The following is a 57,671-nucleotide window of genomic DNA, read 5'->3' on the forward strand; positions in this document are numbered from 1 at the left end:
ACCAAAAGTGCGGGCGACTAAACTCTGATTAATTACCATCGATACGGCCATCAGCATAGCAGCTGAAGCCGTCAAGGTCCCTTTCCCGTAAGCTTTCACCAGAAACATCCCTATTCCACCGGCTGAAGGATATTCATTGCTCATTTTTATATAAGAATAGGCACTAAACCCCGTTACTATTCCGCCTGCTATAAACATAAGCGGAAACCATGTTCCTGCTAATTCTGCAATCTGCCCCAGCAGCGCAAATATTCCCGCACTTATCATAACGCCTGTTCCAAGACCTATCGCTCCCGTAAGCGAAAGACTATTTTTTTCGTATTCTCCCACAGATCTCACTCCTTAGATACAATCTGTTTATTTCACCTGCTCGTAAATTTATAAGCTTTCCTTTCTTCAATTTTAGGTTACTTTCTTTCTTTACCCTATAATTGTGAAGAAAGTATGTAGCTGAGACTTTCATATATGATAAAACAGCTTATTTTCCTATGTCACATTTTATCTGTGAAGGTGTATCATTACCTGCTTGACCTTTAAGCGGGTTTAGGAGAACATACGAAAGAGAATCCACCCGTTTATAGTAAATAAAATTTCTCAAAGTAAAAAATAGAAAGGAAGAGGCTTCATTAATGATGCAGACTTTACTCACTCATATTCCCTCGACTTTATTACATCTTATCGCTGGAGCCTTACTTATGGATACCTTTTTCAAAGGCCGGAAATATCCTTTCTTGAAACGTCTTTCTATAATGGCTTATGGAGGACTGCTTGTCATTACTTTGGATATCCCAAAACTATTTGGTTTTATTTTTACGCATTCCTTGTTTTTCCTTCCCGTTCTTAGTTTTGGATTAGCTCTCTTAACGAAAAGATTTATCGTATCTACTTTAATGAAAAATTGGGCTTTTATCATACTTATTCTGCTAATAGGCGGCATAGCGATAGATTTCTTCGGAAATGGCGCTCATTTATGGTACCCTCTGTCCGAAAAAAATGTTTCTTTTTCTATCATTCAGCGGGAGTGGGTTCTGCTCGTTATTTTAATATTAATCTTTATGTTCCGCCTTATACCATTCAATAGATAAATGAAAGATTTTGACTTCCAGTTATTTTTTAAAGAACGAACGGATAATGCGGCAATGTATGAATGTGTTGCACTTTGCCGGAGGAAAGTTTATATTATGTAAGATTGATTGAAATGCCATAGACAAAAGGGGAAGATATATATTTCATTTGAATGGTGGAGTACACTAAGTAATGTCTTTTTTTTATTAAATATTCTATTAGCCCTCTCTATTCTTTTTATTGAACGAAAATCTGCTACTTCTACATGGGCTTGGATTATGCTTCTTTTTTTTCTGCCGGTTATAGGATTTATATTGTATTTATTCTTTGGTAAGCCACTTAGCAGAAAGAAACTAAAGCCTCAGCATATATACTCCAATTCCAACATTCAAAAGCATTCAGCTGCGCAGCTAAATGAAATCGATAAAGGAAGTTTTGCCCGTTCTCCTCTTATAGAAGAAATGCAGGATAGTATCCGCATGCATTTAAAAGGCAACGAGGCTGTATTAACAATGAACAATACAATTCAAATATATACTGATGGCGATGAGAAGTTTCAGGCATTATTTCATGACATAGAAAATGCCTCCTATCATATTCATCTTCAATATTTCATCGTACAAGATGATAAAATTGGAAATCAATTAATGAACCTATTAACACATAAAGCAAAGCAGGGAGTTAGTGTGTTATTTCTTTATGACGATGTAGGCTCGAAGTCGTTATCCGCTGATTTTTTTACTGAGTTTTTGCAGTCTGGAGGAAAAGCGGAATCTTTGCTGTCTTCTAAAATTCCCTTCTTTAATTTACGCTTTAACTATAGAAACCATCGAAAATCAGCGGTCGTGGACGGAATGATTGGTTATATTGGCGGGTTTAATGTTGGGGACGAATACGTAGACGGCCATAAAAAACTTGGTTATTGGAGAGATACTCATTTACGGGTCGAAGGAGAAAGTGTTCACGCTTTACAGAACCAATTTCTAATGGATTGGAACCAGGCTTCTCAACAACATCCCATAAAATATGACGAGACTTACTTTCCTTCTCCGACAGGTAGAGAAACAGAAACGGCGATACAAATAGTAGCAAGCGGACCTCTTACCTCCTATGATCATATCAAAACAGGATATTTGAAATTGATTACCCGTGCTAAAAAGTCTATTTATATCCAAACTCCTTATTTCATACCTGATGATTCTATTTTAAAAGCCCTTTCTATGGCAGTACTTAGTGGCGTGGATGTTCGAATTATGATCCCAGACAAACCTGATCATTTATTTGTACGACCGGCCAATATGGCATTTGTTCATGAGCTTTTAGCGGTAGGAGCAAAGGTGTACCAGTATTCCAATGGCTTTCTTCATGCTAAAACGTTAATTATTGATCAAAAGGCGTTTTCTATTGGATCAGCTAATATGGACGTGCGAAGTTTTTCGTTAAATTTCGAAGCAAATGCTTTTATTTATGATCGGGAAACCGCCGAGAAAATGGCTCGTATTTTCTTCCGGGATGTGAACGTTTCAGAGGAATTTACGATGGATTTTTTTGAGTCTCTTTCTTTTTATGCACGAATCAAAAAAAGGATAGCAAGGCTTATCGCTCCTCTTTTATAGAAGGTTTATAACCCCAAGAATCTGGGGACCGCCCCTTTTCTTTTCAGAATATGACTCTTTCAACCCCTTGCCCACAAAAAAATGCCAAGAAAGAAAACTTTCTCGACAGTCTGATAAAGACCACTTTTTGGGTGGTCTTTTCCTGGTTTTTATTTACTATCAATTCAATTTTAACAAGTTGTTTCCTGTATCATTGTCGAAACTTGTTTTGTGATAATTTCCATAATATTTTATTTTTTGAGAAGAAGACGATGTGTTTTTTCGTTGTCCCTCCGGACAGCCATTCCTTGTAAATATATACCTCTGACACTAACAGCTGCCGGAAATGCGGGAAGTCACCACAAAAATATGAGACTGTTTATTCCTAAACGCGCTCGTATATATCAGGGGCCCGGTTTTCCTTTATTTAGTTAGTTGCGCGTCGGCGGAAAAGCAGAAACGTTCCTGTTATGAATATAATAACACCTAGAAGCATCGCTGCAGGATAAAAAGTCGAGGTGGCTGGAAGCGGACCACCGTCCTCCCCTATAGTAACCGGTATTTCCAGTTCGTCCATTCGGCTGCCGTCATCCGCACTTTCACTGAATATAATGACGGTAAGATCACGTGTTTCTCCTTCGTCCAGCTGGGCTACGTCGATTTCCAGATCAAATTCTCCCCAATCCGGGCCGGCTGTGGTGGCGGTCGTAAATCCTTCGTCTATTTCCCTGCCATCTTCTTCTACCACATACGATACCGTTGCTTCGAATACCCTGGCTTCTCCTTCAATCAAAATAGTGCTACCATCACTTTCCACACTATGAATGCGGAAGGAATCATTTTCATACATTGTTTCTGTCGCAGCGCCTGCCGGTAATACAAAAAGAGAACAGATGAACAGTACCATTACTGTGAGCAGTAATTTATTCATTATGGATCCTCCTCGTAAGGAAGAACCGTGCCCCTGCTTCCTATTTTACTCTAATATTACTTCCATTACATAAAATTTTTGTCATTTCTTCCTTTATTAATTCCCAAGATAATACTTTGTAATACATGACCATACCAAGCTTTATAATCATCGCTGATTCCATGCTGTAACAGCCAAATAAAGTTTCATGTTACCTTACCGCTTGAAAAGACAATAATTAACCCAAGAATGATATACATCGTATGGCGATTGGAATCAACCGTTTTCAGCCGGAACATAATGACAAAGAACTCATGAGATGAGATTAGAAACTAAAAACCACCAGATGTATAATCTGGAGTGGTTTCTCTGTCTTTATTTATGAGGGAGACCTATTTATTTCTTTAACGTGATTACTTATTATCGCAACAGAAAAACCACCATTCAGATTCTCTCTGAATGGTGGTTTTTATAGCAGATTTCTTTTATATTGTTATTCCACGGAAGAAGCAATCTTATTTAAAGAAGCCTGAACTGCAGATTTATCTTCATTACTATAAAACGATGCCAACAGCTCATAACAGGTTCCCAGATCGACTAAATAACAGTCGTGTGTGCTCGTATCGTACACGAAATGATTCAGCTCTTCTCCTTTAGAACCGTCCAACACTTTGTATTGTTCCAAATCAAATAACTCGCGCATGCCACCCTGAGCCAAGTCCATAAATTCTTCTCTAGAGATTTTTCTCAATGCTGTAAATTCTTTTTGTACGCTCATATGCAGCCTCCTGTATATTGTTAAAATTGATCATTTAAAAGATTTTCTTTATGATCTCAGATTTTACATGTTATCACAAATCCACCTGCGAGAATATTATTTCAACTTCCCACAAATAATCATTCACTATTACTTCTCATGGTTATGTTTTTTTAGATTCATTTCGATTAAACTGTATCCGCTTGAAATAATAATGATACCGGCTACTAAAAGAAACACATGATACATAATGCTCACCATACTGTATGAGCGGCGCATTGAAAAACCTCCTAATAGTTTACAAACTGTACTTGTAAGGATAACAAAAAAATACTCGATTTTCAGGATACTTTCTTAGAAACCCCTGCATATTTAAAACCGCCCAGATGTATAATCTGCAGCGGTTTCAAGGTTTTTTACATTATTTCATTTACAGTTTAAATTTCTCTACTTCTGCGTTTAGTTGACCGGCCACCCTGCTTAGATCTTCCGAATGGTTGGAAAGCTCTTCCATGGAGCTGCTCGTCTGTTGAACAGAAGCGGCTGTTTGCTCCACTCCTGCCGCCGACTCTTCTGAAATAGAAGCTATTTCTTCAATCGAGGCATTGATTTCCTGGCTGCTGGAGGAAATTGCAGCCAGATTCTGCGTAACCAATTGAAGATTACCGGCCATTTCCTGAATTGCTGTATTAATCGTATGGAAAGTTTCTCCTGTATTTTGAATCTGAGATGTGCCCGTTTCTACCTCTTTATAGCCGGCCTGAAGGGAGGCAGCAACCGATGAGGATTCATTTTGGATTCCTTCTACAATGCCGGTAATGTCTGAGACGGAAGCGGAAACCTGTTCAGACAGCTTGCGGACTTCATCGGCAACTACGGCAAACCCGCGTCCTTGTTCGCCAGCCCGGGCTGCTTCAATAGCAGCATTTAAAGCAAGCAGATTGGTCTGGTTGGCAATATCGTTAATAACAGAGACTAATTTAGAAATCTCTTGGGATTGCTGATCAAGACCTTCTACTTTTACAGCTGCATTTTTTACGATGGCATCAATTTTCTTCATCTGATCGACAGAAGTATCCATCATCCCCCTGCCTTCATCCGTAATAGATAAAATATGGCCGGAAGCTTTATGGACATCTTCTCCCTTTGCATAGGCATCAGACACCATATTAGTGAAATCACCCATTAAAGAAGCAATATTGCTCGCATTAGTAGCCTGAGCTTCGGCACCGGAAGCAAGCTCTTCCATCGTAACGGCTACCTGCTGTGAGCCCGCTTTTACTTCATTAGCAGAATGAGTTAGATTCTGACTTTGACCTGAAACATTTGTCGACATTGTTTGAATTTGAGTAAGCAGACGGGCCATATTGCTATTCATTTGATTGGCTGCAATCACAAGCTTTCCTGTTTCATCCCGGGACGTCGTTTCCATCGGCTTTTGGCTTAAATCACCTTCGGCAATAGACTGCATGTGACGCATAACATGCTTAATCGGCGCCGAAATTGTATGGGCCATAAAGAAAGCTATACCAATACCGGAAAGAATGACCAAAAGGGAAATAATCATACTCGTCGTCATTAAACTTCTGCCGCTTTCAAGCGCATTTTCTCCTGTTGATGTAATCAATTCTTCACTTTCTAAAGCCGTATTTTCAAAACCGGCCATAGCTTCACGGGATAGAGGTGTTGCCGTAGTTGATAGTATTTGCCGGGCTTCCTCTTCGTTCCCGCCATCATAAGCTGGAAACACTTCAGCTGTGATAATTTGTTCCCATTCCATGCTTTGCTCTATTAGTGATTTCAATTCGGGTGACGAATCGCTGGCTAGAAGTTCTTCTTCTATCGCTACACTCTTTTCCGTATACTCTGCAAATCTCGTTTTAAATTCCTCATCCCCGGACAAAACATAGCCACGAGCCTGGGCTGTTCGCTGCGCCATATTTATAGCAAGAGTTTCTTTTCCAAGCAGTCTCGGCATCTGTTCCTCAACTATCCTTTCGAGCTCTGCGTTTGCCTTGCTTGTAGCATAAAAATTGTACACTCCAAGTATAGTTACTAAAACGATAAGACACATAAAACCTGTTAAAACTTTGGCACGCAGGCTTTTAAAATTAAACCACTTTTTCATTCCGTACACTCCTCTAATCATTTAATAGGGCTCGACAGATCAATAAAACATATATCTATTATATTTATCGTCGTATTAAAGACTATTTACATAGGTCATTATTACTTCTAAAAGGGTGAATCGCAGCAGAAAAACCACCATTCAGATTTTCTCTGGATAGTGGTTTAATAATTATCTATGATCGTATATCCGGTATTAAAATTCTCTATTATAAAACGTTAAAAAAAGCAGAGTTAATCTTATGCCCCTTATTGAATTACTGTTACATACTGTTGTTGTATACCATCCCTATCGGGCTTCTGCAAACACCCATGGGAATACCTCTATCGTTTAACATTGCTTTGATGTTTACAACAGGATTCCCATCATAAACCTGTTCCATTAATACTTGTACTGCTTCGCTTTCCTGCGTTGACATGGTTTGATTTGTCAGCATTTTGTTAAACCACTGGTTAATTTCCTCAGGATTAACATTGCCGGCCATGGAAGAAAGCCGGTTATATCCGCAGCCTACCTTTTCCACTAAATCTACTTCTCCACCTGCATAAAAGTAGAAATCCTCTCTTTGGATAACGCTTCTCAGCCGCTTTACTTTTACTTTATCACCTGCTTCTTTTATTCCGACCACTCTATTCAGCCTGCTTAATTGAATGATACTTTCCTCTGTCAGGTCAAATCCTGTTCTATTGGGATTATTATATAAAATTGCTGGTTTCTTGCCAGCCGCAACAATTCTTTCGGTGTACAATACAGCTTCCTGCTGGGAAGGCACGACGTACGGCGGATACCCAATCATTATACCTGCCAGTCTAGTCGAACCGATTTTCTCAGCTAACAGTTCCGCCTCTTTCAGCCTGATGGAGGCTGCTCCAAAAATGATCTCCATATTGCTGATAAGCTCTTCTTCCGATTCCAAAGCATCTATTATTTCCAGTTTTTCCTGAAGGGTCATACTATGCTGTTCGCCGGTCGTTCCAGAGACCAGAATAGACTTTACACCCTGTTGATATATATGTTTAATGTGGCTTATGGTCCCCTGCACATTTAACGACTCATCTTCGTAAAAAGCAGTAGGGACCGCCACGTGGAATGATTCAGTTAACATAGGTTTCCCTCCTCTCTTTTTGATTGTTTATCTGATCGTGCTGCCAGCGTCACTTGATAGAGCCGTTTTGGCAGCCTTCCTTCCTCCCATTCAAGTTTCTCAATAAACGTATACCCATCTGCGAGCATATCTATCTTCTTTTGATCAAAAAAATGAACGATAAATCCATTTACTTCGTACAGATCTTCTCCGTGGTGAATGCCTGTTCCGTAATGCGGGTCGCCTGCATGTCTCACAGTGTAGATATTATAGCCTCCGGGGCGCAGGACATGCAGGATATGACTGCTCACTTCTTTTAATTCTTCTGTAGTCATTGCCATGCAGTAGAGCATATGAGAATAACAGGCGTCTATGGATTGGGCAGCTACTGGAAACGGCTCGCGCACATCGTGCCGGGTTACAGTAATTAGAGAGCTGAGGCCGTGGTCGGCTGCCTGCTTCTGAATGGATTCGATGCCTTCTTTTGTGTATTCCAATGCGTGAACATGGAAGCCGTTTTGTGCGAAATATAAGGTATCTCTTCCCTGGCCGGCGCCCAATTCCATAATGTGCGTGTACCCTTTTGTTTTAAATAGTTCTGCTGCCCGAACGGCAGCGGCGCTTGGTGCCCCGCCGAACTTTTCTTTGTTTTCGGCATATACTTTCTCCCAGTGCAGGTGCTGATTATTCAGCGCTTTATCCTTCATCAGAAATACCCTTTCTTCGGTTATCGCTGTGACCTGAGAAAAACCAGCGGAGTGCCTTTTTTTCCAGGTTTTTAACGAATGCATCTTTTCCGTTTATGTAGGATTCCATATCTTCCGGAAACTGCCGGGCCAGTTTTTCTTTTACATTTCCATAATGAACAGCTTCGTCAGAATAGGCCCGAAGAAAATCTCTTACCGCTACGTGACGATCAATCTCAGTATAATTGTCCGCCTGAAATACATGAATATGATGGGTTCTTTCTTCCTGTCCCTTTCTAAAAAACCGCCTTTCTTTTATACCAAACTCTCCGAGGGCTTCATAGCCTATCTCCCTCATTTGATTGTTATACCTGTCAATACGTTCAATTTTCTTTACCACAGGCATCATATCTATAATAGGTTTGGCTTTTAGTCCATCTACGGAGGTACTGCCTATATGATAAATATTCGTTAGTTCATCTCCAAAAATAGCTTGAAGCCGCTGCGCTTCCTGTTTAAATATAGTTTTCCATTTCTCCTGATAGTTTACTACATTGACTTTCATATTGTTTCCTTCATCACCTTTCCGTCTCGATTCATAAGCTTAACCCTGCTTACCTCCACTGCGCTGTTTATTTCATACACTCCCACCGTCATATCACTTTCTTTATTACCTTCTATATATAGCTGACGAAGAATCTATGTTCTTGATCTGCGTCAAGTTTTTATATCAAAGCTTGGCTTATGATAAAGGTAGAGGAAAAGTTATCCTCAAACGATATACCTATTATACATATCGATGACAGGTTCCTACCTGTTCTCTTATGTTCTTGAAAAAATATAATAATTGGAGTGATTGATATGAACATTAAAAGACAACAGGATCTTCAAACGTACGATGATAACCAAATGAACAAACAGGTTGTTTTTACAGAAGAAAAGAGTAGAGCGATTGCATTTAACTTTCTACCCGGGCAGATAATGCCGACTCATGGACATCCTCAGAAAAACGCCTACATGTCTGTGATGGAAGGAACTGGTGTATGTTACTTGGATGACAACCCTTCTCCAATACAGCAAGGCGATATGATCCACTGCGATCCGCATCAAACCATCAGCGTAAAAAATACAGGCACTGATGCCATGACCGTTTATGTTGTGCTTGCAGAGGAATAAAACAGATTAGGAGGCCGCCGTTATGACCATTGGCATCGTGTATGCAACGATGGGAGGCAGTACAGAACAACTTGCTTCTTTCATTAAAGAATACCTGATTGAAAAAGGAATACGAGTAGAATTAAAAGAGGCTTTTGAAAATGGCGCAGAAGATATACTCCGATACGAATATATCTTTTTAGGAAGCTACACCTGGGGAGACGGTGACGTAGCCGATGAGATGCTGGACATCTATGACACCCTGGAAACGATGGACTTAACAGGAAAACTCTTTGGCGTGTTCGGCTCAGGAGACACCTGTTATGAAGAGTTCGCGGGGGCAGTGGATATGTTTGAAGAAATGATTCAAAAACAAGGCGGTTATCTTGCTGTACCGGGGCTGAAAGCAGATATTGATTTGGAAGAAATGGAAATACGAAAACAGGTGAACCTATTCACCGAAGCCTTTTTGGAGGCAGCGAAAGTGAAGTAAGGACGTAAAAATATCTCAACCATAGAAGCATTAAGAGACATAAACTTCGTTGTTTATGTTTTTTATTTGATTACTTTTGCATATTTGATCTCATCCCCTCCTTTCACTTATATTCAGACGATCGATAAACCATCATAATCCAGAACTTTTATTCTTTTACTGCTGATCTGCTTAATAAACCCCCGGGTCTCGAGATCAGCCATCCTGCGGCTGATTGTTTCTGCCGTCGTACCTAAATAAGAAGCTAAGTCAATTCTGGTCATTGGCAGTTCCAGAATGTCGGTATAGTTATCGCTTTGGGCTAATTCCACCAAATAGAGAGCAAGTCTCGTATCTACATTCTCTACAGCAAAATGGGCTCTTTGATTTTCAGACTGATTCAGCCTTTGCGAGAACTCGGTTAACATGTTCAATGAAATAGCCGGATATTTTGTTAAAAACGCCTGAAAGTCGTGCCGCTGGATTTTACACACTTTTGTATCTGCCACAGCCTGCGCGAAAGATTGATGGGTTGATTCATTAAATAGAGCATATTCTCCGGTAAAATCACCGGGCAGCAGCAGAGAAACCAAATGTTCTTTGCCCCCTTCGGACAATCGATATATTTTCACCTTTCCAGTATGGACGATATAAAGCGTATCAGACTGCCTGCCTTCCTGAAAAATCAGTTCCCCTTTTTTATAAGAGCTGGAGTGGACCTTTTCCATAATTTCATTAAGCTGAAAAGGCTGCAGGTGATTAAAAATAGGAACGATCGATACGCATAATTTCTCCGTATTAGTCGTTGAACATTCACAATCGGTATTTAATAATTCAGGTCTTTCCATTGTTCCTCCTCCTTAAATCAAAATCTAATGTCTTTTCAGCTGATTTGATGACTTCAGTATACTAAAATTTATACTATAGATGGTATTAGAGAATGTATACGAACTAATTAAATACAATTCTTTTTTCAGAAAAAATGCCGGACATTCCGTAAGGAACATCCGGCATTTACATATTAATTAGCTCAGCTCCGGCCAGTAGCCTTTATTTGCTTTCTGCAGATCTTCCAGAATATCCTTTGCAATCTGGGCGCTCGGGACAATTCGGGAAAGCGTCAGCGCCTGCCACAGCTTCTGGTAGGATTTTTCACTCCAGGCTTCCACTACCAGCTTTTCGACGGCGACCTGCTGCTCCATCAGCCCTTTTTGAAACCTTGGGATTTCTCCCTGTACGAGCGGTTCCGGTCCGTTGCTTCCGACAAGACATGGTACTTCGACCATCGCTGTCGGCTCAAAGTTTTTAATCGCTCCGTTGTTTTCTACAATAAGCAGCATCCGCTCCTTTGTGTTGTAGGCAATGGCGCGGGCAAGATCAACGATGTAGGAAGCGTGTTCGTCAATATGAAGAGCAGAATCGACGGCGGTGCCGTTTTCAATAATTTTACCGCACTCACCGAAAACAAAACTCTCTCTTCCTTCCATCACTTCATTGGCCCGCGTTTTTTCCGGGTTAGAATGAGCCACTTCGTAATCCGGATAAAGATAATATTTTAAATAAGTGTTTGGTACTGTGGAAGGATCCAGCGCCTGAACATCCTTTGCCTTAGCAAACGTATTGTTCCAGCTTTCGTCTGCATGCTGCAGGGATTGGTCTTCTGTTACATAGCCGAATCTGGCTACATGCTCCCGAATACGGGGAAGCAGGTCGTTTCCTTCTTTATCACGGATGCCGGTCCACCAGCCAAAGTGATTAAGGCCGTAGTAGTCAACTTCCATTTCCTTACGGCTTTCCAGTCCGATCGCAGAAGCCATAAGCTCTTCGATTCCAATTGGCATGTCGCAGATATTAAGAATTTTTGCCTCTGGACGAAGCTTCCGTGTGGCCTCTGCTACAATCGCAGCCGGATTGGAATAATTCAAAAACCAGGCGTCCGGAGAGTACGTTTCCATATAATCAACAAGCTGCAGCACGTCTCCGATAGAGCGCATGCCGTAAGCCATACCACCCGGTCCGCACGTTTCCTGACCGACAACCCCGTGCTTGAGGGGGATTTTTTCGTCCTGTTCCCGCATGGCATACTTTCCGCTTCGAATGTGAGCCATTACAAAATCGATATCGGTAAATGCTTCTTCGGGGTCTGTAGTTTCAGTAAAACGGATATCCGGCGCTTTTTCATTCAGGATGATCCGGCAGGCGCCGGCAATGGTCTGCTGGCGCTCCTTATCTTTGTCAAAAAACTTAATCTGGTCAATTGGAAGCTTTTCCAGGTTATCCAGCAGCATTAATACAATTCCCGGTGTAAACGTACTTCCTCCGCCTGCAATTGTAATCGAGTGTTTTTTCATGATTAACATCCTTCCGTTATTTTAATTTTCATCAATAAAGGCTTCAATAGAATCTCTAACCTGAGGCACCGACAGTCCGACAATGACCTGGATACTCTGACCGTTCTGTACAAGACCATGTGCCTCACCGTTGTTTTTAAAATAATCGGGGTCTTTGACTTGTTCCGGATTCTTTACTGTTACACGGAGTCTTGTTGCGCAGTTCGTGACATCAGTAATATTGTCCACACCGCCAAGTCCTTCCAGAAAAGCAGCGGCTCTTCGGTCATAGTCGCTTGCATACGCTGCGGCTGGTTCAGCTTTTCCGCCTTCTTTTTCTGCCCGGTAGTCCGCTTTCGTGTAAAGCTTAGTTTCCTGATTTTCGTCTTTCTCCCGTCCCGGCAGCGCATAATCAAATTTCACGATCAGCCAGCGGAACAGGAAGAAGTATATGATGGTAAATGCCACTCCGATAATAATTTGAGAGAGGTAAACGTTCCAGTGATTGCCCATCAGCGGGATCCAGTTGGTTGTGGCGATCTCAATCAGTCCGCCGCCCTGGTTGCCAACCAGGCCAAATGCACTCTGCAGTGTAACCATAGTGGCTCCAAGTAGCGCATGCAGTAGAAACAGCAGTGGTGCAATAAAAAGAAAAGTAAATTCCAGCGGCTCTGTAATACCTGCAACAACAGCCGTCAATGTGGCTGCCAGCAGAAGGGCTCCGACCTGCTTTTTCTTTTCGGCCCGTGCTGTGCTGTAAATAGCAAGCGCAATTCCGATCGAACCGAACATTTTAATGTTCCCCTGCAGGAGGAATGCTCCTCCCTCCCACTGTTCGCGGAGCGGTGTATCAGATGAAGCCAATTCGCCGAGGCGGGATACCCAGTTTGCTGTAATACCTCCGTCTACGACGGCCGGACCAAACTGGAACGGCGTATAGATAAAGTGATGCAGTCCGGTTGGAATTAAGATCCGCTCCAAAAAGTGGAAGAGCCAGACCCCAACGTATCCGGAAGAAATCATAAAGCCCTGGAGAGAACCAATACCGTTTTGTACCGCCGGCCATACCCAGGCAGTTAAAAAAGCCAGCGGGATCATAACAAAAAAGGAAATCATAACAATAAACGGTCCTCCCTGAAAAATACCAAGTGCATCCGGGAGCTTTTTGTCATAGTAGCGGTTATGAAGCCAGATCGTAATACCGGAAATCACAATCGCACCCATAATGTTTGTGTCGAGTGTCAGTATTCCTGCAATTTCCGTTAATCCCGTGCCATCTGCGCCTTCGCTTAAATCAACGCCAAATGTTGGGCCCCAGACATCCAGAATGGAATTAATAAACGTGTTGTACATTAAATAGGCCACCACCGCAGCAAGCGTTGCTCTTCCTGCCGCTTTTTTAGCAAGCGAAATCGGAAGCCCGATTACAAACACCAGCTCCATATGATCAAATACCGTCCACCCGGTATTTTCCATAAAGGTCCAGATCTGATACCAGAGGCCGTCCGGGTTTGCCAGTTCACCCATAATCTGTTCGTTTTTAAACAGTGTAGCTAATCCGACAATAATGCCGAAAAAAGGAAACAACAGCACCGGCACAATCATTGCGCTGCCAAATCTTCGAATAGAATTCATCATTAGTCCCCTACCGCCCTTTACATAGTTTTTATGATCGTTTTCTTTAACTAATGTCAGCGTACAAATGAAAGTGCTTACAATCAATACGATCAGGACATGCAGGGAAAGGAATGGCAACTTCGGACATTGTTTCAAAAGCTGGAAATTTTCCCGGCAGATGAAGAAGAATGCTATACTGAATACAAGGAGTCATCCCGTACAACAGGAGGAACCACCATGTCTTTAGAAGAACTGATCAACACCCATTACGACAAACTAAATGAAAACGACATGCACGTACTTAAGTACATTCTGAACCACAAAAATACCTGTCGGAATATGGGCATTAATGAGCTGGCCGATGCTTCTCTTGCTTCCCGCTCCTCCATTCACCGGCTCACCAAAAAACTCGGCTTCAGCGGCTATAGTGAATTTAAAGTATTTTTAAAATGGGAACAGAATACTAATAAAGATACCGGTAACCACATGCAGGTATTGGAAGACGACATTCAGGCGACATTGAAAAACCTTTCTTCCCTGAATTTCGAACCGATCTGCGAAAAGCTTTACGCGGCCGGCCATATTTTCATCTACGGAACGGGTACAGCACAGCTTGCCTGTGCCAGGGAGGCACAGCGCCTGTTTGCTTTGCAGCAGACGTTTGTCACCATCATTTATGATGCAGTCGAGTTTGAGGTGATGCTCAAAGCGATGACAACCGATGATGTTGTTATTATTATTTCCCTTTCCGGTGACACCCCGAGCCTGCTTCCGCAGGTAAAGCAGCTGACAGCACGGGGCATTACGTTTATTTCTATTACAAATTTAAAAAACAACCGGCTTGCCCAGATGTCTCCTTTCAGCATTTATGCCGCCACCAGCGTTTTTCAGGCTGGAAACGGGGAGGAAATTGTGTCATTTATTCCGCTTACGATAGCGGTGGAAGCTCTTTTTCGACGGTTTATTCTATACAGGGAAGCACAGGACAAATAGAATAACGACTACCGCATACCATTCGTAATACACCTAAAATGCCCTCCTTTCATTTCCTGAACATAAAGTTCAGCCTTCAAAAAAACAGCAAGTTCAAAAAGAGGAGAAAGAAGGGATCAAATTCATTGAAGGGCCGTACAAGTTCTTACAAGCCGCTGCGGATCCCAACATTTCTGCATGAGTTATTTGGAAAAGAAACAACTAAGCCGGAAGCCGCCTTCATTTTATTGAGCAGTATCATCATTCCGGTTCTGCTTTTGTCATATACCTACGAGGAATGGCTTCATTTATCGGTATTGAAGATTATTTTATTAGTGGTTTTAGCAGTGGATCTTTCCGGTGGAGTAACCGCTAATGTTACAAAATCCACAAATGATTATTATCAAGCTGCAAAGAGAGCAGGCTTTATTTTTATTGCTGTTCATATTCAACCATTGATACTCGGATGGCTTCTAGGTAATTTCCTGTTGGGGCTGGGTGTGTGGATTGGATCTGCAATAACTGCATTGATTATTTTAAACCTGGATAAGCACATTCAGCGTACTGCAGGTATGTCCGCTGCACTTTGCGGAATTACTTTTGTGATGTTAGTGCCGAATGCATTAGTAATCTTAAAAGGTCTGCTTGCCCTGTATATCTTCAAGCTTGTTTTCAGTTTTGCTGTAAATCATACGAACTATAGGCGATGATCTGTGAAAAGAAACAGTCAGGTCTACGATTCTGTTCCAACTGATTAAAAAAGGAGCTGCCCCTCTTGGGACAGCTCCTTTTTACATAATTATTATTCGCGGTTATTATTGTTGTTTTTATTATCATCAGAAGAGGATTTTGTTTTTTTAACGAGCTCTTCGAGGATTCCAACAATTTCATCTTTGGAGTACTGGTCTTTTGTCTCCTGGTCTTTAGTTTCTGTTGTTATTTCATTGTTTGTTTTTGTGTCCTTTGTTTCAATCGTTTCCTGTGTCGCCGCATGTTCTGAAGCCAGATATTTCTCCCGCTTATCGACCGGCTGTACTGAAGTCGTATCCGTATCGAGATCGCGTTTGTAAACCACCTGTCCATCCGGTGTCATAAACTTCTTATTCATGTTTCTGGTTGATTTATCAAATAAGCTGTAAATAACCGGAATCACAAACAGCGTCAGGAAGGTACTGCTGATCAGACCGCCAATGATAACAATGCCCATCGGCTGAATGATCTCTGCGCCTTCTCCAATACCAAGCGCTAATGGAATAATACCAAGAATCGTAGTAATGGCCGTAATAAGAATCGGTCTTGTCCGGTCCTGTACGCCGGATACAATTGCCTCTACCGTCGGCAGTCCTTTTTGCTTCTGCTGGTTGATGTAGTCCACCAGCACGATCGCGTTGTTGACGACAATTCCGGCGAGGACAATCACCCCTATTAACGCCATGGCGCTTATTGGATTTTGCGTGATAGTTAACGCAAGCATAACGCCTATTACAAATAACGGTACGGTAAACATAATGATGAACGGATATTTAAATGATTCGAACTGAGCTGCCATCACAAGATAGATGAAAATTAAGCCAAGTACAAATGCCAGAGAGACATCGCCTATTAAATCATCAATCATTGCCTGGTCTCCGCCTACTACAAACTCGGCGTCGCCCGCCAGTCCTACATCGTCAATAACGTCATCCACCACTTCTGATGCGTCGCTTAAATCACTTGAGGCCTGATACAGTACATCAAAATCTGCACTTGTAATCATATCAGCCCGGTTAATGACGGCCGGGGACTGACCTTCCTCAATTTCCGCTACATCAGAAAGAGTAATATAATCTCCCTCTTGATTTGGGATAGAAATATCTTCGAAGTTTTCAGCGCTTTCCAGTACGGAATCTGCGTAGCGCACATTTACGTTATACGTATCGTTGCTGTCGGTGGTAATGCTGCCTGCAACTTCGCCGCCGGTAGCTGTATTAACAGCTTCTGCAATCTGCGCCGGCGCAAGGCCTTCGTCTTCTGCAGCTTCCCGGTCAATAGATACCTGCAGTTCAGGTGCTGTTTCTTCTTCCGTACTTGTTGCACTACGGATAATGCTTTCATCTTCGAGCGCTTCTACAATTTCACCGCTCTTAGTGGCAAGACGCTCAGAGTCCGGATCTTCAATAGTGAAGGAGTAAGTGTTCGGCTCTCCACCAAGTCCAGCCTGGGCAAAGTCCTGTACCTCAATATCCGCGGCGTCATCTATATCTTCAATCTCATCGGCAAGTGATTCAGTAAATTCTGCCGTAGTAGTATCACGCTCTCCCGCGTCTACGAGATTAACAATTATTTCAGCAGTGTGGCTTTCGGAACTTAATCCTCCCTGCTGGGAAGTTGATCCAATTGTACTTAAATAGCTTTCGATATCCGAATCGTCATCCAGCTCTTCTTCTATCTGAGCAATAGTTTCTTCGGTTCTTCCAAGCGTCGTGCCCTCTTCGTGCTCTACTTCTACAAGAGCAATACCTTCATCGGAATCAGGCAGAAATTCAACGCCGGTTGTGGTCAGTCCGAGCGCCCCGATAATTAAAGTAGCAAACGTTATCGCAATAACGACCGCTCTTCTGCGCAGGGTCCAGCGGGAAACCCGTTCGACTCTTTTCATCATTGAAGAGTTTTTGCGCTTTTTTTCCACTTCTTCTTTCGGAGCTGTTAGAATTCTGCTGGCGATCATCGGAACGATGGTCACTGCTACGAACAAAGAAGCAATCAGGCTGAATGCCACCGCGATCGATAATGGGGCAAACAAGTCTCCGACAAGTCCTGTAATAAAGACAACAGGGAGGAAAATGGAAACGGTCGTTAATGTAGAAGCGGTAATCGCTCCGGCTACCTCACGAGTTCCATCGGCTGCTGCCTGCTTCGGCGTTTTCTTCATGGATAAGTGACGGTAAATATTTTCTACAACGACGATGGAGTTATCAACGAGCATCCCGATACCGAGTGCGAGACCTCCGAGCGTCATCATGTTCAAGCTGATGTTCGTAAAGAAAAACAATGCAAAGGTAGTAATAATCGAAAATGGTATGGCAATCCCGATAATTAACGGTGTTTTTAAATTACGAAGAAACGCAAACAGTACGACCATAGCCAAAATACCACCGCTGACAAGAGCAGTAATAACACTGTTTATCGAGTCCTGAACGTATTCGCCTTCATCGTACAGGCTTATTGCTTCCAGACCAGAATATTCGCTTTCATCAAGCAGGCTGTCGAGCTCTTCATTAAAATCGCTCGATACCTGGGTAGTATCTGCATCGGATTCCTGCATGACGTCCAATTGAATGGAACTCTCCTGGTTCACTCTCGTAATGACATCTTCCTCTTCAGTCTGCAGCGATATTTCCGCTACATCTGATAAAGGAACCGCATCACCGGATTCCGGATCCTGGGAAACGGTAAGCTCCTCTATTTCTTCAGGGGATGTAAGCTCGCTTAAAATACGGGTGGAAATAGTTTCTCCCTGCTCTTCATCCACGATAACTCCGCCCGGCACAGCGGCTTCCTGTCCCCGGATAACCTGTACGACATCCGACTGGGAAATGCCTGCATTTTCTAATTCGGCCTGGTCCAGTACGACTTCATACTGCTCTGTTAAAGAGCCTGATTCAGAAATACTTGCGACTCCATCGACCCGGGAAAGTTCCCGTTCCAGAGAGGCTGTCTCTTCCTGAAAAGCCGGTACTTCGTCTCCGCCTCCGGAAACAGCCAGCTGGATGCTTGGGAACATAGATGGATCAAATTGAAGAAAGGCCGGTGTTCCAGCATCATCAGGCAGATCTGCCTGCGTAATAGTGGAAACAACTTCTGTTTCTACATCTTCAATATCGGTATCTGCCGTAAATTCCATAATGACAATCGATGAGCCTTCCAATGACTGGGAAGTAAGCTGATCGAGTCCGGAAACAGTAGAAAGTTCCTCTTCCAGATTTTCTGTTACATCATTTAATACTTCTTCCGGGCCGGCGCCTGGATAGCTTGTGCTTACTGCAGCTACCGGCGCTTCCACATCCGGAAATAACTGAATAGGCAGACGTGTCAGGGAAACCGCACCTAATATTAATAACACAAGCATAATCACAATCGTAAACTTTGGACGTTTTATTGAAAGATCCCACATTTTCATTTACTGTTTCTCTCCTCTGATTCTTGTAGTGGTTTATCGCATTCTCCAGAAATGACTTCTTCAAAAGAACGCATGACTTCCTGGACTACTTTAAGATCTTTTATATCTATTTTGATAAGGTACTGTTCAATGAGATTCTGCTCCATCTGAATGAACTGATCTTTCATCTCCAGCCCTTTTGTGCCGAATTCAATGTGGACCTCTCTACGGTTTTCCTTATTAATGACACGCTTAATAATAGATAATTGTTCCAGTTTTGCAATGGTCTGGCTTACCGCGCTTCTTGATATGTCACAGTACTCTGCCAAGCCGGTCATTGTAACGTTCTCCTGCTTGAGGATATATAGCAGCATCACCTGCTGGCGTTTGGTTAAGCTTATATCCGGAAACGGAAAAAGCTGCAGCAGGGAATGATGTATTTTACGGTAGCTTTCCATCATTTCTGAAAATACTTTTCCGTGTTCTTCCATAGGCGGTCCCCTTTCTTTTACATGCAGGTTTTATTCTAACGTAATTTGCTTAATAATTAAATAGGTAAACAGTTTATTTTTTTAACTGTTTAATAATTAACCGTTTTCATTTCAAAACAGTTCTCTGTTCCGTCTTTTCATGATAGGCTTTATGTATCTATATTTTTCTATTTAAAGGAGATTATCCATTGAATTCACAGCCTGCAGATATATACCGCGTTATTGAAATAACCGAACGTATCCATAACACCATCATCAGTGATTTCCCTATGCCGGACCTCCCCTTGAATCAGCGGCAGGTCAGCATCCTCTGGTTTGTGTTTCACCATCAGAAGAGCAGTATCAATGATGTAGCCCGCCACTTCTACATTTCGAAAAGCACGGCCAGCCAGGCAGTTTCCCACCTGGAAAAAGAACAGTTTCTCGAGCGCACCGTCAATCCTGAAAACCGCCGGGAAGTTATTTTACAGCTGCTGGAACGAGGCCGGTACTGGAAAGCACAGTTTAAAGAAGCAGAGCGGCAGCTGCATGAAAAGTACTTTTCAAAAATTCCGCAGAAAGATGTCGATAAAATGCAGGAAGCGCTGGAAAACATCCAGGCGATTGTTGAAAAAGAAAAATCTAAAAATTAATCTTTTACATAAAAAAACACCTTTCTCGACGAAAGGCGTTTTTTTATTATATTGTTATAAAATTTTCAGTGAAAAATGGCTGATTGTCTTCATTAAAATCTACACCAACGCCAAGCTCTGTAAAGCTCTCATTTAGAATATTCTCCCGATGGCCCATTGAATTCATCAGCCCCTGATGGGCGAACACGCTGCTGAACTGGCCGTACGCCAGGTTTTCTCCGGCACGCGTGAAGGTGATGTCATCTTCTTCCATCCTTTCAAAAGGAGACTGTCCCTGCTCGTTCGTATGGCTGAAAAATTGGTTGTCTGCCATGTCGGTACTGTGTGCACGGGCCGTCTCTCTTACCTCTTCGTTCCATTCCAGTACAGGAAGGTCGTGCTGGACACGAGCAGCATTTGTTAAATCGAACAACTGATATTCAAATCCTTCTTTTAAGGATTCACTGCCGTCTGTATAAAAACTCTCTTTTGCCGCTTCCATGTTTTCGTTAATAATCTGAACGGCGGTTACTTCATTCTCTTCATGGACATCATAGAATACAGTGACATAGCTGCCGTCTATTTGATGAACGTCATATTCCCCTTCGCTGTTTATCTGGTAGTTAAACCTGCCGCTGCGAATCATTTCCTCCGGTTCTCCCAAGGTTTCATTTACGTATGATTTTGAGTCTCCCAACGCAATTCCATACTGGGAGGAAAGTAAATTCTGGTTTGTGTAAAGTCCCTGCACAATACCTTCTTCATTAAACGAAACCATCATAAAATTTTGATAATTTTCGTGATACGTTAACCAGTTTACTCCGTATTCATTTTCGCTTTCGCGCATAGACTCCCCATACATGTCTTCTACATCCTGTCTTGTGTCACCGAGTTCTATATTACCTACAGAAAAGGATTGATCCTCAGGGGTGGTCAGTTCAGGTTCTTCTACTTCCACGGCTTCCTGTTCCCTATCTTGTTCTGAACCTGTCACATTATTTAAAAGGGCGACCGCATCCTCTGTCATCTCTTCAAAGTCAAAGCCATTGTTTATCACATCATTTAACGGTTCAGGCATAAAGCTGCCGGCAGGTTCCTCCCATATTGGTTTCGTCCAAAAAACGACCAGCACGGCGGACACCAACAAAATCATTCTTCTCAAAATATGAACCACCTTTATCTATTCAATACTCCCGTCCGTTTCCGGCGGGAGCCACTGCTTTACTAACTATCTTCGCCCATTATTGTACCACTCTCCTGTGCTGCCATTCTATTGATTGAACTTTCGACCCGGTCTCCATTATAAAAAAACAACTTCCGTGTGCTAGGCCGGCACGTTGTTTACGGTAGGTATTTAACTGTTCGCATATTCATTTCCTGTCCTTCAGCAGAATAAGCCGGATGCTGATCGATTCCGTCAGATCTCCATTCAGGATGACATGCGGTTATAGCCAAAACGGAAGCATCGATAATATCATCACGGCTGCATATCTTTCGTGGATACAGACCTACTGTTTTCGTAAACAGGCTGCAAATGCCGGGATCGAGCTGCTCGAGCAGATCCAGACGCTGCGTAATGCCCTGATTTGTTTTCTTGGATGCTGACAGCGGCTCTCCATACACATCTGCAAACAGCACTTCCGGATGTGCCTCTTTCACTGATGATTCAATGGAAAAGGCCTCCACTTCTTTTATCTTTGGAAATAGAAACCAGGTCTGCTTCTGCAGCCCTGCTCCGGTTAACTGTTTATGTAATACATTCGCTTCCTGATAACTGCGGCAGACAAGTACTTCTCTACATGGTACCGGAAATACACTCGAACGCCGTTTCCCCAATTTCTGCCGTGCCAGAGCCTCCACCTGCCGCGGATATTCGCTGGCTGCAGGCAGGCCGAGCGGCATATCTACCCATATAGAAATACCCGGTTCGGGCCGGAGCTGACTCAAGCTGGTTAGTACCTCTATCTTATAAGTCTTTCCGTTCTCTGCAAAAGCGGCGATCCAGCCGCCTCTGCACCCGTCCAGTCCTATTGCTTTCACGGCGCTCCCTCCTTCTATTATAAGTATTGAGATTATACGGCTTTAGATTACTAAGGTATCTGCTTTGCTTTTTCTTCTTTTATTTTGCTTCTCTTTTCCAAAATGAACAGCAGCAGCAGAGGTGCAAGCGCCGATCCGGCTAATGTGTAGTTTAGAGGAGCAGTTTTCACCATAAAACCTGCCATTAATAATCCCATACTTAACAGCATGATACTCATACGAAGATAGTGCTTCTCTTTTTTATATTTTAATACCCTGGGCAGAAATATAAAGAAAATAGCAGCTAGATATAACGTATACGTCACCCATAATTCATTATTGAATGCAAAAACTGGATTTGATAATGCACCAGCAATGAGAAGCAGAGGACCTGAGTTTTCCAGGATGATGTTTTTTATTGTTCCTTTCTTTCTTTTAAATAGACCGATCGCTTTTTTATTCAATTGAAAGATACTATAACATCCTTTCTTCCGCCTGTAGTCGAATACGATGACTTGAACCAGAACGCATATGTATAGTAATTATTTTTTAGCTTTATTATCGAATTTTATAATAAAAATACCGCTGATTGCTCCTGCAATAGCTGATCCGGCTAAAGCAGGCCATTCCGGTACCGTTTCTTCAATGATTAAAGATAAAACAGTATACATTACTGGAAATATAACTACTGCAAAAAGGGTCCGCAACAATATATTATTCATGAACAATCACTTCCTTATAAAATGAATAATTATATTTTCTATTAATCTGCAGTATAACACTACCATTTTATACTATATATTCATTATTTTGGAATTAAATCCTCTGCAGAATCAGAAAAAGCAGCACACCATTTTTTCCAAACTAAGGGCGGTTGTTAACTAATGGAAAGAGGTATTTCCCATCATATGAAGAAGTTAACTATATAGTATTCCTTCCCTATTTTTCCTTCGTCCAGTCTATATAAAGGAGAACGTTCATGGAAAAGCTTAAGCTGCACATTGAATTAATCGCTGCTCTGGTTTCCGGCGTTTTGATACTTTTTGCTTATGCACTTGAGCTGCTTGGAATTGGAAGCTTATCGATTATTACTTATTTACTGGCCTTTGTTATCGGTGGATATGCGAAAGCAAAATACGGAATTAAAAAAACTCTCCAGGATCGAAAGCCCAATGTAGAAATGTTGATGATCCTCGCCGCAGTCGGTGCTTCGATCATTGGCTATTGGACCGAAGGAGCCATATTAATATTTATCTTCTCACTAAGCGGTGCTCTGGAAACTTATACGATGAATAAAAGCCGACATGAATTATCGGTGCTGATGAAAATTCAGCCTGAAGAAGCATGGCTTTTAAAAAACAACATGACCACCCGGGTGGCTGTGGCTTCCTTAACTGCCGGCGATATGCTTATCGTTAAACCCGGAGAACGGGTTCCTGCTGATGGAAAATTAGTAATCGGCCATACCGTAGTCGATGAATCTGCGATCAGCGGTGAATCCATCCCAGTGTCTAAAGATATAAATGATGATTTATATGCGTCTACTGTAAATTTAAGCGGAGCCATTACGATGGAAATGACTAAACCTAACTCTGAAACTCTCGTTCAGAAAATTATTGACCTCGTACAATCAGCGCAAAGCGAAAAACCGCCCTCTCAGCAGTTCGTGGAACGTTTTGAAGGACGGTATGTCATTGTGGTATTAATTGTCTTTTCATTAATGCTGTTTCTTCCTCACTATATAATTGGCTGGGATTGGAATACTACGTTATATCGGGCAATTCTTCTTCTCGTTGTTGCTTCTCCTTGTGCCCTTGTGGCTTCAATTATGCCGGCTGCTCTTGCAGCTATATCAAATGGCGCAAGAAACGGTGTTATTTTTAAAGGAAGCGTTCATCTAGAAAACCTAAGTTCTATACAGGCTGTGGCCATGGACAAAACGGGTACGCTTACTCAGGGCCGGCCTCAAGTAACGGATTTTATCTTCAGGGAAAATACCGACCGCGAGGTATTGATGGGAAAAATTGCAGGGATGGAATCGCAGTCCAATCATCCACTGGCTAAAGCGATCATAAAGTTTATTGAAGCCAAAGGAATTCATCCATTGTCGAATATCCAGGTAACGGATGTGCCTGGAAACGGTTTGAAAGCGATTATATCAGGTGAAGATATTTTGATTGGAAAGCCTGCATTCGTCGATGAAACAGAGGCAGAACTATTTCAAGACGGTGTGTTGAACCGGCTGGCCCATGAAGGAAAGACCGTGACGTTTGTGAGAGATGAAAAAGGAATAGCGGCAGCCATTGCCTTAAAGGATATCGTCCGGGAGAATGCCAAGTCCACTATTCAAGAACTTCAGCAGTTAGGCATTCACTGCATTATGCTTACAGGCGATAACCAAAAAACAGCTGAGGTCATCGCTGCAGAAAGCGGCGTCGATGCTTATATAGGCAGTTGTATGCCGGGGGACAAAGTAAACGAAATAAAGAAATTAACGGAAACCTACCGCTACGTGGCTATGATTGGAGACGGTATCAATGATGCCCCGGCCCTTGCTGTAGCATCTACGGGTATCGCTATGGGAGAAGGCACTGATGCAGCTCTAGAGACTGCGGATGTTATTTTAATGAAAAATGACTTATCACGTATTACCTATTCGATTACTTTGGCACGGAGAATGGAACGGATCATCAAACAAAACATATATTTTTCAGTAAGCGTTATTCTCTTGTTGGTTATTTTAAATTTTGCACAGACCATTTCGATTCCTTTCGGCGTTATCGGACATGAAGGCAGTACGATTCTAGTAATACTCAATGGCCTACGCATGTTGAAGTAATAGTCTGGTTTTAGTTGGGCTTGTTCCGGATAATCAACACATCACAGGCGGCTCTGCGGACAATCCCTTCCGAGACACTTCCCAGGTGGAGACCTTTTTCCACACCAGCTCCAGTTGCGCCGGCAACAATGAGGTCAGCCCGAAAAAGTACAGCCGTTTCTTTTGGCAGAATAAACTTGGGAGCACCGTATTCCATTGAGATCGGCATATGCTGCATGCCTCTTTCAACAGCCATTTTTTGATATCTTTCCAGCAACAATTCTCCATTTTTCATATAGATGTCCTGAATGTCATCGCGGAACTGTTCTACCGAATGAGCGAGCGGAGTGTGTAATACGTGTACAGCGGATATCTCTGATTCCTGCTCCCTGGCTATAGTAATCGCTGTCTCAAATGCTTTCATCGACATCTCTGATTCATCAATGGCCACCAGAATACGCCGGTAATTTTCCGTAAATGCTTTGTTTTTCACCACCATAACATCACAGCCAGCCAAATGGACCATTCCAGCAGATACACTGCCCAATAAATAACTTTCGATGAGGCCTAAACCGGAGGCGCCAGTAATCGCTAAATCAATATTGTACAGAGGAATAATTTCTTTAGCGATCATTTTTTGTGGTGAGACGCCCCGTTTCATGATGGTAACTACATCTTTGACCTCAGCTTCTGCGGCTGTTTTTTCATAGGCTTTTAATATTTCCAGTCCATTTTCCACAGCAGCCTGTTTGATCTCTTCACGGTAAACAGGCACCCTGCTGTATTCTTTGCTTTCCACTACATGACAAATGAACAGGCGACTATCGTAGCGCTTTGCCAGATTAATACCCCGGTTCAATGCTTTAGTCGCTTCCTTCGACCCATCGACTGCTACTAAAATACGCTGATATCGTTTCATATTCTTCACCAGCTTCTTTTCATATTTAATGAGACTAGTATACTCAAGATCACCAGCTTTTAAAGTGATATATCTCACACTTTTCCAAATGTTCCAGTTTATGATGATTTTATAAATACGAAAAACCAATAGAAAATTTAGATGAATAATTATGGAAGCAATCGGGAAAATCATAAGTAAGGATGATTAAATCAGCAATGACATCTTCCCTATACACTTTAGTTCATAAAAAGCCTATTGTTTAGATTATTTAATACAATAGACAAATGCGGTTGACATACTCACGGATTATTCTATAATTCGTTATATACTCATTAAATATATATGTAAAATACATTAAAAAATCGCAGTGAATATAGAAACGTTATTGCAGACTTTTAAGTAATTTCCCCCTTTACCCAACTTCTTTTTTCTTCGTCGTTCATCTATCTATTCTAATTTTCGTACAAACATCCTCCAGTCAACTTACCTTATCTCCTAAAAAAGCCGCTCTATAAATGCAGCACGGCATCAGCATTTCACTAATTTATCTTTTTTGAGACTTTGACAGACTGTACGTCCATCAAATTTTTTCAGAGAGGGTTTTTATAATGAAATACTCTATGCGTTACGCCGTTTACGAAGAGATGCTTGCGGCATTGAAACGTCCGCCAAATGATATGGAAGATCTTTTGTTTCAAGCATCCCAACATGCAGAGGTGGCCAGAATCGCTCCTTTTTACGGGTTTTACCTATACCCGCATGAATGGCTCCATTATTCTCTACAAAACAAGGATCCTCTAGCTGCTGAACTGAACCTGGCAATGCTCATAGCTCTGGATGCTCCTACGCTTGAGGCGGATCCGAAAATGCTGCTTTATTTTTCCATTGCAGCGTCATCTCAAAACAGTGAAGTTAATGAACAGAGCTTGTCCGTAGCTTTCAAAACAACTATGCTATTTCAAACGTTTATCTATTTGCAGAATAAAGTCTCGCATTTGGAGCAGGACGATCACTTCTCCATGCGTAAATACAAAAACCGCTTGAAACAAATAGATTCGAACTAATAGACTGTGCACAACAAAGCTTCTATCTGCCCGGCCGGCCGCCTATCGCCTTTTATATTATTCCAGCCTGCAGGTTAAAATATTATAAGATTGCGGGGAAAGGGAAATGAAAACCATCTATAAAAATATTCTTATTGCTGTGGATGGATCAGAAGACTCGGAAAAAGCACTGGAAAAAGGAATTAATCTGACACTCGAACACGGAAGTACTTTGATTATTGGTCACGTAGTGGATTATAAAAACTACAGCCGGGCCGCTGTTTTTTCTTATGATCTCATTCCCGCTGCCGAAGAGGCAGGGCAGAAGATACTGGATGAAAGCAAGAAGAAAGCTCAAAAGGCGGGGGTTCTCGACGTCATTACTTCCCTTCAAAGCGGGAATCCTCAAAAACTAGTGTCTCAGCTATTAGCAGAGAATTATAAAGCCGATTTAATTATTACGGGAGCTTCCGGAGCAGGTACGTTTGATAAATATGTGATGGGGAGCGTTTCTTTAGGTACGGTACGCCATGCTCAGTGTGATGTTTTAATCGTTCGCAATGAAAAAGTTCTGGATGGATATCAAACTATTTTAGCGGCCGCTGATGGGTCGGATGAATCTATTGCCGCTTTTGAGAAAGCTGTCGATATTGCGGCCGGCAGTAACAGCTCTCTCATTGTGGCTCATGTCCTTCATACTCCCGCTATTTCCTCTTTTGACATGCATACCGAAGAAATTCTGGCTATGTTTGAAAAAAATGGAGAAAATATACTTGAGCAGTATAAAAAAACAGCGGAGCAGCGGCATGTGGAAAATATTAAATACATTATCGAGCGTGGATCTCCTAAAACAGTTCTGCCCATCAGTATAGCAAAGGCTTATAAAGCAGATTTAATTGTCGCAGGCGCTTCTGGATTAAACCGGGTTGAACGGCGTTTTCTTGGAAGCGTAGCCGAGAGTATCGTGCGGAGAGCCGCATGTGATGTACTGATTGTCCATCCGCCCGATTGAAATGTTATTCAGTAATAATGCCCCTCATATTTACTATACGAGGGGCATCGTCCGTTATTTCATTTTATACGTGCACGGTTGAGGTGGTATTTCCAGAAACTACTTTAACTTCACAGGCTGATTTTTTCTGGATCTTTTTTGATTTGTTTCCGAGCAGCAGCTGGTCTATTTTCGTTCCGCCGGTTTGCCCTATGATGATCAGATCCGTTTTATGCTTTTGGCACAAGTCCTGCACGAGCATTTTTGCAGGAGCACCTACCTCCAGCACAGCTTGCACATCGGTAATGCCCTGTTTTACAGCTTCCTCTTCGTATTCCTTAAGCTTTGTGACGGCCTCATTTTTCAGCTGGGCAAAACCGCGCGGGTCTGTTCTCTCGAGCATAGCATATCCGTTTTTATCCATTACAAAAGCAATAATGAGAGCTGCGTCATTTGCTTTTGCAATGCTGCATGCCTCTTCAAAAGCATTGTGGGTCACACCTTCAAGCGCCTCTACCCCAACCAGAATTCGTTGATATTGTTTCATCATACATCTTCCTTTCATTTAATAATAAATGGTTCTGTTATTGATGCTGCTTTCCCTAAGATAATTGGAACCCTGCTTTTTTGCAGCCAGCTTTCGACACATCCCCTATAAAATGACAAAAAGCCAGAAAAAGAATAAAGATTCTTTTTCTGGCTTATGCGCTGGCTTTATATCCATTCATTGTCGCCTAATATATAGTTGTCCCAAAGTACATGTTTTATATTATCTTATATTACAAATATACCCTTTCAATATTAGAGTAAAACGTTTTCTAACAACGAATTTGCAGCAAATGATTAATAATATTTTGAAACCGCCTGCCCACTAATTTAACCCGCTGCAATAATACTAATGAGAAAAGCGATATATCCTGTGACTGCTATAAGAGACGGCAGAATATAAGTAAAGCTGTTTCGCGTATGATCGCGCTTTATAATCACCATCACTAACACTGTCAGGAAAAAGCCGGCTCCTGCAACTAAAATGGTTTGATCCTCTGTGTCCGTCCATATACTGTTTTTCTGATAGAACAAGTCGCCGATTACTATAACCGCTATATTAAAGATATTGCTCCCCAATATAGCCCCAATCGCCATGTTCGCATTCGCCAGCCTTAATGCAACAAACACTCCAACAGCATCGGGAATGGATGTTGCCAGTGCCACCAGAATACTTCCTACGGCTGTTGCACTAATACCGGTTGTATTTGCCATAATGTCACCTGTAATAGACAGGGCACTTCCTGAAATGAAAATAATCACAGCAAAAAGAAGAAAACCTTTAACCGAAGATGCTGTATTTTCCTTTTGATGTTGTGCTGAGGAAGCGGCATCGTTTTTTTCTTCTGCTTGACCGGATTCTTCTTCTTCTGCTTGAGGTTTTTTTTTCGACACAAACCAAATACCCAAAATATAAATAACAGCAATGGCCAGGCTCGTCATGCTAATACCTGCCAATGTAAGATTGGACTGCAGATATAACCCTGCCGCCGCCACGGTACTTAACAATAAAGCAATAATACCGGTATAAGTGTGATCATGAGAGACGGTTAGGAACAACCGTTTTTTGCGGAAATAAATGTCTAAAGCAAATAATACAAAAATATTAAACAATAGGCTTCCCAATCCATTGCCTACTGCAATATCTGCATTGCCTATCACACTTGCGGAAATAGTAGCCGTCAACTCCGGCAGCGAGGTTGCTACGGCTAATAAAAGCGTGCCGGCCAAAAAACCGCTCAGCTTCGTATTTCTGCTGATACTATCCGCGTGCGTAGATAATCGAACGGCAGCTACTGCTGAAACAACAGCCGCAGTGATAAATAAGAAAATAGCTAACGTTGCGCTCAAAGTTACGGTCCCCTGTCTGTGCATTCTTGATAAAAAACGTTCAATTGAACATCTTTATTCATCCCCTAATCCGTTGTTGATCAAACAAAACGGCCTTCATTCAGCCCTTTAGTACCTGTTTTTCGTTCTTCTACCCTGCATACTATAAAAAACATCCCCAGGAGAGAAAATGTGATAAACGCAAACGGATACGAGGCTTCTTCAATAATCATCCCTCCAGCCCCTGATCCTAACGCCTGTCCGATACCAAGTGCCAAAAAGGAAAGACTCACTCCCAATGAGGGCAAATCAGGAAAAACACGCGTGGCCCATACAATAAATAATCCTGTCATAAAGATATAGGATATTCCAAATAATACCGCAGACAGGTAAACCGCAGGCTGTATAGGTATAGTCAAACAGATAATAGATGCTGCTGTGACAAACACTCCGCCTCTATATGCAAAAGACAGGCCTGCTTTTTGGATAATTCCGCCTGCCGTGCCTCCGATAATACCGGCAGCACCCATTACAATCCAAAATATAATACTTTGATTCATCGTAAATTCATGGATGACGGCAACGTAACTTCTGGAAAATGTCCAGTATATGGAGGAACTAAACCCTACTCCAAGGGAAGCAGCTATTAGAAAACGGCCTTTTTTTAGCATCTCAGGCCATGCTGTCTTTTGACCCACAGTACTAATTTTCTTTTTATCTTTTTCGAGTACGGCAGCATTCCACCACCAGACTATCATTGTAATAACTGCAAATAACAAATAGCTCCAGCGCCACTGGTCTGTGAACAATAAAACTATTGGGCCGGTCACCATTAACCCAAAACTTGTGCCGGTATTAATCCACGTATTTCCTTTATTCTGCTGGGAAGATGTTAAAGACTGGCTGATCACCTGGCTGAACGCAGGAGAAGCCCAGCCGCTCCCGAGGCCGGCGGCAAAAACGCTGATCATAAGGATGTAGAACGCCGTAGAAAAAGCGATACCTATCATTCCCAGAAATGCTGTGGCTCCTGCGAATAATACCACTCGGCGTGCCGTAAATGTATGAATAAATATATAAGCAGAACAAAGGGCCGCCGTATAGGCAGCGTAAGCCGCGGATCCAACTATTCCCGCCTGGCTTTCCGATAAGGCCAATGACTCACTAATATCAGGCAGAAACAATCCAAAACTAAACCTGGCGAAAGCATACACAATACCTATCATGGCGATTCCGGGAAATACAATTTTCCACATATTCATTCTCCTTTTTTTGATAGAACGATCATTATACTAATGGTTAAAAAAAACAGACATCAGCTGTTTTTTATGTTTTCAACCATAGCATAAAGCGTTTTTTCTATTTCTTGAACATTCAGCGTCTCCGCTAAAGACGTACTGCCTTCTAATAATAGAGCCAATTGGACAGCCGCAGTTCTACTCATCTCATTCGATTCAAAAAACTGAATCATTTTTTCTTTGTGGCTATAGACGCTTTTCACAAGTGGATGATCAGGAATGCTGGAAAATTCTTCTTTTGCCCGCAGAAACATGCAGCCATTCGAAGCACTGGTTTTCAACCACTGTATATGGCCGGAAACCAGCTTATGCTCGATTGATCCTTCCTCCTTACGAACGGCATCTTTCAGCATAGAAAAATACATCTTTTCACGCCTGTTTAATATTTCTAAAATAAGATCTTCTTTGGAATCAAAGTGATTGTACAGCGTCATAAGCGCAACACCTGCATCCTGGACAATAGCTTTCAGCCCTATCGCGTGAAAACCATGCTCATAAAATAATTTTTCTGCATGAACAAGCAGATCCTCTCTTTTCCGGCTCATAGATGCCTCCTTTTAAATTAGATATAACGATCACTCTATTAATCTACCACATGAATAAACATCGGGCAAGTCTTTCCTCCCGGAAAAATAAGTTTTAGCTATCCATAATTAGGAAATAATGGTTCATAGGAGGGATTGCATGCAGGCAGAACTCAATTACTTTATAGGAATGCTTTTTCTTATTTTAACAATATGGCTTGGTGGGTTATACGGCATCTACTGGCTGGTAAAACGATGGTACATAAAACGAAACGGATCCTTCCGAGTCGAAAAACATGCGAGTGCCAGGCATCAGAAAGTGAGTTTCTGGTTTACTGTATTAACCTTTCCCTCAAGCGCAGCTGTCGGCTTTCTTCCATCCTCTGCAGGATTCGTAGTGATTACCTGTCTAGTGGCAGTTATTCTGATATGGACTGGATACAATATTTACATATGGAAAAAAGAAAGCGGCAACCCGGATGATTACCGTTTCGAATTATACAGCGCTTCTGGTATGGGAGGCTACTCCTTAATAGTATTTATTAGTTTTCTTACCTATTTACATTAAAACAACATTTTTACTAGATGCTGTCGTTATTCGCCTGCCCTTTTTCACACATAATTATACTCTATCGTTTCTTTTAGTAGTAAACTAAATGAACCTAGCGTATCGTAACCCAAAAAGTGAATAAGGAGGACGTGTTATGTTTCCGAATGAAATGGTATGGGAAAATATCGAAACATTCGGCTGCGAGTACTTGTATATTTCCAGAACAGAACACATGATTCAGGTGGAAAGCACGGTCATTTCTCTGGAAACCGGCTTTCCCGTACAAATCTGGTATCAAATGACCCTCAACAATTCATGGAAAGCCACCAATGTTCATATTAAAGATAAAAATGGCCCGAACCTGCAGCTTACATCTTCAGGAACCGGAGTATGGTATGACCACCATGGAGTAAAACTGGACTATTTGAACGGCGCCATTGATATTGATATATCTGTGACGCCCTTTTCCAATTCGCTTCCTATCAAACGACACACGTGGCATCCCGGTCAAAAGCGGGAGATTGACATGGTCTATATATCCATTCCATCCCTGGACGTCCAGAAAGTAAAACAAACCTACACGTATATTGAACATGAAAACGAAGATAGAGTATTTCACTTCCAGCATAAACATTTTGCATCTTTTATCTCGGTCGACGAGAACGGATATGTGACCGAATATCCTGGACTATTCACGAGACGGTATTAGCTGCATCCGGAATAAGAAAGGAGATAATCAAACTGAACCTCATCGAAAAATGGCATACTATTTTCCTCTTATCCGCAATTGGCATGGGATTGATCATTGGACAATGGCAGTTTATCGAATCACGGGCCGGTCTGTTTATTCTTCCTTTTTTGTTCTGTATGCTGTACGGATTATTTTTAGCTGTTCCCCTCCAACATCTGGGAAAGGCTTTTACCCATATTCGATTTTTCAGCGCAAGTGCCGGCATTAATTTTATTTGGACTCCTGTTTTAGCTTATGGACTTGGAGCTGTATTTCTATCCAATCATCCGGCCCTTTGGCTTGGATTTATTATCCTGATGGTGACACCCTGTACCGACTGGTATTTAATCTTCACCTCCACTGCCAAAGGAAATGTACCGCTGGCTGCTTCTATTCTGCCGGTGAACCTGATTCTGCAGCTATTATTGCTGCCGGTTTATCTCTACTTATTCGCCGGTACGATAGAAGGCACAAACCTTTACTCAATTGGCAGCAGCATCCTGCTCGTAGTGATTCTGCCATTCTCCTTGGCGCAGCTGACGAGATACATATTCAAACGCAGAAAAGCTGTTCTGGAACAACAGCTCGTCCCGTTTTTTTCAAAAGCACAGGGACTGTTTCTTGCTTTAGCGATTATGGCGATGTTTGCCTCTCAGGGCAAAGTGTTGTTAGATAATCTGGAAATCACCTATCTCCTGCTGATTCCGATTCTCCTTTTCTATGTGATTAATTTTTTTACAGCCCGGCTGGCGGGAAAATGGCTGCATTTCTCATACAAGGATACCGTCAGTCTGCATTTATCGACATTGGCTCGAAATTCGCCGTTAGCCCTGGCTGTGGCTGTAACGGCTTTTCCGAATCAGCCCTTAATCGCACTTGTCCTCGTTATTGGTCCGCTGATCGAACTGCCGGTGCTGGCCGTGGTTTCGCAGGTTCTTCTTCTACGGCGTAACTTAATTTAAAAGAAACGATCTTTATGTAAAGTATCAAGATAAGTGCCCGCGTTTTTATAAGCGGGCACTTGGTAATATTTAAGAGGGTCTGGCATCTTTTAACGTGAAAAGGTACAACGCACCTAACAATATGGGTTCCAATCTATCCTGCAGCGATGAATACCAACTTATTTCATGCTTTGTCATTCCTGCTCCATACTGTTTCATGGTACCCACATGACCGTGGCCATTTCTTATTTCCGTGGTATTGGAAAATGCTTTTCTCTGAAGCGTATATTCATCTTTCTGAAAACGAATGGTCCAGTATGGACTTGTATTCACCCGGGAATGATTAATCATCGTTACAGAATGAATTAAATCCTCTCCGTACTTGATATCCCACGTGGCACGTGCGCCAGAAGTCTGTTCTGCCTTAACTATAATATCCCCGTTTTCATCATACACATAGATATGTTCCAGATGAGACAGAGTCAGCACCTCTTTTTTAGATCGGTACCATTTCCTGCAGTAATAGCGCACGCTGCCCTGCTTGTCCTCCACCGATATCTTACGTGCGGAAAATATAAAAAATGGTTTTGAAAATGTGAGATCTCCCAATATTATCTTCTCCCTTTATAAACGATTGCTGTTTATGAGTTTGCTAATAAAATGGAGTAGAATGTTATTATTTTAATTTATCAATATATTGTTTCCCTTCGATTAAAGACAATCCCCATTTTTCCCTGGCCATTTTTACTGCCTTAACGTCATTTCCTTCTTCTATCAACTTGCGAAGTTCATTCTCAAGCAGGGCCTCAGAATTCTCTGGCGTCTCATCCCCTCTATCTAGTACAATCTGCATCTGCTTTATACGCTTCTCTAACCTATTTATACGAGTTAATAAGTACGTAACCACTAAGAATAAAACACCCATAATAAAATTTCCCATGAAATATTCCCCTTTTTTTAATAAATGCTGTTCTATCAAATTTGGAATTTATTGTATTATTTGCTAGTATAACGATAAAGGCAGGGGGAGTAAAGTGAGGAAGTCAGATGAAAAAAAAAAAAAGATGATGTAGATTTTTTCTGGCCAATTGCTGAAATCACTCTACATGTTATAGCACTGCTTCGAAAAACAATTAAAGCTTTCTTTCATTTTTAAAAAATGGGATGCTTTTTGAATGCTCCTGCAGCTTGTGATAAAGAATTATTCTATGTTCTGCTTAACCGCCTATCAAAAAAATAATGCCGGTTCTTCCTGTGTGCTCGAGGAACCGGCTTTTGCTTTTTTTATTTAAAAAGAATATTCAAAATCACGGATAATATCCTGAAATTGATCCTGCACAATCTGTTCGGTTTTTTTGTCGTAATACTCTCTGTAATTCACTTTTTGACTGTTGGATGTTTTTTCCCTTGGCAGGTCAATGGCAGAAAGACCAAGCTTTCTGCCGGCATGTGAAAGATCCTCTTCCATGTGCTCAAATCGTATATAAAAATCGCAGGCCTTCTCCTGATTTATGTAAACAAATGGATGTAGAAGATGTTCCATTCTTTTAAACCCGGTCGGCAGTGATTCTTCTTCGGTAATCATCTGTACAAAATAGGAAAACGACATATCCCGTTTTTCCGATCTTCCGGCCCGTCCGCTCATAATCCAGCGGTAGTCAGAAGCTACTAGATCCCACGGGTTCCGTATGTTTACTGCTTTATAGGATTCCTGCCATTGCTTTTCCCCAATCAGCTGCTTTACTTCTCCGGCAGGCTGATGCTGCAGCAGAGGTCCTCCGCTTCCTGTTTTCCGCAGAAACATTTTTGCTCCTGTATCTACCAGCTTCTGCGTGCTTCCTATATCAATATGACGTCCCCATTTTGTAAAAAAGTGACCCTTTTTACGTTCTGAGAACCCATACTTGCGGATATCTTTTGCTGTTGCATAGGCTGTCATCTGCTCGTACGCTTTTTTTATTAAAGCAATTTCCGTCGAAGTGCCCCCGGTTTTATAGCTTTTTAAGTAAACGAAACGAAGTGGATGGCTGATAATCGTCATTGTATTCCTCCTATATTTCTTTCTCCCCTGCTAACTTATCATATTTGAACGGATAAAATTACCGCTGAGAAATATTTGCTGCGTTCCAATGTAATAAAATTACGCCCGCAAACGTAAACGCAATTGTGATAGGAATATATTCTCCACGATCGGTAAATCCTGCCCATATATTTAAGCAGGTTCCCACCATAGCGGCTCCTAATAATGGAGCTGATACGACCTTTCTCATTTAATACTCTCCTTTTCATTTATAAATAATAGTTGTTTTTATATCATTTAATGATATACTATTTAATAACATATCATTTAATGATATAGGAGGTGTATTTTTGGGCAGAAAAGACAGCATTTCTTCCGGTGATTTAACAGACACGCATTATTATATTCTGCTGTCACTAATGACACCTATGCACGGCTACGCTGTGATGCAGAAGGTGGAAGATCTGACAGAGGGACACGTAGTCATGGGTCCTGGCTCCGTCTATACGATGATTCAGAAATTATTAAAAGCCGGGTATATTAAGCCAAGTGAACAAGCGGCGGAACAAAGAAAAAGCTATGTTATTACTAATCAGGGCATAGATATTTTTCAAAAGGAACTCAAACGCCGAAAAAAAATGGTAGAACATGGAGAAAATGCGTTACAAATGAAAGGAGAGCAGCTCCCTTGAAAAAAACAAAGTATATGACAAGCAGCGGCTTAGCATTTAGTGAAGGCTATGACATGAAAAGACTAGCAAAGAAATCATTGAAAGGCTGGCACCTTCAAAAATTTGGCTTTCTCGGCTATACTTTGGAACGCGGTGAGCCTATGGCTGTTGAGTATGAGCTCGATTATAACGAACAACCGGATGCTGATTATTTTCAACTCTTCCAGGACGCCGGCTGGGAGCATATCTGTTCCGGCGGAGCCATGCATATTTTCAGAGCACCGGAAGGCACTGTAAAAATCTACAGTAGAAAAGCGGACAAACGAGACGTTTACAGACAGGAGCAGAAAAAGTTTAAATCCTATGCGGTTTTCTGCCTTATTATCTTTACTGTTCTGGCTGCATTCCTTTGGGCAGTGAATACTTTCTATCCTGATTTAACTACTCTCACCGTATTGGCTACAGTACTTCTTCTTGTTTGGACCTTTCCGACTGTTTTTAGTACATTTCCGTATATAGGTTACACCTATAAAGTTTATCGACTTAATAAATAATTATTTATTATTAAAAATATAAACCCTTCAACCCAAATGGTATGTATTCCTGGGTTGAAGGGTTTATTTATATGCATTATTAGAAATTCCTATGAATGGCCGGGGCAGGGCATCCACTAAAACGACCGCTGTTATGTTCAATAGTAAAAAGATAATGGAAAAGCCGATGGCAATATTAGATATAATACGCTCTGCTTTTACAGATGGCTTCAGATCCTTTTGATGAAGTCCTTTTTTCTCTCTCCATTTTTTACCCGAAAATTTAACAACAGGGTCCACTACGATAAAAATAGCACCGAGATAGCGGTCGATCTTAGGAGTGAAATATGGAGATTTTATACAGGATTTAATCGATGTTCAGTACTCTGTCATGGTATCTCTCTTTCTTTTTTAGTTCTGCATGAGTTGCTCTATTCCCTAAACCAGGCAGAGAGAATGTTTACGCGGGTCGAAAAAGGTCAATAGTACTAATAGCAGTGAAATGACGTTTTTCATTTTTACATGGGTTCATGTATTAAAAATAAACCATTCATCAACAAAAAAGGAGTTTTCTTATGTCCCAGACGGCATTATCCAAATACATCAGCAATTATGAAGGGGAAGTAAAAACAGCTAATTTACTGGAAAGGTATTTAAAAGAGATTTTTAAGGATGACTCCCTGAAGAGTGAACAAACCAGTATACTCGTTAATACGCATAAAGAATCTACCGTTGATGCATTTATGTATGACACAATGACCGATCAGTTTACGATTAATAACATTGAAGAAAAAGATAATGAAGTGACAGTATCTATCACTGCAGCCATAACGGCCAGAACAACAGGAAAGATTATTGAAGAACTGAATACAGATGATAAAAAGAAGAAGTGGAAAAGGCAGGGGCATTTCGTTTACGATCACAATGTGCCGCTGAGTATTGAGCTGGTATTTGACCCGGCTGTCTATTTAGAGCACCATAACCTTCCACCTGCTCTTACCTACCACAGGAACATCCAGTTAAACCATGGAGAAGATATTAAAATTGATGAGAAAAAAATAAGATCAACACCAATTGAATGGGAAAACCAATAAATCCTTATAAGAATTTATTCACAAAATGCTATTTCCAATTGTAAACTACTATTCAAGTAAACAGAAGGAGCCGTCAATGTGACGGCTCCTGTTTAGGTTATTCATTTAATGCTGCTTCTAAGTTTGTTATATTTTCCTGCATTATGCTGAAATAGTCTTCATCCTGCTCGTCTTCCATTACTGATTCCATATTATGAATGGTTAGAGCCTCAGCATTTGTTTCATCCTGTACTACTTCTGCCACTTTAGTGGAAATGTTCTGCTCGAGCATCACATGGTTCAGGTCGTTGTCTTCTGCGAGTTTTATTATATACTGCAGCTGACGCTGGGACGGCTCTTGATTAGGAGAAATGCCCGTAATCCCAATCTGCTCGATGCCATACCGTTGATTCCAGTATCCATAGCCGGAGTGGGAGACTAGAAATTGATGCTTATCGGCTTCTTCACTTAATGTAGTAAATTGTTCATCCAGGCCCTCCAACTTATTCGTAACCTTTTCCAGGTTAGCCGCGAATGCTTCTTTGTGCTCCGGCATCAATGCGGAGAATTCTTCGGTTATTTTCTCTGCTCCTTCCAAAGCAAGCAGCGGATCCAGCCACACATGCGGGTCCTCGTCACCATGGTCGTCAATTACAATCTCTACAGAGGCTGATTGAACCAAAGGCTCTTCGTTATCATCAAATAAAACGGCCTTTATCTGCTGGCCATTCACCGCCGCTTTACCAGTGTAATCATTCCCTTCACTGTCCGGTACAGTACGCCATTCGTCATCTTCATAATTTCTTGCATACCAATGCCAATGACCTTCTTCTTCCGATTCGGCGGTTAAAATAACGTCATCACCTGTATGGTAATGATCGGCAGTTCCTTCAATGTTTACATCTTCAGGTACATCGTAAGAAGCGTCTACAGCTTCTCCCTCCTCTGCGGCATTGGAGCTGGAAGCCTGTGACCCTCCCTGCAGGGTCATATTTTCACTTACTTCAATCATTTTCACGCCGTCGGCTGTTTCTTCCACTGACTCCGCAAATCCGTCAATTCCTGCACCGTTATAAATAAAAGCATCAGAATCTGAGATATCGATCATCGTCTGCGCCGTAGGTTCATAGCTGTGCGCATCAGAGCCCGGGGGAACAATATTTTCCACTTCTACGTACTCGCCCCCTATTTCAGATGCCAGTGACTCCCAGGCAAACAGTGTCGTGTAAACCTGCAGCGGCCGGTCTTCATCAGAAGTCCCTCCATTTTCTGTTTCGTTTCCGCAGGCACCCGCAATTAACAATGTAGAGAGCGCAGTAGAAAAAAGTATTTTTCTTCTCATGTTGTAAACACCTTTCGTTTCGTTCATTTATAATAATCCGGCAATCAGCCCGATAAAAAAAGCGATACAGAATCGTATCGCTTTATGGTGCGACGTATATTTTAGTGGGCAGTCATCTCATGGACAATTTCGTCTTCATCCATATCAGAAGGGTAGTAAGTAGGCCAGTTTTCTACTTCATCCAGCAGTGCCTCGCGGTCATCACCCCAGTAGAGATGGAAATGATGAGCGTCAGCAGGGGTCACATCGTGATCGCTGAACTGGATATACTGCGGCATCCCCTCAGCTTCTCCATCTAATTTATATACATAGCGCACGCCTCTATTACCGGCTTCATATTCCAGAATTTCATACCCGTCGGATACGTAAGTTCCCGTATGCTCTTCTCCATTTTCAAAGAAAGTGGCCTGGCTGCCGTCAAAGATAATACGTTCTACATTCGTTTCATAACCTTCCTCATAATACTCTTTATATTCTTCTGCGGTCATTTCATCGTCTTCCTCTGCTTTATGTTCAAATACTTCGTCCAGATCTCCATCCTGAAGATAAGGATATACAGACTGCCAGTCTCCTTCCCAATCGGTTAATTCACGTTCTTCTACTTCTTCATCTTCAAAATAGCCATCGTAAATTCTTTGTTCATCTTCACTTAAGTCGTGACTATGACCTTCTTCGTCTTCGTGATCGTCGATTGCAATTTCGACAGGCGCTGATTGGGCGTGCGGTTCATGATCCTCATCATAAATAACAGCTTTTACTTCCTGGCCGTCGTTTTCTGCTTCCCCAGTGTATTCAGCACTTTCCTGACCTGCAATCGGCTCCCACTCTTCGCTGTCTGCAGCTTTTTCATACCAATGCCAGTGATCTGAATCGATATCCTCCTCCAGTTCAGCTGTTAAGGTAACTTCATCCCCTGTATGATAATGATCTGCCAGACCTTGGACTGCTACATCCTCCGGCGCATCAATTTTTCCATTATGTTCTTCTTCGTTTTGACCTTCTCCCTCTTCACTGCTCTGTTCCTCTTGTTCTGCTGCCTCTTCCTCACCGGAACCCTGATTCTGTTCTTCCCCGGATTCTTCTGATCCGCATGCAGCCAGCATAACGCTGACAGCAGCAATGCTTGTTAATGTAACTAATGATTTTTTCATGATGCCCTCCTCAAATCGTAATTGTTCTTATTTACATTTCAAAGTGTATACCAGGAATTTGGATATGTAAACAATTACTTTTTGAAAAAGTAAACAGTATAGGTTCTTTTTTCAAATATCCTAAGACGTGAAATATAGAAAAAAGCCTTTAGAATCAGTCTTCTAAAGGCCGGCGGTTCTATTATAAAAATTGGCTGATTATAACGTATACTATGGTAAAAATAAGTAGATATACTAAAACGTTTCGTATCACTTACTTCCCCCCGGCTGTATAATAACAAATCCTCTTCCTTCAAATTTCATCTGAATGGATTCACCGCTGCCTCTTCCGAGAAAAGTACGGTAGTTTATGTCCGTATGAAATTCCGGCTTCACATCACCGGACCAGGCGACCGTAGCCGCGGGATCGGTAAATACCGGCTCACCTGCATAAACTGGCAGCGTCAACGGCTCGAAGTATGTAGTAATTACCACTTTTCCCTGGCCGTGAAGGGTGATATTAAACAGTCCACCAGACATCACGCCCGCAGCTTTTTTCATCATTTCAATATTCCATTCTACAGACGGCTCAAAAGCGAGAAGGTCCTCTCCTTTTACGGTCAGCCGCTGGCCGTCTAAATCAAGAATGGTAATGCGTTTCCCTTGATCCGCTAAAAATAAGCGGCCCCGGCCGGAGGCCTTCATGAGATCCTGGCCTTCCGCCGTAAATGTCTTTTTGAAAGCCCGCTCCACTCCATGCTCGAGCGCCCGTTCGCGCTCAAATGCTATATTTCCGGTATATCCGGCCATCGCTCCAATTTTAGCCCAGACCTCCCCTGCCAGATCCACTTCCAGTATTCGTTCCGACTGCAGGCCGAAAACCTCCCGCGGCCTCGCTTTAGGTCCTGTTTTGTTTATAAATTCATTTATCGAATAGCTGTTCATATGTCCGCTCCTTTAAATAAAGTTACACGTTAGTATACTGTATTTACGTTATTTCATTTCAGGAAATATTTATTCCTCTATCCACTGGTAGACGTGGTCCCGCAGTTCCTCCTCGGTTTCTCCTCCATTAGGGATATGATCTGCTTCTGCCATGGGCTTGACGATATACTCGTTTTCCGGCCCCGGCACTACCTGCGTGAAATCAATATTCGGCTCGGAAATGATCGTCTCATCTTCTTCTTTTTCTACTTCGAAAGTAGCCACCCCTCCCGTATCTGTATATTTCTGATCCTGACCTGTATAAAAGTTACCGAGAGAATAATAAACAAGTGTTTGATTTCCTTCTTTTCCTTTTACCCATTCCATCGGCTGCAGCACATGAGGATGATGACCGATCACTACGTCTACCCCTTCATCGGCTAAAAAAGCAGCCAATTCCTTCTGTTCCTCATTGGGCAGCCTTTCGTATTCGGTTCCCCAATGCATGTTTACCATCAGAACATCCACTTCGTCTTTCATATTCCTGACGTCTTCTCGTATTACCTCCTGATCAATCACCTGCACGGCATATTCATGACCGTCTGGCACGGTATAACCGTTCAACCCATATGTATAAGAGAGCATGCCTATGTTAATCCCATCTACCGTTACAATTCTCGGTGACGCTGCGTCTTCGTCGTCTTTATACACACCCACATAGTCCATTCCAATTTCTTCGTAATAGCTGACTGCGTTATGAATTGCTTCCATTCCCCGGTCCAACGTGTGATTGTTGGCACTAGAAACCATATCAACTCCGGCATCCTGCAGCGCATCAACAATGGCAAAGGGACTGTTGAAGGAAGGATATGCCGATAAGCCAAGATCTTCTCCACCAGGAATGGATTCCTGATTTACTATGGTAAAATCCGGTTCTTCCAGTAGCGAAGTTACGTTTTCTAACGCCGGTGCAAAATTGTATTCGCCGTTTTCTTCCATTCTTTTATACACTCTGCCATGAAGCAGTACATCTCCTGCTGCTCCAATCGTTATCGATGTTTCTTCAGTTTCTGCCTGGACATGTTCTTCTTGATTGTTCTCTGTCTCCTGATCGTTTTGCACTTCTTCAGCTGCACAGCCTGTAAGCAAAATAACAATACTCATACACCCAATAGTAACGGTACGCATTGCATCCTCCTTAAATCATTATTTACATGATTAATATATCATAATATTGCTAATTATTTGAAATAAAATAGGTAAATATACTATTTTAAACTAAAAAAATCCCGCTATGCCTGAGCATAGCGGGAAAATTTTTATATAATCTGCTGCGTATTAATAAACTGAAGAGAGACCTGCTTGATTTGATGGTGGTCTGTGTCCAGTATTTCCCATCGTTTTCCATCTTGTTCGACCACTTTATTCGGCTCCAGCGGTACATTATTCATTTGGAGCCAGCCTCCAATGGTGTCGATCTCCTCTTCATTTGAAAAGGTGATACTCAGTTGTTTCTCAATATCATCGAGCAGAGTCCGCCCGTTAATATGATATAAGCCTTCTTCTACTTTTTGGATATCGGAAACTTCTTCCGTATCAAATTCGTCGCGTATTTCGCCGACAATTTCTTCTAATATATCTTCCATAGTAACCAGGCCGGCTGTTCCTCCATACTCATCAAGAAGCAGGGCCATGTGCACTCTTTCTTTTTTCATATGAACAAGCACATCCTGAATGGCGGCATGCTCCGGCATTACCGGAAGGCTCTGCATGTAGTCTCTTAATACAATACGGCGGCCTGCCACATAGTCAATCAGTATTTTCTTTACGTTTACAAAACCAATGACGTTATCTTTATCGCCGTCTTCTGTGACTGGATAACGAGTATGCTCATGCTCATGGAAAACTTCCAGCATTTCTTCCTGATTCATATCAATCCGAAGCGTATTCATGTCGGTTCGGGGAATCATGATATCCCGGGCGGCCCGTTCATCAAACGCAAAAATATTTTCCATATACTGCAGTTCCGTTTTATTAATTTCACCACTTTGGAAGCTCTGGGTCATAATGATCTTCAGTTCTTCCTCCGAGTGTGCCTGTTCGTGTCCGGCTGGTTCTACACCAAACATGCGCAGAAACAGACGTGCTGATCCATTCAATGTCCAGATAAACGGAAACATCAGTTTACCGAACCAGTACAGCGGCGGAGCAAGAAGCAGGGTCATTTTCTCTGCGTATTGAATAGCCAGTGTTTTTGGCGCTAATTCACCAATTACCACGTGCAGAAAGGTCACGACCGAAAAGGCGATAACAAAGGAAATAATGGTAGCAAGCGCCTGGGCCGTTCCTAAGCTGTCAAATAAAGGATAAAGCAGGCGTTCTACGGTCGGCTTTCCAAGCCACCCGAGTCCGAGTGCCGTTACGGTAATGCCAAGCTGGCAGGCAGATAAATAATAGTCAAGCTTCTCAGCCACTTTCTTTGCCTTGTCTGCTTTTTTATTTCCTTCAGCAATCAATTGATCCAGACGCGACATACGCACTTTAACAACGGCGAATTCCGATCCTACAAAAAACGCAGTTAACCCTATCAATACAACAACCAATAATAAATTCGTAATCAATATAATATCCAAATAGTCCCTTTAAAAGGGATTCACCTCCGTATTTTTTCCACCGGTTCCGTCCCGATGGGATGAATCTGTTTATCTCCGATGCAGGAGCCAGACTCTTTTTATGGAAAAAGAGTAAACACACACTCTTCGAACACAGTGTTATTCGATGGTATGTTACATGTCAGCCAATCCCTGCCTTTTCATAAAGTAGATTAAATATACCACACCTTTATGAAAAAGAAAGGAAAAAGATTGTAAATGTTTCGTGACAAACATTCCTTTAATCCTCAATAGGCATTAAAAACCTGGGCCGGGCTACCAGAACATCACAATCGGCTCTTCGTACGATGCCTTCAGAGACACTTCCCAGCCGTAGTCCCTTTTCTCTACCAGCTCCAACAGCTCCTGCTATAATAAGATCCGACTGAAAGCGCACGGCTGTTTCTTTTGGTATCGTATGTTTGGGAGAGCCGTATTCGAGCGTAATCGTCATATCGCTGTTTCCTTTTTCGGCAGCCAGTTTTTTATACTTCTCCAGCAGCAGTTCTCCATTTTTTAAATACACATCCTGAATATCTTCTTGAAGCTGTTCAAGCGAATGAACTAATGGCGTATGGAGTACGTGTACAGCAGTAACCTCGGCCTTTTGTGTTTCAGCCAGATCCAGACCGGCCGTAAATGCGTTCACAGCCATAGATGATTCATCAATACATATCAAAATCCGCTTATAGTTTTCCAAAGGATTTTTGTTCCGCACTACCAGCACGTCACATTCTGCGCGGTGTGCCATACCGGAAGAGACGCTTCCAAGGACGTACCGCTCTATTGGGCCAAGTCCCGATGAGCCGGTTACGACTAAATCAATACTGTAAAGCGGAAGAACGTCTTCCGCCATTTTCTTCTGGGGAAAAGGGTCTCGTTTTATAATGGTTTCCACGTAGGCAAGACCCGCTTGTTCTGCCTGCTTCTTGCTTTCTTTTAAAATATTCAGCCCGTTCTCTACAGCGGCCTGTTTAATTTCATCACGGAATACAGGCACCCTGCTGTACTCTCTGCTTTCCACTACGTGACAAATGAACAAACGGCTGTTGTGCCGTAAGGCTAGATAAATTCCACGTTTTAATGCAAGCTCCGCATGCTCCGAACCATCTGTAGCGACTAAAATACGTTTATATCTTTCCACCCTTCCCACCATCTTTAGTCGTATTTGTTCCCTCTATTATAATAGGAATACTAGTCTCATAATGTGATATGTCTCACAGTACCCACACATTTTCTCAGCATAAAGCATAAAGAAAGCCTTGAGGTTTCCCTTCAAGGCTTTCCGTTATGCGTTTATTCAATTCCCAGGCTTTTTTTGTATCCTTCCAGATACGTTTTTTCAGATGGCGACGCCTGCTCAAATCCACTCATTGCGCGGTGCCATAATGGATATATCGGTGCCGGCCGGGCGGCTGCTTCTATTTTTTCTGTTTCTTCTTTAGTAAGAACGATATCAAATGAGGCGATATTTTCACGCAGCTGCTCTTCATTTCGCGCAGCTATAACAACCGGTCCGACATTCGGCCGGTCCCTTACCCAGGAAAGCGCAGCCTGGGGAACGCTGACGCCGTGGCTGTCGGCTGCTTCCTGAAGGGTATCGATCACATCATACAGCCGCTCTTTATCCATAACCCATGGCTCCGGCCAGCCTTCACCCTGCCTTGTGTTTTTAGGAGCCTGCTGATGGCGGTTGATTTTTCCGTTAAGCAGGCCTTCACCCAGCGGACTCCAGATCATTGAACCTACGCCCAGCTCACTGCCGGCTGGAAGCAGTTCATACTCAGCTTCCCGTGCTTCCGGGCTGTAGTAAATCTGCTGACAGACCGGTGGAATCAATCCTGCCTGTTCGGCATATGTTACCGTTTTGGCTAAAGCCCAGCCGCTGTAATTGGAGACACCCCAGTACCTGATTTTTCCGGACTTCACCAGATCCGTCATCGCCTGCACCGTCTCTTCAACAGGTGTCTGGCCATCCCAGAGATGGACAAAATAAAGATCCAGATAATCCGTGCCGAGACGCTTTAGTGATTGATCAATCGACATTTCCAGATTTATTCTTGATGCACCGCGGGCATTTGGATTGTCTTCAAAAGGAAAGCCCGTTTTTGAAGTGAGAAGCACTTTTTCCCGGCGCCCTTCAATTGCAGCGCCGAGCACTCTTTCTGCATCCCCTTGAGAATAAAGGTTTGCAGTATCGAATGCATTGATCCCTGCTTCCAAAGCAATATCCACCATTCGTCTAGCTTCTTCTTCTTTAATATTTCCGGTAGCTTCAAAACCATTTGTACCGCTGAAGGGAACAGTTCCTAATATATATTTTGGCATACGCAGGCCTGAATTTCCTAATGTAATATATTCCATCATATCTCTCCTTGGATTCGTTTCTTATTTTTCATGGGAAATAACAATTTTCCCAAAGAAATTCTGGCTTTTTAAATGTTCATATGCGTCTCTTGCTTTTTCGAATGGATATACTGTATCTACAATAGGAGTCAATTTATGGGCGCTTATCGCTTTATTCATGGTTTCAAACATATCGCGGTTTCCTACCATGATCGTTCTTGTGCTTGCTTTGCCGAATAAATCATAGTAATCAATCGCTTCACCTGTTCTGGTAAGAACGCCTATCAATGCCAGCTCTTCTCCTGGAGCCACCGCCTGGATCGACTGCGGAAAGCTGGCAGGTCCTACCACTTCGACAACACGGTTTACTCCGCCGGGAAGAAGTTCTTTTACTCTTTTTCCCCATTCAGGCGTATCGTTATAGTTAATAATCTGATCTGATCCCATCTTCTGCAGCTTGTCTGCTTTCCAGCTGCTCGACGTAGTAGAAATGACCTGCAGTCCCAGTGCCTTTGCAAACTGCACCGCAAACACAGAAACACCGCCGGTGCCAAGCGTTAATACTGAATCACCGGCTTCTAGTGGAGACGGACCGTGGAGGGCGTTCCAGGCAGTTACTGCAGCACATGGAAGCGCCGCTCCCTGCTCATACGTCAAATGATCAGGCAGCTTTACCAGCTCTTCCGGATGAATCGCTTTATAATCCATCAGCCAGCCATCGCTGTGAGAACCGTAAGGCTCCAGATAACCAGGCATTCTTCTGCCGCTGAACCATTCTTTTGTAAAATTGCCGGCTACCCGGTCACCAACTTGAAAACGGCGTACATCGGGACCTGCTTCCACAATCTCCCCTGCTCCATCAGACAGCTGAACCGTATTTTCGTTTAATTTACCGGGATAATTACCCTCAGCCAGTGCAAGATCACGGTAGTTTAATGAGGTAGCTTTAACCCGGACCAACACTTCATTACGTCCTATTTCAGGAATGCTTTCTTCGTTCATTTTTAAATGCTCTATACTCCCGGCCTGTTCGAGCCGAAAGGTGCGGTTTTTATTATCTGTCATAATCAGCCTCCTCTACATAGTTACTTTCCTCATATTCCCAACTTAAAAGGCAGTTGAAACAGTCCTTCTTTAATCTCTTTTAAAGAAGGACTGTTTTCTATAGAAATACGAAGAACAGCCGTTTCGATAAAGGCCAAAAAAAGGCTGAGGCATTCCATTTTGTTTATTAATTTAAAAAATTCTGTTTATTTATGATCCGATATCTTCATTTATTCGTTCCCTCTATAGTTGAATGTTTTTTAACTGATTCATGCATTCAACAAATGAAGATCACCGCACGGATCAATATGTTTATTATTTTAAAATCGAAAGGGGATTGTACAAATGAAAAAAAGAGTTGTACTGCCGTTAACGTCCATATTCGCTTTCACCGCTTTTGCAGGAACTGCTGCCGCTGATCATGAGGGCCGGGAATTCATGGTCGAATTAACACCTGATGAAGAAACTATGAATGTAGAAAGCGACGCAATGGGGCAGGTCCATTTTGAAGTAAGCGAAGATGGGGATTCACTAATGTATTCAATACATGCCGAACATCTTGATGACGCAGTAGCCGGGCATCTCCACAGTGGAGCTGAAGGAGAGGATGGACCCGTTGAACTGTTCTTATTTGAAAATGACGAACCAATGAATTATGACGGCGAAGTAGCATCCGGCATGCTAACTGAAGATGACCTTGTTGGTGATATGACGTGGGAAGAAGTATCCATGGGCCTCGTAGCTGGAGAAATTTACGCTAATCTTCATACAGAAGAGTATCCGGACGGCGAACTGCGCGGCCAGCTTGATCAGGACGCACAGGATGCGGCCATGATGCCCGAAGAAATGCCCCAGACAGGAATGGGCGGAACCGGCAATGGCGACTGGATGACGGCTTTCTGGGCTAGTATAACAGCTCTTGCCGGAGGAACAGCCGCTTTGTTTATCCGGAGAAAAAATCAGGCTTAACCACAAAAAAGGAAAAAGCAGCAATCTGCTTTTTCCTTTTTGATTTAATGAGAATTAAATGTGAACCGTTACATCGCCGTCTTCACGCAGCTGATCGATCAGCTCCTGGGCACTTTCTGCCTGTTTCTGTGTAATTAGCTGCTCTTCGATCTGTTCACGGTCAGGTTCCGGCATTTCAGGAGCTTCTTCCCCGGACTGCTCTGCCATAGCAGCCTGCTGCTCTTCCGTCTGGGCAATAGCTTCATCTATTTCTTCATCCGTTACTTCAAGGTCCTCGGATTCTTCTTCAATTAATTGTTCTACTTTAATGGACTGTTCCACTTCTGAACGGAATTCATCCTCCGTGTATCCTTGGTCCTCCAGTGCCTGCTGATACTCGTCGTCTGATTCAAACTGTTCTTTCTGCTCGGCAATTAAATCATCGACTTCCTGTTCGTCCGTGCTGTAATCCCGTTCGTCTGCTTCCTGAATGAGCAGTTCCTGTCCCACCAATTGATCAGCCGCTGCCTGTTTTAACTCGGCTTCCATTTCTCCATTTTCATCCTGCTCCTCTAAATTCATGCCCTGCATGGAGTACATGGAAAGCGCTGAAGTGTACGCTACCTCAAATTCATCCTTTGTTACTTCTTCGCCATTCACATCGGCCACAACGTCCGGCACATCGTCCAGATTAGGTTCAGGTTGTTCCGGCTGTTCTGCCTGCTCAGATTGAGCCGCCTCATCGCCTTCGGCCGCCTGCTCTTCCTGTTGTGCTTCCTGACCGCTTTCATCTGCGCTGCCCGCTTCTTCTTCCGATTCACCGCCGCAGGCTGTAATTACTGATAAGGAAACGGCTGTAAATGCCGTAAGTATCCATTTTTTACTCATTTGAAAAACCCCTTTTCTATTCAGTCTCCCACGGAGTGTGACATTTGTTTATGTTGAGACTGTGTCAGGAATTGAATTTATTTGGATTTATTCTCCCATTTTATCCATTCTTCTTCCAAAATGCTCATTTCCCACAGGCTCCAATAGGAGTCACCTGTTTTTCTTATATCCCTTAGCAGACCTTCTTTTTGAAAACCGGCTTTTTCATATACAGCAATTGCCGGAGTGTTAAAATCAAATACTCCCAGGCTGACCCGATGCAGGCGGAGTTCCTGAAATGCTGTGTCCAGTGTTTCGTTTATCATGATTTCGGCTGCTCCTCTGCCTCTCCAACGTTCATGGATAAGCACTTTACCTATTCTCGCGGAACGATTTTTTAAATCTATGCTTCCAAGTGCAATATGTCCGACAGGGCTGCCGCTTTTTTTATCTACAGCTGTATATATACGCGCTGAAGCATTCGGCTCTTCAGCCGTGGTTCTATAGGTTTCGAGCTGCTCGATTGTTAATGGATAATCAAATGAAGGGCCCGCCCACTGCATCAGAAAATCGGCACTTGTAACGGCATCGAGCAGCTGTTGAAAATGTATTGGTTGGAACGGAATTAATTTAATAGTCACAGCCAGTCTCCTTTTCAAGTAAGATAATAGTTATGCCGTCAAATTTAAGAATAACCAAAAAATCTCTCCTGATATAAACAGGAGAGATGTTGTGCTTATTTATTTTTTTTAAAGTCGGAAATAAACCGCTGAAACATCTCTTTTGTCATGCCGTCTTCAATCAGCTCATGCATCACATCAAGCCATTCCTGTTCTATTTCGACTGTATGGGTAAGCCTGCCCTCTTTTGTATCCTGACTCGGTACGTTCACCATGAAATGTTTAACTATATTGTCTCCCATTTGCTAGTCCTTTCTTTTCATCCATTATCGCGTTTTAGATCATAAACCAGTATGTAAAATGCATATTTTAAGAATAGTTACGATTTATTACTATTTTATGTTATTAGACTGCCTTTGTCAAAAAAATTTCTACTGGTACTTAAACAATAAAAGCACCTCTCAAATTTAGAGAAGTGCTCAACTTTTATGTTTCCGGATAAAATAACACTTTAATATGACCGCCTCTGCGATGGAACAGGTCATCGAAAACCTTCGGCCCTTCGTCCAGAGAATAGCGGTGGTTAATCATCGGGCCGCTTTGAATCTGTCCAGTGCCCATATAGTACATCGCTGCATCCCACTCCCGTCCTGGGAAAGGAGAGGATACTCCATTCCAGGAACCGAAAACACTCAGCTCGTTTCTCACGATTTTTTCGAAATAGAAACGTTCAATCGTAATATCGGCGTAAGGTATGCCTAGAAAGACAACTTCGCCGCCTTTTTTAGGAAGAGCGAATATCTGTGCTGATGTAATCGGCGATCCTGCCGACTCTACAGCAAGGTTTACTCCCACGCCATTCGTGTGCTCCAGGATTTTTTCATGAGGCAGGCCTTCCAGCGAATTAACGAGTACATCGGCGCCCAGCTCTTTTGCAGCTTCCAGTTTTGCTTCATCAATATCGATGGCAAATATTGTTTTTGCTCCAAAAATACGGGCCCACTGTACGGCCAGTAGGCCGATGCTTCCGCATCCCATAACAGCTACGGTATCGCCCGGCTTCACGTTTGTTTTATAAAACCCGTGAGCGACCACAGCAGCAGGCTCCAACAATGCTGCTGTATCAAAATCCACCTGTTCGGGAATTTTAATTACATTTTCTTCCGGCAGTTTTACTTTTTCCGCGTAAGAACCAGGATGCCTGGCTCCTATAACGGTCAGCTTTTCACACTGGGAGAATTCACCCTTTTGACAGCTTAGACATACGCCGCAGTAGAAGGCAGGGCATCCGGCTACTTTATCGCCTTTTCTTACCCGCTCTACATCGGCTCCGACTTCTACAACCTCGCCGGCAAATTCATGCCCAAACGTCATACCTTCTATATATGGCCCAAGTTTATTGAATCTTGAGATATCAGAGCCGCAGATCCCGGCAGCCTTAACTTTAATAATCACATCATCCGGAGCCGTAATGACGGGCTCACTGGTTTCTTCACAGCGAATATCCTGGATGCCATACAGATTTAACGCCTTCATTGTTTTTTTCCTCCTTTTCAGCTTGTAGATTGATCCTGTTTTTTATTGGAAAAAAGCTGATATAGGACAAATAATACGATGATAGTATTAAAAATGATCTGGTATTCAAAATAGAATTCGCTGATGCCTCTAAAGGATCCCAACATAAATTCAAGAAATGTATCGGCCATATTTTATCTTCCTTTCTTCTTTCGTGTTACTCGTTTATGGGAGTAAGCAGTACTTTAATTGCTTCCCCGCTTTTTATTGCATCGTAGGCTTCATTCCACTGCGTAATAGGATATTCATGCGTAACCATTGATTTGGCATCTACGCTTCCGTTGTTCATTAATTCAAGCGACGGCTCCCAGTCTTCCGGCTTCTGGCTTCTGCTGCCGACGACCCGTATTTCTTTTTGGATAATTTTCTCCAGGTCAAAAGATACTTCTGAATTTGCGAAGATACCTACCTGGCCGTACTGGCCTTTTTTGCGGAGCAGATCAAGACCCTGCTTGGCTGCCGGTGCGGCACCGGAACATTCAAATACTACATGTGCTCCGTAACCATTGGTTAAATCATTAACCAGCTTCTTAATATCCTGCTTCTGCGTGTCTACAGCGTAGTCTATGCCGAGCTCTTCGGCTTTATCCAAGCGGACTTTGTCATTTGTAAGTCCTGTAATGAGTACGGTAGCTCCACGGCTTTTTGCCACCTGGGCTGTAAAAAGTCCAATTGGGCCCGGGCCGATAACAACGACGACATCTCCCTGATTAATTTCCGTCTTCGCTACGGCGTGATGCGTGCAGGCAAGTGGTTCTGTCATGGCTGCTGATTTATCATCTACTCCGTCCGGAATGTGGTGGACGCTGTCTTTACGAGCTACCAGGTATTTAGCAAACCCGCCGTCCTGCTGGGTGCCAAGACCTTTGCGGTGATTGCAGAGATTATAATCACCCGACTGGCAGTACTCACACTCGCCGCAGATGTAGAAAGTTGTTTCTGACGTAACCCGGTCGCCTGCTGAAAATTCCGTAACGCCTTCTCCAACATCAACAACTTCGCCGGAAAATTCGTGCCCGAGGGTAACGGGCACAGCTACTTTATAATGACCTTCGTACGTGTGGATGTCCGAACCGCAGACACCCGCATAATTTACTTTTATTTTCACTTCGCCGGGTCCGGCCTGAGGTTCTTCTCTATCCTGAATCTCAAGGTTGCCGAAGCCAAGCTCTGTTTTCACTAGTGATTTCATGGTTATTCTCCACTCCTTCTATCTTTGTTTAATTAGTTAAATAGACCGAAGAAACGATAAATGATCCAGTTGATAACGTTTCCGCCCTGGTCAATACTTGAAATCTGTGTTGTGCCTTCAGGCATGTTGAAATCAGCATTTTCTGCCATCATTGTAAATGTAGAAGCTACATCTGTCGCAAGATACAAGGAAATGGCGATCATAACGCTTCCTACCATAACCGAGTGAACAATGTTTCCTTTAGCGGCTCCCACAATGAAAGCTACAATGAAAGGAATAGTTGCCAAGTCACCGAATGGCAGCAGTGCATTACCAGGAAGGATGACAGCTAGAAGTACAGTTACAGGTACCAATATTAACGCAGTTGCAATAACAGATGGGTGGCCGAGAAGAACGGCTGCATCGAGCCCGATGAGAATATCTCTGTCGCCGAAACGCTTGTTCAGCCATTCGCGCGCTGATTCTGATACAGGCATAAGACCTTCCATCAAAATCTTAACCATTCTAGGCATTAATACCATTACTGCTGCCATCGCCATACCAATTTCAATGACGTCCCCAACGCCGTATCCGGCGAGGATACCAATAATGGAACCAAGTGCAAGACCGATAAAGATCGATTCACCGAAAATTCCAAATCTATTTTGAATGGACTCCGGATCTGCGTTTAAGTTTTTAACACCAGGAATTTTCTGAAGTCCTTTTACAAGGAAAATACCAGGTGCATAGGAAATGGTACTTCCTGTTGCTACGGAAACGCCGGGCATTTCATAGAAATCGTTAACCATTGGTGCTGTCCAGTCTGCTACTTTTAAACAGACGATCTGGAACAATACAGCTGCGATTAAACTCTGGATAATGCTGCCGGAAACAGCATAAACCATTGCGGCCATAAATGTATAATGCCAGAAGTTCCAAATATCCACGTTCATTGTTTTAGTTGTTTTTGTAACGAGCATCAATACGTTTACTAAAAGACCGAGCGGTATAATAAATGCTGCAATAGATGAGGCCCATGCAATAGAAGATGATGCCGGCCAGCCGACGTCAATTACGGTAAGCTCAACGCCCAGGCGTTCCACCATACCCTGTGCAGCCGGTCCTAAATTTAATACGAGCAGATCAATAACGAGAAAGATACCAACAAATGCGACCCCTAATGTAAGAGCGGATCTAAATGCTTTTCCAATCTTTTGTCCAAAAAACAACCCTAGAAAAAATATAGCTACTGGTAAAATTACGGTAGCTCCTAAATCTAAAAACCCCTGTACAAAATCCACAAACCCCTGCATCGTGATTCCTCCTCTATGTGTGAAAAAGAGCATTCCCGATTTCTTTTATTTCGAAATCGAGACAGTACGCTCTTCTTTGTTTACTTATTTTTTCAATTCATCAAGAATCTGCTGCTTCGTATCCTCTTTGCCGATTCCTGTTAGAAAAGCTCTTGCATTGATTACTGGGAATGGATATTCTTTCTTTGTCATCGCTGTAGTAACCAATAGATCAGCTGTGTCTACATACGAACCGACTTCTGAAATCTTAATCTGAACCAGATCCACCTTGATTTTGTGCTCTTTTGCCATTTCCTCAATTGCTCCATTAACCACCGTTGACGTTGCTACTCCTGCTCCACATGCTACCAATACCTGCTTCTTTTTCGTTTGTTCCATCTTTTCCATCTCCTTATAATGTAGTAAAATCTATTTGCTGTTCAATTGTTTCTTTGATTCGGGTTGCATCTGTTTCTTTCATCAAATACTTCAGCGTCTCTTCGTTCTGGAAAATTTCCATCAGCTTCTGCAGCAGAGCAAGCTGGGAATGAGTCTCGTCCATGGCGAGCATGAATACAAGTTCTACATTCACCGTTTCTTCCTCTTCTCCCATAATGCCGAAGGCCACTGGCTTTTTCAGGATACCGACGCTGATTGTTTTTGTATTAACATGTTCTACGTCGGTATGTGGTATAGCAACCGCCACACCGGCTGTCGGAAGACCTGTTGCGAACTCTTTTTCTCTTGCAATCACGGCCTTCACAAAGCTGTCCTTGACCAGTCCTTTTTGGATCAGGTTGTTTCCCATTTCCTCAAGGACAGCTTCTTTTGTCTCTCCATTTACTTCCATTAAGATGACTGATTCATCAAAAAATAGTTTTGTCACTTTTTCCTACCCCATTACTATGTTGGTTTGAACGCATGGTTTCTACTCATGTGAATATAAATCGATCAGCCGGCGGATATCGGTAATTGTTTTTGCAGCTATCGTCTGGTTTCGATCTGTTTCAGCATGTGCAAATCGCATAAGCTGCATCAAAGCATGGATATGCTTCTTTTTGTCCACTGCAGCGATAATTACAATCAAATGAATTCGATACCCTTCAGTAAAGTCCACCCCATCTTCAATCCGCAGAAGGCTCATTCCAACTTCATTTACTCCTTCTTCCGGCGCGGCGTGCGGGATAGCAATGTTCGGCCCGATAACAATATATGGATCTTTATCGCTCTGCTGAACCATTGCCTCGATATAGCGCTGTTCAATTTTCCCGCTTTTTACTAAAGGACCGGCTGCAACTCGAACGGCATCTTCCCAGGAATCAACCGATTTTTTCAAAGTGATATGCTCAGGTACTATCAATTCGTTTAAAGGAAGATTCCTGTTGGCCGCATATGTTTTAACGGCCTCATCTTTGTCTTTTGACATATAGCGGCTGAGGTCTTTCTTAAGTGCTTCCTCATCCGGCAGCGGCACATGGGTTTTAATAATATCCATAAGATGGTCTATGTCTATTTCGTTTGGTACAAATCCGTGCATATCCATCATTACCTGCTTGCGGAACCGCTGCTTTTCTTCCTGACTTAAGAATGCTTTGGATAAAAAAAGTTTTTTGTCGGTGGCAAGAGATGAAGTGGAGAACACCACATCATAATCAAGGCTGTAGTGGAGAAAGTCTCTGATCGACAGGGAATCCAGAAATACAAATTCCGGGAAAAGTTCTTTTAAATCATGAAACATCAACCTGGAAATAGAGACGCCCTGCGGACAGACAACAATCGCTTTTACCTTTTTGTCGATGCTTTCTCCCTGTTTTACCATCCAGCCGCTGACAAGCATTGTTATGAAAGTTGATTCATTATCAGGAACAGGATGGCCGATCAATTCTTCAAGGGGCCCCATCGACTGCTTAACAAGATGGTGGATTTCTTTAAATTCCTTACTCACATCCTGCTGCAGAAATACCGTTTCCGTCAGATTAAATTTAATACGGTAGTAAGCCGGCTTAATGTGCTGAATCAGGTGCTCAAGCAGTTTATCCCTTTCCTGCAGATAAATGCAGGCACTTTTTTCAAACAGCCGGAGCATGTTGTCTACTTCCGGCAGCAGATCGGGAATCGCATCTTCTTCAATTGTAAAATCTGACCGGTATACGTTTGTTGTCAGCAGATGAAGAGTAATAAATAATCGTTCTTCCCTTGGAATGTTTTCGGTCTCCCGGAAGATTTCTTCCGTTGCCTGATATTCTTTTGTATCCGACAGCTCCTCATATGGGATGGAGGATTCTGTGATGTTGCTGCCCTTCTGCACTCTGCGTAAAATAAATAACAGAATATACGGCATCATGGCTAATTTCTCATCTGTAAATTTTAAATGCAGCTTATTTTCTACTTTTTCAATCCTGGAGCGGAACTCTTCAATTTCTTTTTCATCTACATGAGCGGCTTTTTTAATTTTCTGTTCGCCGTCTGCCATCTGAAAAATCCGGTAAGTTACATGAATGAGTAATTTACGGACCTGAAATTCTTTCCCCTCCAGAAGATATCCTGACTTTCTTGAGTAACGAATGGACAGTTCATATTTTTCCAAATATGCCTGCACCTGTTTTAAATCATGCAGCACTGTGTTTTTGCTTACTTCCAGCTCTGCGGTAAAATGATACAGGGACAATTCCTCTTTCGTTCCAATAAGCATCAGCATAATCATATATGTCCGCTGCTTTTCTGAAAGGATGGAGACAGCTGCCAAGTCATTTTCCTGGCTCGTCAGGTCAGTAAATACCGATTGATCAATAATAAAGTGGCCCTGCCTGGTACGTTCTATGACAGGTAGATGTTTTGCCATCAGCCATTCGTTGATCTTATTCATGCTGTATCCAAACTGCCGGCGTGTTAAGTTATATTTTTTCTCCAACACAACACTTGCTACATTTGGATTATGCATGAGCTCATCGAGAATCTGCTTGCTTCGGTCATCCATGAACAACTGCTCCCTCCTTTCAATAGTTAGTGTAGCATCGGCTCCTATGAAAATGTATACGTTTTCATCCCAAATGAACGAACATTTCATGTACAACGTTGTGATTTACATTACGAAACACTTTCGATTGTATAGTGATAGTGCGGAATGACGGTGGATTTGTCCGATATAATGCGCCGGCAGATTTTGAATAAAAAAAGTTTTTTTCATAAAAAATAACGTGCCGGTTCAGGCACGCCGCTTCCTATCTTTGATTCTTATCCTTTTTTGTTCGTCTCAGCCTCTCCCCGGCTGTATTGGTAGATGGACTTACTGGTTCTGTACCCAGAGCCTTTCCTAACCCAAAGGCAGGCATATTTACATAAATCGATTCGTAGGACTCTTTAGGAATTTTATACGTTTCGTGATAGATCCCCACTGCGTGATTTCCCTTCGCTCTTCTATTGAACGTTTTCCATGCTTTGGAATGTTTTTCCCCTTTCGCATAAGCAAGCAGCTTTTCTTCAGACTCCCAGTATTGAATCATCATTGTCGCAGGCAGCTGCAGGTAGCTGTGTAAATGTAAACAGCCCAGCTCTTTTCGAACGGACAGCTCTTTTATCATAGGGGGCATGGCAAGAAGAACGGGCAGCCATTTACGAACAGAACGAAAACGGTTAATGCGCATCCCAATCACAAACACGACGATCTCTTCATCATTTTTCGTTGTAAAGCGTCCCTCCTGCAGCTCTGCTCCCACTGTAACTCCTCCCGTTTACAATTTTTAGTATGCCTTACGTGCGCTTT

62 protein-coding genes (1 of these 62 cut by a window edge) are annotated in these 57,671 nt (G+C 42.5%); 17 read left to right on the forward strand and 45 right to left on the reverse strand.

The window, feature by feature from the left end:
• On the reverse strand, positions 1-330 hold the 5' end (the start) of the coding sequence (locus ATL39_RS15210) for an APC family permease (protein ID WP_120194222.1). The gene continues 981 nt to the left of window position 1, outside the view; 330 of the gene's 1,311 nt are visible here — the first part of the coding sequence; its start codon is at positions 328-330; its stop codon lies off the left edge, out of view.
• A gap of 299 nt (positions 331-629) precedes the next feature.
• Here ATL39_RS15210 and ATL39_RS15215 point away from each other — a divergent pair, with 299 nt between their 5' ends.
• Both ATL39_RS15215 and cls read left to right on the forward strand, forming a co-directional pair.
• The gene (locus ATL39_RS15215) at positions 630-1,085 is read left to right on the forward strand and encodes a hypothetical protein (protein ID WP_120194223.1); all 456 of its coding nucleotides are present in this window, start codon (positions 630-632) and stop codon (positions 1,083-1,085) included.
• Positions 1,086-1,193: 108 nt separating this feature from the next.
• On the forward strand, positions 1,194-2,681 hold the full coding sequence (cls, locus tag ATL39_RS15220) for a cardiolipin synthase (protein WP_342768792.1): 1,488 nt from the start codon (positions 1,194-1,196) through the stop codon (positions 2,679-2,681).
• A 406-nt stretch (positions 2,682-3,087) separates the two neighbouring features.
• Here cls and ATL39_RS15225 read toward each other — a convergent pair whose 3' ends face one another.
• The 7 genes from ATL39_RS15225 to ATL39_RS15250 all read right to left on the reverse strand — a co-directional run bounded on the left by ATL39_RS15225 (position 3,088) and on the right by ATL39_RS15250 (position 8,790).
• On the reverse strand, positions 3,088-3,591 hold the full coding sequence (locus ATL39_RS15225) for a Gmad2 immunoglobulin-like domain-containing protein (protein WP_120194224.1): 504 nt from the start codon (positions 3,589-3,591) through the stop codon (positions 3,088-3,090).
• A gap of 472 nt (positions 3,592-4,063) precedes the next feature.
• Complete coding sequence (locus ATL39_RS15230; RefSeq protein WP_120194225.1) at positions 4,064-4,348, reverse strand: hypothetical protein; 285 nt, start codon at positions 4,346-4,348, stop codon at positions 4,064-4,066.
• A 129-nt stretch (positions 4,349-4,477) separates the two neighbouring features.
• Positions 4,478-4,606: a hypothetical protein gene (locus ATL39_RS17650; protein ID WP_281270899.1), complete on the reverse strand. Its 129-nt coding sequence runs from the start codon at positions 4,604-4,606 to the stop codon at positions 4,478-4,480.
• Positions 4,607-4,757: 151 nt separating this feature from the next.
• The gene (locus tag ATL39_RS15235) at positions 4,758-6,455 is read right to left on the reverse strand and encodes a methyl-accepting chemotaxis protein (protein WP_170146957.1); all 1,698 of its coding nucleotides are present in this window, start codon (positions 6,453-6,455) and stop codon (positions 4,758-4,760) included.
• Between the two features lie 262 nt (positions 6,456-6,717).
• Positions 6,718-7,560, reverse strand: a complete 843-nt coding sequence (locus ATL39_RS15240) for a dihydrodipicolinate synthase family protein (protein ID WP_120194227.1) — start codon at positions 7,558-7,560, stop codon at positions 6,718-6,720.
• Positions 7,554-8,246, reverse strand: a complete 693-nt coding sequence (locus ATL39_RS15245; protein ID WP_120194228.1) for a class I SAM-dependent methyltransferase — start codon at positions 8,244-8,246, stop codon at positions 7,554-7,556. The genes ATL39_RS15240 and ATL39_RS15245 overlap by 7 nt, the downstream gene beginning before the upstream one ends.
• Complete coding sequence (locus tag ATL39_RS15250) at positions 8,236-8,790, reverse strand: GrpB family protein (RefSeq protein WP_120194229.1); 555 nt, start codon at positions 8,788-8,790, stop codon at positions 8,236-8,238. The genes ATL39_RS15245 and ATL39_RS15250 overlap by 11 nt, the downstream gene beginning before the upstream one ends.
• 296 nt (positions 8,791-9,086) lie before the next feature.
• On the opposite strand from ATL39_RS15250, the gene ATL39_RS15255 reads away from it, so the two are divergent.
• Positions 9,087-9,401, forward strand: a complete 315-nt coding sequence (locus ATL39_RS15255) for a cupin domain-containing protein (protein WP_120194230.1) — start codon at positions 9,087-9,089, stop codon at positions 9,399-9,401.
• 22 nt (positions 9,402-9,423) lie between these two features.
• Complete coding sequence (locus ATL39_RS15260; protein ID WP_120194231.1) at positions 9,424-9,873, forward strand: flavodoxin domain-containing protein; 450 nt, start codon at positions 9,424-9,426, stop codon at positions 9,871-9,873.
• A gap of 113 nt (positions 9,874-9,986) precedes the next feature.
• Here the strand turns inward: ATL39_RS15260 and ATL39_RS15265 are convergent, their stop codons facing one another.
• The 3 genes from ATL39_RS15265 to ATL39_RS15275 form a co-directional block, all read right to left on the reverse strand.
• A complete protein-coding gene (locus ATL39_RS15265) occupies positions 9,987-10,700 on the reverse strand; it encodes a Crp/Fnr family transcriptional regulator (RefSeq protein ID WP_120194232.1) in 714 nt (237 codons plus the stop codon).
• Between the two features lie 177 nt (positions 10,701-10,877).
• Positions 10,878-12,203 carry a 6-phospho-alpha-glucosidase gene (locus ATL39_RS15270; RefSeq protein ID WP_120194233.1) on the reverse strand — a complete coding sequence of 442 codons (1,326 nt, stop codon included), beginning with the start codon at positions 12,201-12,203 and terminating at the stop codon, positions 10,878-10,880.
• 21 nt (positions 12,204-12,224) lie between these two features.
• Positions 12,225-13,817: an alpha-glucoside-specific PTS transporter subunit IIBC gene (locus ATL39_RS15275; protein WP_120194234.1), complete on the reverse strand. Its 1,593-nt coding sequence runs from the start codon at positions 13,815-13,817 to the stop codon at positions 12,225-12,227.
• Between the two features lie 219 nt (positions 13,818-14,036).
• On the opposite strand from ATL39_RS15275, the gene ATL39_RS15280 reads away from it, so the two are divergent.
• Positions 14,037-14,792 (forward strand): MurR/RpiR family transcriptional regulator, encoded by a 756-nt coding sequence (locus ATL39_RS15280; protein ID WP_120194235.1) that lies wholly within the window; start codon positions 14,037-14,039, stop codon positions 14,790-14,792.
• 125 nt (positions 14,793-14,917) lie between these two features.
• Positions 14,918-15,481: a hypothetical protein gene (locus ATL39_RS15285; protein ID WP_120194236.1), complete on the forward strand. Its 564-nt coding sequence runs from the start codon at positions 14,918-14,920 to the stop codon at positions 15,479-15,481.
• A gap of 92 nt (positions 15,482-15,573) precedes the next feature.
• On the opposite strand, the gene ATL39_RS15290 is transcribed toward ATL39_RS15285, so the two are convergent.
• Together ATL39_RS15290 and ATL39_RS15295 are read right to left on the reverse strand one after the other, a co-directional pair.
• A complete protein-coding gene (locus ATL39_RS15290) occupies positions 15,574-18,930 on the reverse strand; it encodes an efflux RND transporter permease subunit (RefSeq protein ID WP_120194237.1) in 3,357 nt (1,118 codons plus the stop codon).
• Positions 18,927-19,400 carry a MarR family winged helix-turn-helix transcriptional regulator gene (locus tag ATL39_RS15295; protein ID WP_120194238.1) on the reverse strand — a complete coding sequence of 158 codons (474 nt, stop codon included), beginning with the start codon at positions 19,398-19,400 and terminating at the stop codon, positions 18,927-18,929. The genes ATL39_RS15290 and ATL39_RS15295 overlap by 4 nt, the downstream gene beginning before the upstream one ends.
• A gap of 188 nt (positions 19,401-19,588) precedes the next feature.
• On the opposite strand from ATL39_RS15295, the gene ATL39_RS15300 reads away from it, so the two are divergent.
• On the forward strand, positions 19,589-20,032 hold the full coding sequence (locus tag ATL39_RS15300; RefSeq protein ID WP_120194239.1) for a MarR family winged helix-turn-helix transcriptional regulator: 444 nt from the start codon (positions 19,589-19,591) through the stop codon (positions 20,030-20,032).
• 46 nt (positions 20,033-20,078) lie between these two features.
• On the opposite strand, the gene ATL39_RS15305 is transcribed toward ATL39_RS15300, so the two are convergent.
• From ATL39_RS15305 to ATL39_RS15320, 4 genes are all read right to left on the reverse strand, one after another.
• Entirely contained in the window at positions 20,079-21,164 is a 1,086-nt protein-coding gene (locus tag ATL39_RS15305) for a CAP domain-containing protein (RefSeq protein ID WP_120194339.1), read from the reverse strand.
• 188 nt (positions 21,165-21,352) lie between these two features.
• Positions 21,353-22,051, reverse strand: a complete 699-nt coding sequence (locus tag ATL39_RS15310; RefSeq protein WP_170146958.1) for a DUF429 domain-containing protein — start codon at positions 22,049-22,051, stop codon at positions 21,353-21,355.
• 50 nt (positions 22,052-22,101) lie between these two features.
• A complete protein-coding gene (locus tag ATL39_RS17480) occupies positions 22,102-22,269 on the reverse strand; it encodes a hypothetical protein (protein ID WP_170146959.1) in 168 nt (55 codons plus the stop codon).
• 303 nt (positions 22,270-22,572) lie between these two features.
• Entirely contained in the window at positions 22,573-22,752 is a 180-nt protein-coding gene (locus tag ATL39_RS15320; protein ID WP_120194242.1) for a hypothetical protein, read from the reverse strand.
• Between the two features lie 257 nt (positions 22,753-23,009).
• On the opposite strand from ATL39_RS15320, the gene ATL39_RS15325 reads away from it, so the two are divergent.
• Complete coding sequence (locus tag ATL39_RS15325) at positions 23,010-24,869, forward strand: heavy metal translocating P-type ATPase (protein WP_120194243.1); 1,860 nt, start codon at positions 23,010-23,012, stop codon at positions 24,867-24,869.
• Between the two features lie 10 nt (positions 24,870-24,879).
• Here ATL39_RS15325 and ATL39_RS15330 read toward each other — a convergent pair whose 3' ends face one another.
• The gene (locus tag ATL39_RS15330) at positions 24,880-25,767 is read right to left on the reverse strand and encodes a universal stress protein (protein WP_170146960.1); all 888 of its coding nucleotides are present in this window, start codon (positions 25,765-25,767) and stop codon (positions 24,880-24,882) included.
• Between the two features lie 590 nt (positions 25,768-26,357).
• On the opposite strand from ATL39_RS15330, the gene ATL39_RS15335 reads away from it, so the two are divergent.
• Both ATL39_RS15335 and ATL39_RS15340 read left to right on the forward strand, forming a co-directional pair.
• Entirely contained in the window at positions 26,358-26,813 is a 456-nt protein-coding gene (locus ATL39_RS15335) for a hypothetical protein (RefSeq protein WP_120194245.1), read from the forward strand.
• Positions 26,814-26,919: 106 nt separating this feature from the next.
• Positions 26,920-27,804 (forward strand): universal stress protein, encoded by an 885-nt coding sequence (locus ATL39_RS15340; protein ID WP_120194246.1) that lies wholly within the window; start codon positions 26,920-26,922, stop codon positions 27,802-27,804.
• Between the two features lie 64 nt (positions 27,805-27,868).
• Here ATL39_RS15340 and ATL39_RS15345 read toward each other — a convergent pair whose 3' ends face one another.
• The 4 genes from ATL39_RS15345 to ATL39_RS15360 all read right to left on the reverse strand — a co-directional run bounded on the left by ATL39_RS15345 (position 27,869) and on the right by ATL39_RS15360 (position 31,501).
• On the reverse strand, positions 27,869-28,330 hold the full coding sequence (locus ATL39_RS15345) for a universal stress protein (protein ID WP_170146961.1): 462 nt from the start codon (positions 28,328-28,330) through the stop codon (positions 27,869-27,871).
• Between the two features lie 329 nt (positions 28,331-28,659).
• Entirely contained in the window at positions 28,660-29,679 is a 1,020-nt protein-coding gene (locus ATL39_RS15350) for a sodium:calcium antiporter (protein WP_170146962.1), read from the reverse strand.
• Positions 29,680-29,759: 80 nt separating this feature from the next.
• Positions 29,760-30,914 (reverse strand): MFS transporter, encoded by a 1,155-nt coding sequence (locus tag ATL39_RS15355; protein ID WP_120194249.1) that lies wholly within the window; start codon positions 30,912-30,914, stop codon positions 29,760-29,762.
• A gap of 59 nt (positions 30,915-30,973) precedes the next feature.
• Entirely contained in the window at positions 30,974-31,501 is a 528-nt protein-coding gene (locus ATL39_RS15360; RefSeq protein WP_120194250.1) for a TetR/AcrR family transcriptional regulator, read from the reverse strand.
• A 139-nt stretch (positions 31,502-31,640) separates the two neighbouring features.
• Between ATL39_RS15360 and ATL39_RS15365 the strand changes: the two genes are divergently transcribed.
• The 3 genes from ATL39_RS15365 to ATL39_RS15375 all read left to right on the forward strand — a co-directional run bounded on the left by ATL39_RS15365 (position 31,641) and on the right by ATL39_RS15375 (position 33,722).
• Positions 31,641-32,048, forward strand: a complete 408-nt coding sequence (locus ATL39_RS15365) for a hypothetical protein (RefSeq protein ID WP_120194251.1) — start codon at positions 31,641-31,643, stop codon at positions 32,046-32,048.
• Positions 32,049-32,184: 136 nt separating this feature from the next.
• Positions 32,185-32,739, forward strand: a complete 555-nt coding sequence (locus ATL39_RS15370) for a putative glycolipid-binding domain-containing protein (protein ID WP_120194252.1) — start codon at positions 32,185-32,187, stop codon at positions 32,737-32,739.
• A gap of 32 nt (positions 32,740-32,771) precedes the next feature.
• Positions 32,772-33,722: an arsenic resistance protein gene (locus tag ATL39_RS15375; RefSeq protein WP_120194253.1), complete on the forward strand. Its 951-nt coding sequence runs from the start codon at positions 32,772-32,774 to the stop codon at positions 33,720-33,722.
• Positions 33,723-33,791: 69 nt separating this feature from the next.
• Here ATL39_RS15375 and ATL39_RS15380 read toward each other — a convergent pair whose 3' ends face one another.
• The 4 genes from ATL39_RS15380 to ATL39_RS17485 all read right to left on the reverse strand — a co-directional run bounded on the left by ATL39_RS15380 (position 33,792) and on the right by ATL39_RS17485 (position 35,971).
• A complete protein-coding gene (locus tag ATL39_RS15380; RefSeq protein ID WP_120194254.1) occupies positions 33,792-34,310 on the reverse strand; it encodes a tubby C-terminal domain-like protein in 519 nt (172 codons plus the stop codon).
• A 67-nt stretch (positions 34,311-34,377) separates the two neighbouring features.
• Positions 34,378-34,641: a hypothetical protein gene (locus ATL39_RS15385; protein ID WP_120194255.1), complete on the reverse strand. Its 264-nt coding sequence runs from the start codon at positions 34,639-34,641 to the stop codon at positions 34,378-34,380.
• Between the two features lie 348 nt (positions 34,642-34,989).
• Positions 34,990-35,742: a hypothetical protein gene (locus ATL39_RS15390; RefSeq protein WP_120194256.1), complete on the reverse strand. Its 753-nt coding sequence runs from the start codon at positions 35,740-35,742 to the stop codon at positions 34,990-34,992.
• 58 nt (positions 35,743-35,800) lie between these two features.
• Positions 35,801-35,971: a hypothetical protein gene (locus tag ATL39_RS17485; protein WP_170146963.1), complete on the reverse strand. Its 171-nt coding sequence runs from the start codon at positions 35,969-35,971 to the stop codon at positions 35,801-35,803.
• A gap of 100 nt (positions 35,972-36,071) precedes the next feature.
• On the opposite strand from ATL39_RS17485, the gene ATL39_RS15395 reads away from it, so the two are divergent.
• From ATL39_RS15395 to ATL39_RS15405, 3 genes are all read left to right on the forward strand, one after another.
• Entirely contained in the window at positions 36,072-36,413 is a 342-nt protein-coding gene (locus ATL39_RS15395; RefSeq protein ID WP_120194257.1) for a PadR family transcriptional regulator, read from the forward strand.
• On the forward strand, positions 36,410-36,946 hold the full coding sequence (locus tag ATL39_RS15400; RefSeq protein ID WP_120194258.1) for a DUF2812 domain-containing protein: 537 nt from the start codon (positions 36,410-36,412) through the stop codon (positions 36,944-36,946). The genes ATL39_RS15395 and ATL39_RS15400 overlap by 4 nt, the downstream gene beginning before the upstream one ends.
• Before the next feature lie 554 nt (positions 36,947-37,500).
• Entirely contained in the window at positions 37,501-38,019 is a 519-nt protein-coding gene (locus ATL39_RS15405) for a hypothetical protein (RefSeq protein WP_120194259.1), read from the forward strand.
• Between the two features lie 97 nt (positions 38,020-38,116).
• Here ATL39_RS15405 and ATL39_RS15410 read toward each other — a convergent pair whose 3' ends face one another.
• From ATL39_RS15410 to ATL39_RS15445, 8 genes are all read right to left on the reverse strand, one after another.
• Complete coding sequence (locus ATL39_RS15410) at positions 38,117-39,340, reverse strand: metal ABC transporter solute-binding protein, Zn/Mn family (protein WP_170146964.1); 1,224 nt, start codon at positions 39,338-39,340, stop codon at positions 38,117-38,119.
• 101 nt (positions 39,341-39,441) lie between these two features.
• Positions 39,442-40,491, reverse strand: coding sequence for a ZinT family metal-binding protein (locus ATL39_RS15415; protein ID WP_120194261.1), 1,050 nt, complete (start codon positions 40,489-40,491; stop codon positions 39,442-39,444).
• Between the two features lie 249 nt (positions 40,492-40,740).
• On the reverse strand, positions 40,741-41,415 hold the full coding sequence (locus ATL39_RS15420; RefSeq protein WP_120194262.1) for an AIM24 family protein: 675 nt from the start codon (positions 41,413-41,415) through the stop codon (positions 40,741-40,743).
• Between the two features lie 69 nt (positions 41,416-41,484).
• Entirely contained in the window at positions 41,485-42,582 is a 1,098-nt protein-coding gene (locus ATL39_RS15425) for a CapA family protein (RefSeq protein WP_120194263.1), read from the reverse strand.
• 131 nt (positions 42,583-42,713) lie between these two features.
• Positions 42,714-44,027, reverse strand: coding sequence for a hemolysin family protein (locus tag ATL39_RS15430; RefSeq protein WP_120194264.1), 1,314 nt, complete (start codon positions 44,025-44,027; stop codon positions 42,714-42,716).
• A 259-nt stretch (positions 44,028-44,286) separates the two neighbouring features.
• Positions 44,287-45,189, reverse strand: coding sequence for a universal stress protein (locus ATL39_RS15435; protein WP_170146965.1), 903 nt, complete (start codon positions 45,187-45,189; stop codon positions 44,287-44,289).
• Positions 45,190-45,341: 152 nt separating this feature from the next.
• Positions 45,342-46,409 (reverse strand): aldo/keto reductase, encoded by a 1,068-nt coding sequence (locus ATL39_RS15440; RefSeq protein ID WP_120194266.1) that lies wholly within the window; start codon positions 46,407-46,409, stop codon positions 45,342-45,344.
• Between the two features lie 24 nt (positions 46,410-46,433).
• Complete coding sequence (locus tag ATL39_RS15445) at positions 46,434-47,456, reverse strand: zinc-dependent alcohol dehydrogenase family protein (RefSeq protein ID WP_120194267.1); 1,023 nt, start codon at positions 47,454-47,456, stop codon at positions 46,434-46,436.
• Between the two features lie 324 nt (positions 47,457-47,780).
• On the opposite strand from ATL39_RS15445, the gene ATL39_RS15450 reads away from it, so the two are divergent.
• On the forward strand, positions 47,781-48,404 hold the full coding sequence (locus ATL39_RS15450; RefSeq protein WP_120194268.1) for a CHRD domain-containing protein: 624 nt from the start codon (positions 47,781-47,783) through the stop codon (positions 48,402-48,404).
• A gap of 54 nt (positions 48,405-48,458) precedes the next feature.
• Here ATL39_RS15450 and ATL39_RS15455 read toward each other — a convergent pair whose 3' ends face one another.
• The 11 genes from ATL39_RS15455 to ATL39_RS15500 form a co-directional block, all read right to left on the reverse strand.
• Entirely contained in the window at positions 48,459-49,271 is an 813-nt protein-coding gene (locus ATL39_RS15455) for a SurA N-terminal domain-containing protein (RefSeq protein ID WP_120194269.1), read from the reverse strand.
• 77 nt (positions 49,272-49,348) lie between these two features.
• The gene (locus tag ATL39_RS15460; protein WP_245961008.1) at positions 49,349-49,891 is read right to left on the reverse strand and encodes a GNAT family N-acetyltransferase; all 543 of its coding nucleotides are present in this window, start codon (positions 49,889-49,891) and stop codon (positions 49,349-49,351) included.
• Positions 49,892-49,986: 95 nt separating this feature from the next.
• On the reverse strand, positions 49,987-50,172 hold the full coding sequence (locus ATL39_RS15465; RefSeq protein WP_120194270.1) for a hypothetical protein: 186 nt from the start codon (positions 50,170-50,172) through the stop codon (positions 49,987-49,989).
• Positions 50,173-50,356: 184 nt separating this feature from the next.
• Entirely contained in the window at positions 50,357-51,406 is a 1,050-nt protein-coding gene (locus ATL39_RS15470) for a galactitol-1-phosphate 5-dehydrogenase (RefSeq protein ID WP_120194271.1), read from the reverse strand.
• Between the two features lie 17 nt (positions 51,407-51,423).
• Positions 51,424-51,576 carry a hypothetical protein gene (locus ATL39_RS17490; RefSeq protein ID WP_170146966.1) on the reverse strand — a complete coding sequence of 51 codons (153 nt, stop codon included), beginning with the start codon at positions 51,574-51,576 and terminating at the stop codon, positions 51,424-51,426.
• Positions 51,577-51,602: 26 nt separating this feature from the next.
• Positions 51,603-52,637, reverse strand: coding sequence for a zinc-binding dehydrogenase (locus ATL39_RS15475; RefSeq protein WP_120194272.1), 1,035 nt, complete (start codon positions 52,635-52,637; stop codon positions 51,603-51,605).
• A 32-nt stretch (positions 52,638-52,669) separates the two neighbouring features.
• Complete coding sequence (locus tag ATL39_RS15480) at positions 52,670-53,929, reverse strand: galactitol-specific PTS transporter subunit IIC (protein ID WP_120194273.1); 1,260 nt, start codon at positions 53,927-53,929, stop codon at positions 52,670-52,672.
• A gap of 84 nt (positions 53,930-54,013) precedes the next feature.
• Positions 54,014-54,307, reverse strand: coding sequence for a PTS sugar transporter subunit IIB (locus tag ATL39_RS15485; protein ID WP_120194274.1), 294 nt, complete (start codon positions 54,305-54,307; stop codon positions 54,014-54,016).
• A 13-nt stretch (positions 54,308-54,320) separates the two neighbouring features.
• Positions 54,321-54,794, reverse strand: coding sequence for a PTS sugar transporter subunit IIA (locus ATL39_RS15490; protein ID WP_120194275.1), 474 nt, complete (start codon positions 54,792-54,794; stop codon positions 54,321-54,323).
• 42 nt (positions 54,795-54,836) lie between these two features.
• Positions 54,837-56,885 (reverse strand): BglG family transcription antiterminator, encoded by a 2,049-nt coding sequence (locus ATL39_RS15495; protein ID WP_245961009.1) that lies wholly within the window; start codon positions 56,883-56,885, stop codon positions 54,837-54,839.
• A 244-nt stretch (positions 56,886-57,129) separates the two neighbouring features.
• The gene (locus ATL39_RS15500; RefSeq protein ID WP_120194277.1) at positions 57,130-57,624 is read right to left on the reverse strand and encodes a DUF4188 domain-containing protein; all 495 of its coding nucleotides are present in this window, start codon (positions 57,622-57,624) and stop codon (positions 57,130-57,132) included.
• Between the last annotated feature and the right edge of the window lie 47 nt (positions 57,625-57,671).

The sequence above is a fragment of the Sinobaca qinghaiensis genome, assembly GCF_003610495.1.
Lineage (GTDB): Bacteria > Bacillota > Bacilli > Bacillales > Marinococcaceae > Sinobaca > Sinobaca qinghaiensis.

Coding starts and splice junctions, on each gene's coding strand:
- ATL39_RS15215 (WP_120194223.1), top strand. CDS start 630: ATGATGCAGACTTTACTCACTCATATTCCCTCGACTTTATTACATCTT.
- ATL39_RS15225 (WP_120194224.1), bottom strand. CDS start 3,591: ATGAATAAATTACTGCTCACAGTAATGGTACTGTTCATCTGTTCTCTT.
- ATL39_RS15230 (WP_120194225.1), bottom strand. CDS start 4,348: ATGAGCGTACAAAAAGAATTTACAGCATTGAGAAAAATCTCTAGAGAA.
- ATL39_RS17650 (WP_281270899.1), bottom strand. CDS start 4,606: ATGCGCCGCTCATACAGTATGGTGAGCATTATGTATCATGTGTTTCTT.
- ATL39_RS15235 (WP_170146957.1), bottom strand. CDS start 6,455: ATGAAAAAGTGGTTTAATTTTAAAAGCCTGCGTGCCAAAGTTTTAACA.
- ATL39_RS15240 (WP_120194227.1), bottom strand. CDS start 7,560: ATGTTAACTGAATCATTCCACGTGGCGGTCCCTACTGCTTTTTACGAA.
- ATL39_RS15245 (WP_120194228.1), bottom strand. CDS start 8,246: ATGAAGGATAAAGCGCTGAATAATCAGCACCTGCACTGGGAGAAAGTA.
- ATL39_RS15250 (WP_120194229.1), bottom strand. CDS start 8,790: ATGAAAGTCAATGTAGTAAACTATCAGGAGAAATGGAAAACTATATTT.
- ATL39_RS15255 (WP_120194230.1), top strand. CDS start 9,087: ATGAACATTAAAAGACAACAGGATCTTCAAACGTACGATGATAACCAA.
- ATL39_RS15260 (WP_120194231.1), top strand. CDS start 9,424: ATGACCATTGGCATCGTGTATGCAACGATGGGAGGCAGTACAGAACAA.
- ATL39_RS15265 (WP_120194232.1), bottom strand. CDS start 10,700: ATGGAAAGACCTGAATTATTAAATACCGATTGTGAATGTTCAACGACT.
- ATL39_RS15270 (WP_120194233.1), bottom strand. CDS start 12,203: ATGAAAAAACACTCGATTACAATTGCAGGCGGAGGAAGTACGTTTACA.
- ATL39_RS15275 (WP_120194234.1), bottom strand. CDS start 13,817: ATGAATTCTATTCGAAGATTTGGCAGCGCAATGATTGTGCCGGTGCTG.
- ATL39_RS15280 (WP_120194235.1), top strand. CDS start 14,037: ATGTCTTTAGAAGAACTGATCAACACCCATTACGACAAACTAAATGAA.
- ATL39_RS15290 (WP_120194237.1), bottom strand. CDS start 18,930: ATGAAAATGTGGGATCTTTCAATAAAACGTCCAAAGTTTACGATTGTG.
- ATL39_RS15295 (WP_120194238.1), bottom strand. CDS start 19,400: ATGGAAGAACACGGAAAAGTATTTTCAGAAATGATGGAAAGCTACCGT.
- ATL39_RS15305 (WP_120194339.1), bottom strand. CDS start 21,164: ATGATTTTGTTGGTGTCCGCCGTGCTGGTCGTTTTTTGGACGAAACCA.
- ATL39_RS17480 (WP_170146959.1), bottom strand. CDS start 22,269: ATGAGTATCATGCTGTTAAGTATGGGATTATTAATGGCAGGTTTTATG.
- ATL39_RS15320 (WP_120194242.1), bottom strand. CDS start 22,752: ATGAATAATATATTGTTGCGGACCCTTTTTGCAGTAGTTATATTTCCA.
- ATL39_RS15325 (WP_120194243.1), top strand. CDS start 23,010: ATGGAAAAGCTTAAGCTGCACATTGAATTAATCGCTGCTCTGGTTTCC.
- ATL39_RS15330 (WP_170146960.1), bottom strand. CDS start 25,767: ATGAAACGATATCAGCGTATTTTAGTAGCAGTCGATGGGTCGAAGGAA.
- ATL39_RS15335 (WP_120194245.1), top strand. CDS start 26,358: ATGAAATACTCTATGCGTTACGCCGTTTACGAAGAGATGCTTGCGGCA.
- ATL39_RS15340 (WP_120194246.1), top strand. CDS start 26,920: ATGAAAACCATCTATAAAAATATTCTTATTGCTGTGGATGGATCAGAA.
- ATL39_RS15345 (WP_170146961.1), bottom strand. CDS start 28,330: ATGAAACAATATCAACGAATTCTGGTTGGGGTAGAGGCGCTTGAAGGT.
- ATL39_RS15355 (WP_120194249.1), bottom strand. CDS start 30,914: ATGTGGAAAATTGTATTTCCCGGAATCGCCATGATAGGTATTGTGTAT.
- ATL39_RS15360 (WP_120194250.1), bottom strand. CDS start 31,501: ATGAGCCGGAAAAGAGAGGATCTGCTTGTTCATGCAGAAAAATTATTT.
- ATL39_RS15365 (WP_120194251.1), top strand. CDS start 31,641: ATGCAGGCAGAACTCAATTACTTTATAGGAATGCTTTTTCTTATTTTA.
- ATL39_RS15370 (WP_120194252.1), top strand. CDS start 32,185: ATGTTTCCGAATGAAATGGTATGGGAAAATATCGAAACATTCGGCTGC.
- ATL39_RS15385 (WP_120194255.1), bottom strand. CDS start 34,641: ATGGGAAATTTTATTATGGGTGTTTTATTCTTAGTGGTTACGTACTTA.
- ATL39_RS15390 (WP_120194256.1), bottom strand. CDS start 35,742: ATGACGATTATCAGCCATCCACTTCGTTTCGTTTACTTAAAAAGCTAT.
- ATL39_RS17485 (WP_170146963.1), bottom strand. CDS start 35,971: ATGAGAAAGGTCGTATCAGCTCCATTATTAGGAGCCGCTATGGTGGGA.
- ATL39_RS15405 (WP_120194259.1), top strand. CDS start 37,501: ATGTCCCAGACGGCATTATCCAAATACATCAGCAATTATGAAGGGGAA.
- ATL39_RS15410 (WP_170146964.1), bottom strand. CDS start 39,340: ATGAGAAGAAAAATACTTTTTTCTACTGCGCTCTCTACATTGTTAATT.
- ATL39_RS15415 (WP_120194261.1), bottom strand. CDS start 40,491: ATGAAAAAATCATTAGTTACATTAACAAGCATTGCTGCTGTCAGCGTT.
- ATL39_RS15420 (WP_120194262.1), bottom strand. CDS start 41,415: ATGAACAGCTATTCGATAAATGAATTTATAAACAAAACAGGACCTAAA.
- ATL39_RS15425 (WP_120194263.1), bottom strand. CDS start 42,582: ATGCGTACCGTTACTATTGGGTGTATGAGTATTGTTATTTTGCTTACA.
- ATL39_RS15440 (WP_120194266.1), bottom strand. CDS start 46,409: ATGGAATATATTACATTAGGAAATTCAGGCCTGCGTATGCCAAAATAT.
- ATL39_RS15445 (WP_120194267.1), bottom strand. CDS start 47,456: ATGACAGATAATAAAAACCGCACCTTTCGGCTCGAACAGGCCGGGAGT.
- ATL39_RS15450 (WP_120194268.1), top strand. CDS start 47,781: ATGAAAAAAAGAGTTGTACTGCCGTTAACGTCCATATTCGCTTTCACC.
- ATL39_RS15455 (WP_120194269.1), bottom strand. CDS start 49,271: ATGAGTAAAAAATGGATACTTACGGCATTTACAGCCGTTTCCTTATCA.
- ATL39_RS15465 (WP_120194270.1), bottom strand. CDS start 50,172: ATGGGAGACAATATAGTTAAACATTTCATGGTGAACGTACCGAGTCAG.
- ATL39_RS15470 (WP_120194271.1), bottom strand. CDS start 51,406: ATGAAGGCGTTAAATCTGTATGGCATCCAGGATATTCGCTGTGAAGAA.
- ATL39_RS17490 (WP_170146966.1), bottom strand. CDS start 51,576: ATGGCCGATACATTTCTTGAATTTATGTTGGGATCCTTTAGAGGCATC.
- ATL39_RS15475 (WP_120194272.1), bottom strand. CDS start 52,637: ATGAAATCACTAGTGAAAACAGAGCTTGGCTTCGGCAACCTTGAGATT.
- ATL39_RS15480 (WP_120194273.1), bottom strand. CDS start 53,929: ATGCAGGGGTTTGTGGATTTTGTACAGGGGTTTTTAGATTTAGGAGCT.
- ATL39_RS15485 (WP_120194274.1), bottom strand. CDS start 54,307: ATGGAACAAACGAAAAAGAAGCAGGTATTGGTAGCATGTGGAGCAGGA.
- ATL39_RS15495 (WP_245961009.1), bottom strand. CDS start 56,885: ATGGATGACCGAAGCAAGCAGATTCTCGATGAGCTCATGCATAATCCA.